The 56,508-nt window shown below is 62.2% G+C and carries 51 protein-coding genes and 1 pseudogene (1 of these 52 only partly in view); 31 read left to right on the top strand and 21 right to left on the bottom strand.

Annotated elements, in window-relative coordinates; genetic code table 11:
- Positions 1–548, top strand: the 3' portion of a protein-coding gene (locus tag HJC00_RS28985; protein WP_210628527.1) for a helix-turn-helix transcriptional regulator. It extends 292 nt beyond the left edge of the window; 548 of the gene's 840 nt are visible here — the last part of the coding sequence; its start codon lies off the left edge, out of view; it ends in the stop codon at positions 546–548.
- Positions 549–655: 107 nt separating this feature from the next.
- Positions 656–817, top strand: a complete 162-nt coding sequence (locus HJC00_RS28980) for a hypothetical protein (protein ID WP_210628528.1) — start codon at positions 656–658, stop codon at positions 815–817.
- A 45-nt stretch (positions 818–862) separates the two neighbouring features.
- On the opposite strand, the gene HJC00_RS28975 is transcribed toward HJC00_RS28980, so the two are convergent.
- Together HJC00_RS28975 and HJC00_RS28970 are read right to left on the bottom strand one after the other, a co-directional pair.
- The gene (locus HJC00_RS28975; RefSeq protein ID WP_221165025.1) at positions 863–2,230 is read right to left on the bottom strand and encodes an MATE family efflux transporter; all 1,368 of its coding nucleotides are present in this window, start codon (positions 2,228–2,230) and stop codon (positions 863–865) included.
- An 86-nt stretch (positions 2,231–2,316) separates the two neighbouring features.
- Positions 2,317–2,751, bottom strand: a complete 435-nt coding sequence (locus HJC00_RS28970; RefSeq protein WP_210628530.1) for a glyoxalase superfamily protein — start codon at positions 2,749–2,751, stop codon at positions 2,317–2,319.
- Positions 2,752–2,856: 105 nt separating this feature from the next.
- On the opposite strand from HJC00_RS28970, the gene HJC00_RS28965 reads away from it, so the two are divergent.
- Positions 2,857–3,078, top strand: a complete 222-nt coding sequence (locus tag HJC00_RS28965) for a hypothetical protein (protein WP_221147734.1) — start codon at positions 2,857–2,859, stop codon at positions 3,076–3,078.
- Positions 3,079–3,105: 27 nt separating this feature from the next.
- Positions 3,106–3,438: a hypothetical protein gene (locus HJC00_RS28960; protein WP_210628532.1), complete on the top strand. Its 333-nt coding sequence runs from the start codon at positions 3,106–3,108 to the stop codon at positions 3,436–3,438.
- Here the strand turns inward: HJC00_RS28960 and HJC00_RS32865 are convergent.
- Positions 3,389–3,637: a hypothetical protein gene (locus tag HJC00_RS32865; protein ID WP_247241666.1), complete on the bottom strand. Its 249-nt coding sequence runs from the start codon at positions 3,635–3,637 to the stop codon at positions 3,389–3,391. The genes HJC00_RS28960 and HJC00_RS32865 overlap by 50 nt on opposite strands.
- An 89-nt stretch (positions 3,638–3,726) precedes the next feature.
- On the opposite strand from HJC00_RS32865, the gene HJC00_RS28955 reads away from it, so the two are divergent.
- Entirely contained in the window at positions 3,727–4,593 is an 867-nt protein-coding gene (locus HJC00_RS28955; RefSeq protein WP_221165024.1) for a LysR family transcriptional regulator, read from the top strand.
- Positions 4,594–4,646: 53 nt separating this feature from the next.
- On the opposite strand, the gene HJC00_RS28950 is transcribed toward HJC00_RS28955, so the two are convergent.
- Complete coding sequence (locus HJC00_RS28950; protein ID WP_210628534.1) at positions 4,647–5,093, bottom strand: host attachment protein; 447 nt, start codon at positions 5,091–5,093, stop codon at positions 4,647–4,649.
- Between the two features lie 415 nt (positions 5,094–5,508).
- On the opposite strand from HJC00_RS28950, the gene HJC00_RS28945 reads away from it, so the two are divergent.
- Together HJC00_RS28945 and HJC00_RS28940 are read left to right on the top strand one after the other, a co-directional pair.
- Entirely contained in the window at positions 5,509–5,934 is a 426-nt protein-coding gene (locus HJC00_RS28945; protein WP_221165023.1) for a PilZ domain-containing protein, read from the top strand.
- A 170-nt stretch (positions 5,935–6,104) separates the two neighbouring features.
- Complete coding sequence (locus HJC00_RS28940; protein ID WP_221147736.1) at positions 6,105–7,217, top strand: pyridoxal phosphate-dependent aminotransferase; 1,113 nt, start codon at positions 6,105–6,107, stop codon at positions 7,215–7,217.
- 62 nt (positions 7,218–7,279) lie between these two features.
- Here HJC00_RS28940 and HJC00_RS28935 read toward each other — a convergent pair whose 3' ends face one another.
- Positions 7,280–7,717: a VOC family protein gene (locus tag HJC00_RS28935; RefSeq protein WP_221165022.1), complete on the bottom strand. Its 438-nt coding sequence runs from the start codon at positions 7,715–7,717 to the stop codon at positions 7,280–7,282.
- Between the two features lie 196 nt (positions 7,718–7,913).
- Positions 7,914–8,183, bottom strand: a complete 270-nt coding sequence (locus HJC00_RS28930) for a sel1 repeat family protein (RefSeq protein ID WP_210628537.1) — start codon at positions 8,181–8,183, stop codon at positions 7,914–7,916.
- Positions 8,184–8,625: 442 nt separating this feature from the next.
- Here HJC00_RS28930 and HJC00_RS28925 point away from each other — a divergent pair, with 442 nt between their 5' ends.
- The 3 genes from HJC00_RS28925 to HJC00_RS28915 all read left to right on the top strand — a co-directional run bounded on the left by HJC00_RS28925 (position 8,626) and on the right by HJC00_RS28915 (position 10,946).
- Positions 8,626–8,964, top strand: a complete 339-nt coding sequence (locus HJC00_RS28925) for a DUF2147 domain-containing protein (protein WP_221147738.1) — start codon at positions 8,626–8,628, stop codon at positions 8,962–8,964.
- Positions 8,965–9,178: 214 nt separating this feature from the next.
- The gene (locus HJC00_RS28920) at positions 9,179–9,358 is read left to right on the top strand and encodes a hypothetical protein (RefSeq protein ID WP_064809967.1); all 180 of its coding nucleotides are present in this window, start codon (positions 9,179–9,181) and stop codon (positions 9,356–9,358) included.
- A gap of 85 nt (positions 9,359–9,443) precedes the next feature.
- Positions 9,444–10,946 (top strand): AMP nucleosidase, encoded by a 1,503-nt coding sequence (locus tag HJC00_RS28915; protein WP_221147739.1) that lies wholly within the window; start codon positions 9,444–9,446, stop codon positions 10,944–10,946.
- A gap of 9 nt (positions 10,947–10,955) precedes the next feature.
- On the opposite strand, the gene HJC00_RS28910 is transcribed toward HJC00_RS28915, so the two are convergent.
- Positions 10,956–11,171 carry a hypothetical protein gene (locus HJC00_RS28910; RefSeq protein WP_210628540.1) on the bottom strand — a complete coding sequence of 72 codons (216 nt, stop codon included), beginning with the start codon at positions 11,169–11,171 and terminating at the stop codon, positions 10,956–10,958.
- A 156-nt stretch (positions 11,172–11,327) separates the two neighbouring features.
- On the opposite strand from HJC00_RS28910, the gene HJC00_RS28905 reads away from it, so the two are divergent.
- From HJC00_RS28905 to HJC00_RS28890, 4 genes are read left to right on the top strand one after another with little or no spacing between them, the layout of a single operon-like run.
- Positions 11,328–11,684, top strand: coding sequence for a YciI family protein (locus HJC00_RS28905; RefSeq protein WP_210628541.1), 357 nt, complete (start codon positions 11,328–11,330; stop codon positions 11,682–11,684).
- Between the two features lie 10 nt (positions 11,685–11,694).
- On the top strand, positions 11,695–12,054 hold the full coding sequence (locus tag HJC00_RS28900; protein WP_210628542.1) for a YciI family protein: 360 nt from the start codon (positions 11,695–11,697) through the stop codon (positions 12,052–12,054).
- Positions 12,055–12,056: 2 nt separating this feature from the next.
- A complete protein-coding gene (locus tag HJC00_RS28895; RefSeq protein ID WP_210628543.1) occupies positions 12,057–12,416 on the top strand; it encodes a YciI family protein in 360 nt (119 codons plus the stop codon).
- 12 nt (positions 12,417–12,428) lie between these two features.
- Entirely contained in the window at positions 12,429–13,670 is a 1,242-nt protein-coding gene (locus HJC00_RS28890; protein WP_210631664.1) for an RNA polymerase sigma factor, read from the top strand.
- On the opposite strand, the gene HJC00_RS28885 is transcribed toward HJC00_RS28890, so the two are convergent.
- Positions 13,638–14,600, bottom strand: coding sequence for a lysylphosphatidylglycerol synthase domain-containing protein (locus HJC00_RS28885; RefSeq protein WP_221147740.1), 963 nt, complete (start codon positions 14,598–14,600; stop codon positions 13,638–13,640). The two genes, HJC00_RS28890 and HJC00_RS28885, sit on opposite strands and share 33 nt — an antisense overlap.
- Positions 14,601–14,784: 184 nt before the next feature.
- On the opposite strand from HJC00_RS28885, the gene HJC00_RS28880 reads away from it, so the two are divergent.
- The 4 genes from HJC00_RS28880 (at position 14,785) to HJC00_RS28865 (ending at position 20,430) form a co-directional block, all read left to right on the top strand.
- The gene (locus tag HJC00_RS28880) at positions 14,785–16,278 is read left to right on the top strand and encodes a glycosyltransferase family 39 protein (protein WP_221147741.1); all 1,494 of its coding nucleotides are present in this window, start codon (positions 14,785–14,787) and stop codon (positions 16,276–16,278) included.
- Positions 16,279–16,416: 138 nt separating this feature from the next.
- On the top strand, positions 16,417–17,433 hold the full coding sequence (locus HJC00_RS28875) for a glycosyltransferase family 2 protein (protein ID WP_221165021.1): 1,017 nt from the start codon (positions 16,417–16,419) through the stop codon (positions 17,431–17,433).
- A gap of 12 nt (positions 17,434–17,445) precedes the next feature.
- Complete coding sequence (locus tag HJC00_RS28870; RefSeq protein WP_221165026.1) at positions 17,446–18,945, top strand: glycosyltransferase family 39 protein; 1,500 nt, start codon at positions 17,446–17,448, stop codon at positions 18,943–18,945.
- On the top strand, positions 18,946–20,430 hold the full coding sequence (locus tag HJC00_RS28865) for a glycosyltransferase family 39 protein (protein ID WP_221156499.1): 1,485 nt from the start codon (positions 18,946–18,948) through the stop codon (positions 20,428–20,430).
- 6 nt (positions 20,431–20,436) lie between these two features.
- Here HJC00_RS28865 and HJC00_RS28860 read toward each other — a convergent pair.
- Positions 20,437–21,803 (bottom strand): annotated as a pseudogene (locus HJC00_RS28860) (aspartate aminotransferase family protein).
- Between the two features lie 83 nt (positions 21,804–21,886).
- On the opposite strand from HJC00_RS28860, the gene HJC00_RS28855 reads away from it, so the two are divergent.
- Positions 21,887–23,239 carry a glutamine synthetase family protein gene (locus tag HJC00_RS28855; protein WP_210631666.1) on the top strand — a complete coding sequence of 451 codons (1,353 nt, stop codon included), beginning with the start codon at positions 21,887–21,889 and terminating at the stop codon, positions 23,237–23,239.
- 17 nt (positions 23,240–23,256) lie between these two features.
- Here HJC00_RS28855 and HJC00_RS28850 read toward each other — a convergent pair whose 3' ends face one another.
- Positions 23,257–24,201, bottom strand: coding sequence for a diacylglycerol kinase family protein (locus tag HJC00_RS28850; protein WP_210628549.1), 945 nt, complete (start codon positions 24,199–24,201; stop codon positions 23,257–23,259).
- 303 nt (positions 24,202–24,504) lie between these two features.
- On the opposite strand from HJC00_RS28850, the gene HJC00_RS28845 reads away from it, so the two are divergent.
- A complete protein-coding gene (locus HJC00_RS28845; RefSeq protein ID WP_221156495.1) occupies positions 24,505–25,731 on the top strand; it encodes an MFS transporter in 1,227 nt (408 codons plus the stop codon).
- A gap of 262 nt (positions 25,732–25,993) precedes the next feature.
- Positions 25,994–27,367 (top strand): magnesium transporter, encoded by a 1,374-nt coding sequence (mgtE, locus tag HJC00_RS28840; protein ID WP_210628551.1) that lies wholly within the window; start codon positions 25,994–25,996, stop codon positions 27,365–27,367.
- Positions 27,368–27,580: 213 nt separating this feature from the next.
- Here the strand turns inward: mgtE and HJC00_RS28835 are convergent, their stop codons facing one another.
- On the bottom strand, positions 27,581–28,054 hold the full coding sequence (locus HJC00_RS28835; protein WP_210628552.1) for an Lrp/AsnC family transcriptional regulator: 474 nt from the start codon (positions 28,052–28,054) through the stop codon (positions 27,581–27,583).
- 145 nt (positions 28,055–28,199) lie between these two features.
- On the opposite strand from HJC00_RS28835, the gene HJC00_RS28830 reads away from it, so the two are divergent.
- Positions 28,200–29,102: a DMT family transporter gene (locus HJC00_RS28830; RefSeq protein WP_210628553.1), complete on the top strand. Its 903-nt coding sequence runs from the start codon at positions 28,200–28,202 to the stop codon at positions 29,100–29,102.
- Positions 29,103–29,177: 75 nt separating this feature from the next.
- On the opposite strand, the gene HJC00_RS28825 is transcribed toward HJC00_RS28830, so the two are convergent.
- Together HJC00_RS28825 and HJC00_RS28820 are read right to left on the bottom strand one after the other, a co-directional pair.
- On the bottom strand, positions 29,178–29,792 hold the full coding sequence (locus HJC00_RS28825) for a L,D-transpeptidase (RefSeq protein ID WP_210628554.1): 615 nt from the start codon (positions 29,790–29,792) through the stop codon (positions 29,178–29,180).
- Positions 29,793–29,928: 136 nt separating this feature from the next.
- Positions 29,929–31,593 (bottom strand): electron transfer flavoprotein-ubiquinone oxidoreductase, encoded by a 1,665-nt coding sequence (locus HJC00_RS28820; protein ID WP_221147746.1) that lies wholly within the window; start codon positions 31,591–31,593, stop codon positions 29,929–29,931.
- A gap of 242 nt (positions 31,594–31,835) precedes the next feature.
- Here HJC00_RS28820 and HJC00_RS28815 point away from each other — a divergent pair, with 242 nt between their 5' ends.
- Positions 31,836–32,624: an SDR family oxidoreductase gene (locus HJC00_RS28815; protein WP_221165020.1), complete on the top strand. Its 789-nt coding sequence runs from the start codon at positions 31,836–31,838 to the stop codon at positions 32,622–32,624.
- A gap of 6 nt (positions 32,625–32,630) precedes the next feature.
- Here the strand turns inward: HJC00_RS28815 and HJC00_RS28810 are convergent, their stop codons facing one another.
- Complete coding sequence (locus HJC00_RS28810) at positions 32,631–33,497, bottom strand: phosphotransferase family protein (RefSeq protein ID WP_221165019.1); 867 nt, start codon at positions 33,495–33,497, stop codon at positions 32,631–32,633.
- Positions 33,498–33,770: 273 nt separating this feature from the next.
- Here HJC00_RS28810 and HJC00_RS28805 point away from each other — a divergent pair, with 273 nt between their 5' ends.
- From HJC00_RS28805 to HJC00_RS28780, 6 genes are all read left to right on the top strand, one after another.
- A complete protein-coding gene (locus HJC00_RS28805) occupies positions 33,771–35,090 on the top strand; it encodes an efflux RND transporter periplasmic adaptor subunit (RefSeq protein WP_210628558.1) in 1,320 nt (439 codons plus the stop codon).
- Positions 35,087–38,209: an efflux RND transporter permease subunit gene (locus tag HJC00_RS28800; protein ID WP_221156489.1), complete on the top strand. Its 3,123-nt coding sequence runs from the start codon at positions 35,087–35,089 to the stop codon at positions 38,207–38,209. Before HJC00_RS28805 ends, HJC00_RS28800 begins: the two co-directional genes overlap by 4 nt.
- Before the next feature lie 206 nt (positions 38,210–38,415).
- Complete coding sequence (locus HJC00_RS28795; RefSeq protein WP_221165018.1) at positions 38,416–39,708, top strand: Hsp70 family protein; 1,293 nt, start codon at positions 38,416–38,418, stop codon at positions 39,706–39,708.
- A gap of 68 nt (positions 39,709–39,776) precedes the next feature.
- Complete coding sequence (locus HJC00_RS28790; RefSeq protein WP_210628561.1) at positions 39,777–40,670, top strand: uracil-DNA glycosylase family protein; 894 nt, start codon at positions 39,777–39,779, stop codon at positions 40,668–40,670.
- A gap of 132 nt (positions 40,671–40,802) precedes the next feature.
- Positions 40,803–40,994 carry a hypothetical protein gene (locus HJC00_RS28785; protein ID WP_168294200.1) on the top strand — a complete coding sequence of 64 codons (192 nt, stop codon included), beginning with the start codon at positions 40,803–40,805 and terminating at the stop codon, positions 40,992–40,994.
- Positions 40,995–41,085: 91 nt separating this feature from the next.
- Positions 41,086–41,232 (top strand): hypothetical protein, encoded by a 147-nt coding sequence (locus HJC00_RS28780; protein WP_210628562.1) that lies wholly within the window; start codon positions 41,086–41,088, stop codon positions 41,230–41,232.
- Here HJC00_RS28780 and HJC00_RS28775 read toward each other — a convergent pair.
- Both HJC00_RS28775 and HJC00_RS28770 read right to left on the bottom strand, forming a co-directional pair.
- Entirely contained in the window at positions 41,212–42,105 is an 894-nt protein-coding gene (locus tag HJC00_RS28775; protein WP_221165017.1) for a hypothetical protein, read from the bottom strand. The genes HJC00_RS28780 and HJC00_RS28775 overlap by 21 nt on opposite strands.
- 230 nt (positions 42,106–42,335) lie before the next feature.
- Positions 42,336–43,274 carry a DMT family transporter gene (locus HJC00_RS28770; RefSeq protein ID WP_210628564.1) on the bottom strand — a complete coding sequence of 313 codons (939 nt, stop codon included), beginning with the start codon at positions 43,272–43,274 and terminating at the stop codon, positions 42,336–42,338.
- 415 nt (positions 43,275–43,689) lie between these two features.
- On the opposite strand from HJC00_RS28770, the gene pepN reads away from it, so the two are divergent.
- A complete protein-coding gene (gene pepN / locus HJC00_RS28765) occupies positions 43,690–46,338 on the top strand; it encodes an aminopeptidase N (protein ID WP_221165016.1) in 2,649 nt (882 codons plus the stop codon).
- A 191-nt stretch (positions 46,339–46,529) separates the two neighbouring features.
- On the top strand, positions 46,530–48,833 hold the full coding sequence (locus tag HJC00_RS28760; protein ID WP_210628566.1) for a PAS domain-containing sensor histidine kinase: 2,304 nt from the start codon (positions 46,530–46,532) through the stop codon (positions 48,831–48,833).
- On the opposite strand, the gene HJC00_RS28755 is transcribed toward HJC00_RS28760, so the two are convergent.
- From HJC00_RS28755 to HJC00_RS28735, 5 genes are all read right to left on the bottom strand, one after another.
- Positions 48,830–51,787 (bottom strand): bifunctional [glutamine synthetase] adenylyltransferase/[glutamine synthetase]-adenylyl-L-tyrosine phosphorylase, encoded by a 2,958-nt coding sequence (locus tag HJC00_RS28755; RefSeq protein ID WP_221124542.1) that lies wholly within the window; start codon positions 51,785–51,787, stop codon positions 48,830–48,832. The genes HJC00_RS28760 and HJC00_RS28755 overlap by 4 nt on opposite strands.
- A 130-nt stretch (positions 51,788–51,917) precedes the next feature.
- A complete protein-coding gene (locus HJC00_RS28750) occupies positions 51,918–53,330 on the bottom strand; it encodes a HAMP domain-containing sensor histidine kinase (protein ID WP_210628568.1) in 1,413 nt (470 codons plus the stop codon).
- On the bottom strand, positions 53,327–54,082 hold the full coding sequence (locus HJC00_RS28745) for a response regulator transcription factor (RefSeq protein WP_405047691.1): 756 nt from the start codon (positions 54,080–54,082) through the stop codon (positions 53,327–53,329). The genes HJC00_RS28750 and HJC00_RS28745 overlap by 4 nt, the downstream gene beginning before the upstream one ends.
- A 67-nt stretch (positions 54,083–54,149) precedes the next feature.
- Positions 54,150–55,742, bottom strand: coding sequence for a Do family serine endopeptidase (locus tag HJC00_RS28740; RefSeq protein WP_210628569.1), 1,593 nt, complete (start codon positions 55,740–55,742; stop codon positions 54,150–54,152).
- Between the two features lie 178 nt (positions 55,743–55,920).
- Positions 55,921–56,382, bottom strand: a complete 462-nt coding sequence (locus HJC00_RS28735; RefSeq protein ID WP_221165015.1) for a cytochrome c-type biogenesis protein — start codon at positions 56,380–56,382, stop codon at positions 55,921–55,923.
- Positions 56,383–56,508: the final 126 nt, after the last annotated feature.

Genomic DNA, 56,508 nt, shown 5'->3' with positions numbered 1-56,508 from the left:
TGGCGCCGAAGGAGCAGGCGCAGCCCGGCCCGGCCTTTTCCTTCCGCCGCCAGCGCCGGCGGATCGACCCGCGCGCGCAGGCGCTGGTCGCCCTGCTGCGTCACGGTCTTAGGCGCAACGTCGCCGAAACACTCGAGGCGGAAACGCTGGCCCTGACGCTGGTTCGCCGCTCGCTCGGCGAGCGCACGTCGCACGCCGCCGGCGCCAGCCTCGGCCGGCAGAAACTCGTCGACCGGGCAAAGCTGGTGCTTTCCTCCGATCTCGCGCGACGCTGGACGCTTGCGGAAATCGCCTCGGAAGTCGGCGTTTCCCCTGTTTACCTCACCCAGGTCTTCCAGCAGGTCGAGGCCACGCCGCTCTATCGCTATCAGCTGAGGCTGCGGCTTGCCCGGGCGCTCGATCTGCTCGGCCAGTATGACGATCTGACCTCACTCGGCCTCGATCTCGGTTTTTCCAGCCACAGTCATTTCAGCGCCTCTTTCAAACAGGCCTTCGGTCAGACTCCGGCCGAATTTCAGCGCTCGGCGCAACTGCGGCGCCGACCGTAGAGCTTTTCCGAGTTGATCATCGCTAAAGTTTTCGACAGCGATGACGCGGTCTTCGATGCTCTTATGGCGCTGTCCCGATCCAGGGACGATCAATGGAGGATTACCCGATGAAGAAGACCACATGTGCTGCCTGCGACTGCGAACTCGGCGCCGAGATCATCACCGTCAAGCTCGGCGGCAGGACCGTCGAAGTCTGCTGCCAGGAATGCGCCGAGGCACTGAACGAGGCGGAAGCGTCGACGTCGGCCGCTCAGAGCGGCAACGAATAGGGGCAATCGCCGGAGGCCGCGCCGGGAAGGCGCGGCCTCCGCCTCTCAGGCGGGCAGAAGCCCGTATCGCCAGCCGCGGCGTCTGGCATTCTCAGACAGCACCAGCAAGGCAAGCACCACCATGCCTGCCTCGGCAAAGTCAGGCACCATCCAGATTCCCTGCTCGCCGAAGACGAAGGGCAGCAGGAAGGTGAGAGGCAGGGTGAGAAGATAGGTTCGCGACAGACCGAAGATCGCCGCGCGCGGCGCATCCCCGATCGACTGAAAATAGGACGACAGGATCAGCATCTGCCCGAAGAGAAAATAGGCGCCGATCGTCCAGGGCAGAATTCGCCTGACCTCGGCGATAATGGCGGGATCGCCAACGAAAACGGCGCCGATGCGACCGGCCAGCAATTCCACCGTGATCTCCACCAGGCTGCAATAGACGAGTGCCGAGAGCATGGCGATCTGCAGGCTTCGGCCGACGCGCAACCCAAGGCCGGCGCCGTGATTGTTGCCGGCGATCGTCTGCAGTGTGATGCTGAGGCCAAGCAGCGGCAGATAGGTGAAGGTCAGGATGCGGGTGATAATGCCGTAGGCGGCAAGGGTGGCGGTATACTCACGCGTGCTCCAGAGCGAGACGTTGACCAGAATCGCGGCCGAGGCAAGCGATATGCCGATGAAACCGAGGCTCATCGGCGCGCCCAAGGCGACGATGCCGCGCCACTCGACAAGGGCGAATGCGGGAGAAGGCCTGAGTGTCGCCGGCCGGCGCCAGCGATAGACGAGCACGGCCACGAGACAGATGAACTGCGAGGCGATGGAGCCTGCGGCCGAACCGACCACGCCCCAATGCATCACTGCCATGAACAGCCAGTTGGCGAGGATGTTAAGCAGTGAGGCCGAAAGTGTGACCACCGTCATGAACCCGATCCTGCCTTCACAGCGCAGCCCGTCGAGATGCAGCGACAGGAAGAAACTCACCGGCGTCGAGGCGATCATCGCGCCCATGAAGAGCATGGCGCCGTCGGCCACGGCGGTGTTGCCGGCGGCGCCGGCATCGATGATCCGCCCGCCGAGGGTCCAGTAGACCATGATGAGAATCACGATGACGGCGAGCGCCAGCGTATGGGCGCCGGAAAATACCCGACGCGCGCCCTGGCGATCGCCGGCACCGAGCCGACGGGCGAGGATGCTTCCCATGCCGTTCGAGACGAGCGATTGCAGGGCGACCAGCAGCATAAGCCCCGGGAAGATCAGGCTGACGGCTGAGAGGGCGTCGGGGCCGACATAGGCCCCCAGGAAATAGGCGTCGACGACAGCAAACAGGCCGTTGACAGTGGTGATCGCGACGATCGGCGCCGCAGTTCTGATGAATACGCCCGGCAGCCAGCCGGTGAGGAAGGCATTGTCATTGGAAGGATCGGCCATGGAGAAATCCCTGCGATATCGGGCGACATCCGCTGCGGCTTGAACAAGCGCATGCATGCGGACAGCCTGGAAAGGATGAGGAGCGATCAGAGATCGAGCACCAAATGAGGCACGCCGTTCGAGGTCTTCCTGGGGGAGACGCCGTCGGCATCGATCTGTGCACTCACGCGTCGACGAAAGGCTGAAAAGCTCTCGAAGGTGACCACGTCAACCGCTACATCGAAATGGATGCTGATTCGGTGGAGGCCGCCCGGCAGAGCCGAAAGCGAGAGAATTTCGCCCGTGAACGGCTGATTGAGATAGCGGCCGCGAATATGGGCGCCGACGAAGAGCGGCGTCTTCGTAGCCGCATTGGGTTTTGCCGCCAGAGCCGCAAGCGTATTCCAGTCACGCGCGCCGTGCTGGCGGGCGATCATTTCCAAGGCCGCACCGTGGGTCAGCGCGGTGCCGCGATCGTTCATCGCCTGGCGCAAGCGCTTAGCCTGGGCCTTCAGTTCTTCAATGCCGGGATAGGTCGTCATGGAGTGAGCCTTCGCAAGGCATGCTCTTCGACTGCAAATGGGAGCTCGCATTGCCGTCAGTCAGCATGCACAAGGGGCCGTGACCATGATCACGAGGGCTTCACCATGGATTTTCATCCGCGAGCGGCCGGTGCCTCGAACCGGGGCTTTGTATGCGCGATCGCCGTCGGCATGTCAAGAATGGCGCGACTGCCCGCAGAATTGCGCGAATTTGGAGCAGACCTGGCCGGAATCGATGCGATTTCCAGCGATTCTCAGCAACAGCCTTCAATCTTAACGACGATCTTCAGCAATCGTCAGCACTCTTGCATTATTCTCTGCTTATGATGAGCGGAGGCTAAAAGGGCCTTTCAGATGCACCTCGACACAGAACACCCCAAGCCGGAACGTGCCTACAGGGAGTTTCACCTCGACAGGCCCGGCAATATCATCTTCGTCGGCCATCACCTCAGCACCGGAACCCAGGTGCGCTGCCTGATTCGCACGATCACGCTTGCCGGCGCGGTGCTCGAAGTCAGTCCGAGCCTCGAGATGCCGAGCCATTTCTTTCTCGAAATACTCGGCATCCATGACGAGATCGGCGCCACCGTGGTCAAACGCGAAGAAGAACTGGTGACGATCAGCTTCAACATGCTGCTCAATCCGGAATTCCTGCACCACGTGCTGCGATTGAGCTTCGAAAACTGAGGCCGCCTCCAATCGCCGCCCGATCGGGGCGCGGCCTCCTCGTCTCGCCCCTTCTTGCTGAGAGATGCGCGATGATCGGTATGATCCAGAGAAGTCCGCGCCATTCCGGGCCATCGAGCGGATCGGCCATGGGATCGCGGCGCATCCGGTAATTGCGGGACGCGACTTCGTTGAAGAGAACTACCCAGTTGAGAAGCATTGCCTATCCTCCATCTATTGCTGGAGTAGTTGAGCTAAGCCTTCACGCCTTCGCTATGTAGAGGCATGGAGGAAAGGGGGTTTTCATCCATGAAAGAGGCGAGCTGGGACGATCTGCAGCTTTTCTTCCATGTCGCGACCAGCGGCGGGCTTTCGGCGGCGGCGGCGCGGACGGGGCTCAGTGCGCCGACGATCGGCCGGCGCATGCTGGGGCTCGAACGGCTGACCGGCCGGTCGCTGTTCAACCGCGGCCCCACAGGCTACCTGCTTGCCAAGGACGGCCAGGAGTTGCTCGATCGCGTCCGGCTGATGCAGGATGCGGCGCGGGCGATCTCCGACTGGCGCGGTGAAGTGCTGACGCTGCCGATTGTGTCGACGGTCGTCGACAGCTGGACGTCGCGCTTCATCGCCGACCACCTGGCCAGCGTCTGGACGCCGAAAGACTGCTTTCGCATGTGCTATAAGACTTGTGACGCGAGCGTCGATTTCACCTATCGCGAGGCGCATATCGCCATTCGCCACAGCCGGCCGGATGGCGGCAACGTCGCGATCCGCCGTTCAGTCAAGGTAGCGCATGCGGTTTATCAGGCAGCCGATTATGACGAGAGCAATTGTAACTGGATCTCGCTCGGAACAGATATCGCCATAACACCGGCGGACAAGTGGACTTTCGAACAGCCGGATTATTGGATCACCAGCTGGACGAACACGCCGCATATGCTCTTTTACCTGATCCGAGGGGGCGCCGGCCGCGGCGTGTTGCCCTGTTTCATCGGCGACGAGGAGCGCAAGCTCGTCCGAGCTGGGCCTGTCATCGATGCATTGACCTACGAGGTGTGGATCGTCGCGCATGACGACGAGCGGCAAAGGCCGGAAGTCAGGACGGTCATCGATCGCCTGGCCACACTGTTTGCCGATCATGAGGATCTCTTTGCCGGAGAGAGACCGTTGGTCTGAAGCGAACAAGAACGCGGGCCAGCGGGCCCGCGTTTGCTCACCGGTTGGTTTCATCACGCGGCGAGATGCCGCTCGATATCGTCGATCGGCAGATTGGTATAGTCTTTCGCCAATTCCGCCAATATAGCCGCCTGCGTCCCGGCGCTCAGCGCCGGCCGCAGGGTGCCGAGCGCCTTCGGCGGCGCGATGAGGACGATACGGCGCGCATCCTTTGCCTGCGTCAGCTCGTCCATTCGCTCAGCCACATGTTTCAGAAATTGCGCTTCGGCCTGCTCCTGCCAGCTGGTCTCTTCGACAGCGCTGCGGCTCCATCCATCAGCGGCATGGCTGCGGCCAGGCTTGTCGCTGCCGAGCTCACGATCGGGCTCGTTCGGCTGCGTCAGCGTTTCCAACACCGTCAGGCTCATCAGCTGGGCATCGCCGGCATTCTGCATGATCAGCGCCTTGGCTCCATTGCAGACTACGACCCATGATTTCCCGGGGATTCTGATGTCGGTCATCTTCAACTCCTCGCTGTCGTCATCGAAGCGCCTTGCTTCATCGATCGAAAGCGCGTCGCGATCTTTCAGATTCGCTCCTTGCGCTTTCGGTTTTTGTTTTTACGCATGTCGTTATCGCAAACCGCTGACACTTTTGCGCGACATGCTTTAGGCAGAACGCCCGACCATTGAAAGAGTTCGAGAAAACTGCGCCGAAATCGGTCGGGGAACAATCCGTAATGCATTTTGGCGGGAGAGCCTGCGTTCCGATTCTGAACATTCGGCGTACCGCATGGAAACAAAATTTGAACTCGTTAAAATTGTCTTTTTATATTTGACGAATGTGCAAAACATTCATGTGACCGTGGCTGAAGCAAGATCAGCTTGCTCCAGAGCAAGAACCCCCAATTGTGCCCTGCCTGACGGAGAATGTAAGATGACTATGCTCCGCGCCACACACCTTGCAACGGTCAAATCCGCCATTTACGACCTGCGCTGGGAAGAGTTCAACGTCAAGCGCCCGGCCCGTATCGTCGCCGTCCGGCCGTGCCTCACCGGATTCTCGATGCGAAGCGCCGAGATCATCGACATATCGCAGGGCGGTGCGACGTTCATCGTCTCGACCACCGCCGGTCTGCCGAAACATTATTATCTCAACATTCTCGGACTAGCCTATCGGATCGGCTGTGCCGAGGTCTACCGCAATAAGGAACGCATCGGCGTGAGGTTCATCAACCTCCTGGACCCCGAGGTTCTGCGCCGCGTCGTGCGCGCCGATTTCCTTGTCGGCAATATGGAAGCGATCGACGCCCGGCGTGCGCCGATGTTTCGGGAGACAAGGCCGGCGGCCAGTCTCGCATAAGTCGTCGATCGAAGGCGAAATTTGGCGGCGATTCAAAGCGCTACGCCGTCCCTGCCGCGTTTGAACAGGCGCGCCGGGCTGCTGTGGTTGCGGAATAATCTTGCTTGCCTTGGCCGTGCCCGGGCCTATTGTTGCGCCTGATCTCAACATGTCCGGGAAACCGCTTTCGCATGTCCGCCTTCTCGCGCTTCACGCCCCTCATCAGCGCCCTGCCCTCCACAGTTCCCTTCGTCGGCCCTGAGGCCATCGAACGCCAGCGCGGACGTGCCGTTCTGGCGCGCATCGGCGCCAATGAGAACGGCTTCGGCCCGGCCCCTTCCGTGCTTGCCGCGATGCGCGAAGAGGCACGCGACATCTGGAAATACAACGACCCGGAAAATTTCGCGCTGCGGGAAGCGCTTGGCGCGCATCTCGGTGTGACGTCCGCCAATATCGCCATCGCCGGCGGCATTGACGAATTGCTCGGCCAGATCGTCCGGCTGGTGATAGAGCCGGGGGCGTCCGTTGTTACCTCGCTCGGCGCCTATCCGACATTCAATTTCCATGTCGCCGGTTTTGGCGGCCGCCTGGTGACCGTCCCCTACGCAAACGACCGCGAGGATCTCGACGGGCTGCTCGATGCCGTCAGGCGCGAGAAAGCGCCCCTCGTCTATTTCGCCAATCCCGACAATCCGATGGGAAGCTGGTGGGACGCCGACAGCATCGTCGCTTTCGCCCGGGCGCTGCCCGAGACCACGATGATGGTGCTGGACGAAGCCTACAGCGAAACGGGGCCGGCAAATTCGCTGCCGTCGATCGCTTCGCTCATCAATCTGCCGAACATCGTCCGCACCCGCACCTTTTCCAAGGCCTATGGGCTTGCCGGCTCACGCACCGGCTACGTGATCTCGACCTCAGGCACGGCACAGGCCTTCGACAAGATCCGCAATCATTTCGGCATGAATCGGCTGGCGACCGCCGCAGCGTTGGCCGCGCTCAAGGACCAGGCCTATCTGGCCGAAGTGATCGGGAAGATCCATGCTGCGCGGGAGCGGATCGGCCGCATTGCCCGGGCGAACGGTCTTGAGCCGCTGGCGTCGGCGACGAACTTCGTGGCGATCGATACCGGCCACGACGGCGCCTATGCGCGGGCGATCGTCGATGGCCTTATCGAGCATGGCGTCTTCATCCGCATGCCGGGTGTCGCGCCGCTCAATCGCTGCATCCGCGTCAGCGTCGGGCCTGAGGCTGATATGGCGCTGTTCGAGGAAGCGCTGCCGCAGGTCTTGAAGACACTCGCCTGAGCTGTCATTCCTGTCCGCTCGCCGACATCGGTCGGTCTTCGCCATTTGTCTGGGTGTTGCGTTCAGCTGAGTTCCTGGGCGAGGCCGATCAGAATCCCCTCAGGTCCGCGGATGTAGCAGAGCCGATATGCATCCTTATACTGAACGACCTCTCCTACGAGCTGCGCGCCGCGCCTGCGGAGCCTTTCAAGCGTCTCGTCGATGTCATCCACTGCGAACATGACGCGGAGGTAGCCGAGGGCGTTGACCGGTGCGTTCCGGTGATCTGCGATGACAGGCGGGGCCAGGAAGCGGGAGAGCTCGAGCCGGCTGTGGCCATCCGGCGTGCGCATCATGGCAATCTCGACGCGCTGATCGCCCAGTCCGGTGATACGTCCGGCCCATTCGCCTTCGACCGTGGCCCTCCCTTCGAATTCGAGGCCGAGTTCGCCAAAGAAATCAATCGCCTCTCCGAGGTCTTCGACGGCGATTCCCACGTTGTCCATTCGCTTGAGCGCCATGTTTTGATCTCCAAGGTGTCGTTGCAATCGACCAGGTCTTGCCTCGTCTAACGAAGGACGTCCGAGGCACGCCAATACCGACAGCTTGGAAAACATCTGTTAAAGCGCCGTGCGTCCTTTTGGACAGGCGGCGCTCCAACACGTCGAGCTGACGTATCGTTCCGTCTGAAACGGCTTCAGATTTTCGGTCGATGCGTCAGTGCACCGTCATCCATTCGCGGGCAGCGCGCAGTGCTTCCACGAGCTGCATCTTGTTCATGGCGGCGGCCACGTCGGCGCGAAGCTCGGCGGCGCGGTCGTTGCCCTTGATCGCGGCGATGTTCAACCACTTGTGGGCGGCAATGAGATCGACGGCGCAGCCGCGGCCGGTCGCATACATCAGACCCATTTCGCAGAAGACATCGGCGCTGTTGTTGTCGCCACCCATGGTGGCCGTTTCAGCATTGTGCATTTCAAAGCGTGCCATCGGTTTTATCCCTGTTAGCCTGTTTACGACTTACCCTGTTTTACCTTCGGGCCCTGCCGTCTATCGCGGCTTTGCGGCCCTTCCGGTCCGGCGGGCTTGCCCCGCTCGTCTGATGACTTGACTATGCCAAATGGCTTTCAAAAAACGCCTAAAATGCATGATTAATTTGAGACAAACAAACTGCAAACGCTTGGTAAAATTGGGTTTTTGTTAAACATCGGATTCCCTGTGACCTAGGCCTTTTCGCTCAAATTTTACAAAAGATTCAGATTTGGAAATAAACAGATCGTTCATCATGAAATCAGCAGGCGACGGGTTTAAAAGTTCTATGGTCGGCCTTCGGCTGCATTCAGCGAGCGGCGAACGGACAGCCGGCTCTATTTACCTTTACGTTCGCGTCAGTTATTTTCGCGACCGGTCAGAAGACATCAGGGAGGAAAAGATGATCCGCAGTCTCGTTCTTGCCGGCGCTATCGCCGTGATCGCGGGGACAGCCTATGCCGAGGAACCTATCGTCGGCAATTGGAAGACGGCCTCCGGCGAAACGGCGGTGATTGCCGCCTGCGGCGGGAGCTTTTGCGTGACGCTGAAAACCGGCAAATATACCGGCCGCAAGATCGGCACATTTGCCGGGACCGGCGGCAGCTATGCCGGCGAGATCACCGACCCAGCCGCCGACAAGACCTATAGCGGCTCAGGAAAGATTTCCGGCAATTCACTGAAGATGCAGGGCTGCGTGATGAAGATCCTCTGCAAGACGCAGACCTGGACACGGCTCTGACGCGATAAGGCCGACGCAACAATCATCCAAAAACGTAATCATGCCGGCCGAAATGCCGGTATGCCTCGACGTCTTCCAGGCTTGCCGATCCTCATTGCAATCGCCAGACCCCGCCCCGCAAGCTGAACGGCGGATGAACCGGCATCTCAGCACTCGTTCAGCCGAGGTGTGGCAAAACTCATGTCACGGTTAAGTTGCGTATTGGGGGTCCGGGATGAACTTCTATATTCTGGCAAGACGTTTCACAATCATCACTCTGTTCGCGGCGATCTTCGCCGTCACATTTTCGGCGGTCGTCGTGCACAATGGCGGCGGCGGCACGCAGTCGCATTTCGGCGCGAGCTATACCTGCCTGGAGAGAAGCGGAACTTTCTGCGCACCGACGGTGCGGTGACTGACATCAGACTCTTAAGAGAAAAAATCGGATTCCGCCGGCGCGGCGTCGTTTGCTTGTCAAAGACAACTCTCTATAATGCGTCATGAACAAACGAATCTCCCCCCTGTCGCCCCTCGACATTTCCTCTCCGCCCCCTTTCCAGCCCGAGAGTTTCGATGATCCCGCCAAGGCCGTCGAGACGCTGACAGCGCTTTACGAACGCAATACGGCGTTCCTGATCAAAAACTTCGCCGAGCTTGCCCAAGGCGCTCCGATCGCCTCGCGCTACCGCGCCTTCTATCCGCAGGTCAGCATCGAGACGACGAGCTTCGGCCATGTCGACTCGCGCCTCTCCTACGGCCACGTCACGGCGCCAGGCATCTACACGACGACGATCACCCGGCCGAAGCTCTTCAAGCATTATCTGAAGCAGCAACTGTCACTGTTGATTAGGAGCCACAATGTTCCGATCGTCGTCTCGGAATCGTCGACGCCGATCCCGCTGCACTTCGCCTTCGGCGAGGGCGCGCATGTGGAAGCATCGGCCTCAGCCTTTGTCGATGTTCCAATGCGCGATATCTTCGACACGCCCGACCTCAACACCACCGACGACGAGATCGCCAACGGCGAATATATCCCGCCGCCGGGCGAGCCCTCGCCGCTTGCGCCATTCACCGCGCAGCGCATCGACTATTCGCTGGCCCGGCTGTCGCATTATACGGCGACGCATGCCGAGCATTTCCAGAATTTCGTGCTGTTTACCAACTACCAGTTCTATATCGACGAATTCTGCAGCTGGGCGCGCAAGCTGATGGCGGAGGGCGGCGACGGTTACACCGCCTTCGTCGAGCCCGGCAACATCGTCACCCTGCCCGGCTCGAGCGCGCCGGAAACGGATGCGACACTTGCCCGCCTGCCGCAGATGCCGGCCTACCATTTGAAGAAGAAGGGTCATGCCGGGATCACCATGATCAATATCGGCGTCGGCCCCTCCAACGCCAAGACGATCACCGACCACGTCGCCGTGCTGCGCCCGCATGCCTGGCTGATGCTCGGCCATTGCGCCGGCCTGCGCAACAGCCAGCGGCTAGGCGATTACGTTCTCGCCCATGCCTATATGCGCGAGGACCATGTTCTCGACGACGACCTGCCGGTCTGGGTGCCGATTCCCGCGCTCGCCGAAGTGCAGGTGGCACTGGAAGCGGCCGTGGCCGAAATCACCGGTTACGAGGGTTTCGAGTTGAAGCGCATCATGCGCACCGGCACCGTCGGCACGATCGACAACCGCAACTGGGAACTGCGCGATCAGCGCGGGCCGGTGAAGCGGCTTTCCCAAGCGCGCGCGATCGCGCTCGACATGGAATCGGCAACGATCGCCGCCAACGGCTTCCGCTTCCGCGTGCCCTACGGCACGCTGCTCTGCGTCTCCGACAAGCCGCTACACGGCGAGTTGAAGCTGCCTGGTATGGCGACGGCCTTTTACCGCACGCAGGTGAACCAGCATTTGCAGATCGGTATCCGTGCCGTCCAGAAGCTTGCGGCCATGCCGCCGGAAGCGCTGCATTCGCGCAAACTGCGCAGCTTCTTCGAGACGGCCTTCCAATAGGCCTTTTCTTCACCGGCCGGTCGCAACAGGCGCCGAACTCTGCGCAAGCATTTGCGGTCTGCCGGCGGCAATGTTCAGCCCTGCAATCAACAGGGTGAAGGCGACGAAGACAAAAGCGACGCGCAGAAGGGCCTTCAGCCCACCGCTTTCATCGAATGCCAGCCCGCGCTTCTCATGGCGGCGCGCCCATATCTGGCTTGCCAGCGCGATTTCAAGAATACTCATTGCCATTCTCCTCGACAGGTTTCAACGAAGCCTTGTCGAGCGCTATCTTGCGATTTCGACAGGTGACCGGCACAAAAGATTTGTCCTGACGCTGTCGAAATGCCCGCACCCCATTCGTCCAGAGGTATTGAAACCCTGCAAGGAGGCTGCCCCGCGATGAAATATCTCTGCCAAGTCTGGTTCGATGGCGCGATACTCGACGCCATGACCAAAGAGGAGAAGGCCGAACTCGACGCAAATTCACTGCACTACGACAGGGACCTCGTCGAAAGCGGGCACATGATCGTCGCCCAGGCGCTGCAGCCGCCAACCTCGGCGGTGACGGTTCGGGTGCGCAGCGGCGAGACGTCGGTGACGGATGGCCCATTCGCCGAGACTAAGGAAGCGCTCGGCGGCTTCATTCTGATTGAGGCGAAGGACCTTAACGACGCGATCCGCGTTGCCGCCGGCATTCCACTCGCCAAACTGGGCGCGATCGAGGTGCGGCCAATCCACGAATTCGCAGCTCAATGAGGACAAACCGATGAAATTTCTATGCCAGATCTGGTTCGACACCGAAAAAAGCAAGCTGGTCCCTCAGACCGAATGGGATGCGCTCACACAGGAGTGCATCATCAGCGACAATCGCTGGCGCGAGAGCGGCCATCTGCAGGTGGCGCTCGCCTTGCATGAACCGTCAACAGCGATCACGGTCCGCCTGCGCAATGGCGAAGTCTCAGCGACCGATGGCCCATTTGCCGAAATCAAGGAGCATCTCGGCGGTTTTGTGCTGATCGAGGCAGAAAATATCGAGGAGGCGAAGACGATCGCGTCGAGCTTTCCGATCCTCAAATATTCCTCAATCGAAGTGCGCCCGACTTACGCCATCCAGGATGGGAAATAGCCATGCGTTATATCTGCATGATTTATAACAGCGCCGACACGGATGGCAGGCTGACGCCTGATGAAACCGGTGAACTCATCAAAGCGCATTTCGCTTTCGATGAGGAGCTTCGCCGCGATGGCATCCTGATCCATTCCGATGCCTTGGAGATGCCTGACCAGGCGACGGTGCTGCGCGTTCGAAACAATACGCTCTCCGCCACCGATGGGCCCTATGTCGAGACGAAGGAACACCTCGCCGGCTTCTACGTCATCGAGGCGCCAGATCTCGTAAAGGCGAAAGAGATTGCCGGACGGATCCCTTCGGCGCGTTTCGGCGCGGTCGAGCTCAGGCCCGTGCGGACCCTCACCGCGCCGCAGTGAGGAGGAGCGCCTCTGGAGAGCGTGATCGAAGAGATTTATCGAACCCAGTCGCGCCGGGTGCTGGCGACGCTGATCCGCCTGCTCGGGGATTTCGATCGGGCGGAGGAAGCGCTTCAGGATGCCTTTGCCGCGGCCGCCCGGACATGGCCGACGGATGGCATCCCCGCTAACCCGTTCGCTTGGCTCGTCTCGACCGGACGTTTCAAGGCGATCGACACCATTCGGCGGCGAGCGCGATTCGATGCCTCGCAGCAGCACATCGAGGACAGCCTCTACAGCGTCGACGAAACGGAGATCGGCGATATGGAAGCGATCGAGGACGACATGCTGCGGCTGATCTTCACCTGCTGTCATCCCGCTATCCCCTCCGATGCCCAGACGGCGATGGCGCTTCGGGAAATCTGCGGATTGAGCACCGAAGAGATCGCCCATGCGTTTCTCGTTTCGGCGCCGACGGTCGCCCAGCGGATCGTGCGCGCCAAGAACAGGATACGGGCCGCGAATATCCCCTACGAAGTGCCGGGCCGCGACGCACTGCCTCAGCGGCTCGATCAGGTGCTGCACGTCATCTATCTCGTCTTTAACGAGGGCTATTCCGCCTCATCAGGCGGGGATGTGGTCCGCGCCGACCTGACCGCCGAGGCGATACGGCTGGCGCGGTTGCTTCTGGCGCTGCTGCCGCATCCTGACGCCCGTGGGCTGCTGGCGCTGATGCTGCTGCAGGATTCCCGCCGCCTGGCACGCAGCAACCAGCAGGGATCGCTGGTGCTGCTCGCCGACCAGGACCGTTCGCTCTGGGACCGTGTGAAAATCGCGGAAGGCCTGGCGCTGCTCGCCGAGGCGATGCGGGCGGCAGAGATCGGCGCCTATACGGTGCAGGCGGCGATCGCTGCCGAGCATGCCAGGGCGCCGACGGCCGATGAGACCGACTGGCGGCGGATCGCCTTCTATTACGATCTGCTGCTGGCGGCGCAGCCATCGCCGATCGCGGAACTCAACCGCGCCGTGGCGATCGCTATGGCGGACGGGCCGGCAAAGGGACTGGATCTGATCGATGCCATTCTGGGCCGCCAGGAGCTCACGGCCTATCACCTCGCCCATTCGGCGCGCGCCGATTTCCTGCGCAGGCTCGGCCGCACCGAAGAGGCGATCGCCGCCTATCAGACGGCGCTGTCGCTTTGTCGGCAGGAGCCGGAGCAGGCATTTCTGCGGAAACGGATTTCAGAGCTTGCCGCGGCGCCCGAGCGGCAGTGAGATCGCGGTGCCCGTCAGCGCCGAAACGATGATCAAGAGATGCGCGTTGACGCTTGCCTGCGCCAGCGCGGCCAGAGCCATCCGCTCACCCGATGCTCCGAGCGCAATGGCACCGGCGGTGATGCCGGCCGGATAGGTGCCGACGCCGCCCGGCGCGTGCACCGGCAGGACAGAGGAGAGTTCACCCCCGAGCGCGCCGCCGAAGCTTGCCGCCATCGGCAGCACGCCCATCAGGCCGAGCGCCCATGCGAGCACGATCACCTTCACCAGCCAGTTGACGATGGTCATCGCCCAGGCGCGCGCAAAGGCGGCGGCATCGAGCGGCAGACCGTTTTCGATTTCGACGACGAATTTCTGCGCCTTTTCCGGCAACAGCCTCGCGGCGACCCGCAGAAGCGGCTTGCGTGCAGCGAAGGCCGCGACCGGCAGCAGCAGGAAGCCTGACCAAAGCGACCACGCGACAAGCGCATCGGCCGCAGCGAGCGCAAAGCCGATACCGGCCGCCGCCAGGAGCGCGTGCAGATCGAGCAGCCGCATGACCAGGAGCGCCGAGGTTCCGCGGGCCAGCGGGATGCCGAACTCGGTGCGCATCAACAACGGAAAGCTGGTCTCGCCGGTGCGGAAGGGCAGCATGATATTCAGGAGATTGTGGATCTGCGTGACGCGGAAGAGGATTGCGAACCGGCCCGCCGTTTCCTTGGGAAAATAATCGTAGATGCGCCAGGTGCGCAGGAAATAGGTGCTCGTCAACGCCACGAGCGCACCGATCACCGGGCCTGCCCCGACATCGGCCCATTGGCTGATGATGACGGGCCAACCCCAGAACCATTGCACGAAGAGCGCATAGGCTGCGACAATTGCGACCGTCAGCGCCGTCATGCGATTGCGCATAAACCAGGATTGCTGGCTTTCAACGATCGAACTCTTCATGTAGTAGGCATTCCTCGCTTGGCGTCGGCATGAGCCTCGGCTCCATTGCCAGGCGTTTTAGGAGAAATGAAGGTTGGGCACAACGGCGGAGTTGAAGCCACGGGCGGCGAGATCGCTTCAAGGCCGACAACCGCGGCGGCAGACCGACAAATCACGGCGCCTTGCCGGCTTGACTTGGAGATCGATGTTGGAGCGCATTACCAGAAACATCAGGAGCGCGAGCATTTTTCTGGCAGTCTATTTCCTGCTGAACATCGTGCTCCGCATCGCATTGCCCCATACGCTCGATCTCGACGAGGCGGAACAATCGTTCTACTCGCAATATCTCTTGGCCGGCTACGGCTCGCAGCCGCCCTTCTACAACTGGATCCAATACGCCATCGTTTCGGTGACCGGGATCACGATGTGGGCGCTCTCGGTTCCGAAGAACATCATCCTCTTCGGCTGTTATCTTTTCTATGGGCTGGCCGCCCGCGAGGTGCTGAAGAGCCGTCTGCTCCCGCCTATCGCCATGCTGAGCCTGATTACCCTGCCACAGGTTGGCCTGATGGCGCAGCGCGAACTGACCCACACCGTTGCCCTGCTGTTTGCGACCTCGCTCTTCCTCTTCGGCTTTTTCCGCACACTTCGTCAGCCGACGATCGGGAGCTATCTCGTCGTCGGCATCGCCACCGGCATCGGCCTCATCTCCAAATACAATTTCGCCATCCTGCCGTTTGCCGCCTTCGTCGCAGTCCTGGTGGACCGAAAGTGGCGCAGCCGGCTGTTGGACTGGCGTCTGCTGCCGGCATTCGCAATCGCCATGCTGATCATTCTGCCGCATGCGCTCTGGCTGCCCGATAACCTCGTCAGCGCTTCGGCCCCGACCATGGAGCGGATGACCGCCGAGCACGAGGCCGCCGCTGGCCTTCCCCGTATCGGACAGGGGCTGTTGTCCCTCGCAATCGCCGTCCTCGGCTTCGTCGCATTGCCGATCGTTCTCTTCGCAGCAGCCTTCCGACTGGATTTCTTCCGTGCGTTTTCCGCGTCCAGTCCGATGATCCGGGTCATCGAGCGGATGATGATCGTCAGCCTGATCGCCTTCGCCGGCGTTGTCGTCTTCGCCGGCGCGAGCGATATCCACGAGCGCTGGCTCGACCCGTGCCTGCTCGTCCTGCTGATTTATCTGCTCCTGAAGCTCGAAACCGCGAGCTTCGATCTTTCCGCCGGCCTGGCACGCTTCCGGCCAGTGGTGCCGGTCTTCATGGTCGTCATCCTGGCGATCCTTCTGCTCAGGATCGTCGCCATGCAATATACCGGCGTTTATACGAGAACGAACGTGCCCTTCTCCGGCTACGTGGCCGAACTGACCGCGACCCGCAAGCCGGTTCTCATCGTGGCGGGAACCAAGTTCGTGGCCGGCAACATGAAGCTGGAATTCCCCGACGTTCCCGTCGTGATCCCATTCTTTCCAGGGCCCGGAGTTCCCGAATATGCGGCTGCGAAGGGTCCGGTGCTCGTTGTCTGGCGCGGAGAAACCGCAAATGACCCCACCATTTCTCCCGACTTTGCCGATGATCTCGTGAAATCGGGTATTCATCTGCAGGAGGTGAAGACGCTGACCCTTCCCTATCTTTTCGGTGACGGCAAACATACGTTCTCGATTGGTTATTCCTGGGTGGAAGGCGGCGCGAAGTAGGGTTGCGGCAAGTCGGCCGATTGCGGGGAAAGCGGCATTGCCCGCTGGCAACGGCCGGACACTTCATGTAGTAGGCTTCCGCAAGCGCGGTGGCGGCAGTAAGATTGCAAGGCCGCCCGGCCTTTTGGAGATGCAAAGTTGCAGACAACGCTAGAGCCCATTCGCGGCACGAATGATCCGGTACAATCGCTCGAGCTGTCGCTGGTCGTGCCCGTTTTCAACGAAGAGGAAAGCGTCGGCCCGCTGGTCGAGCGCATCGTTGCGGCGATGGCCGAGTATCCTCATCACTGGGAACTGATCCTCGTCGACGACGGCAGCACGGATGCGACGCTCGTCAACGCCCGCAAATTCGTCGGACGCGAGGGCCTGGCGCTCAGGATCGTCGAGCTGCAGCGTAATTTCGGCCAGACCGCCGCCATGCAGGCCGGCATCGATACCGCCCGCGGCCGGCTGATCGCGACGATGGACGGCGATCTGCAGAACGACCCGAAGGATATCCCTTCGATGGTCTCCGAGCTGGAGCGGCGCCAACTCGACCTCCTGGTCGGCTGGCGCAAGAACCGCAAGGACGGCCTGTTCCTGCGCAAGATCCCGTCCTGGTGCGCCAACTACCTGATCGGCCGCATCACCGGCGTCAAGCTGCATGATTACGGCTGCAGCCTGAAGATCTACCGTGCCTCGATCATCAAGCAGGTGAAGCTGATGGGCGAAATGCACCGCTTCATCCCGGCGTGGGTCGCCGGCGTTGTTCCGAGCTCGCGGATCGGCGAGATGGCCGTCACCCACCATGCTCGCGAGCACGGCGTTTCAAAGTACGGCATTTCGCGCACCTTCCGCGTCATCCTCGACCTGCTGTCTGTCATGTTCTTCATGCGCTACAAGGCGCGGCCCGGCCACTTCTTCGGCTCGCTCGGTCTCGGTCTTGGCGCGGTTGCCATGTTGATCCTGCTCTATCTCGGCTTCGACAAGTTCATCCTGGGCAACGATATCGGCACCAGACCCATGCTGATGGTCGGGGTCGTTCTCCTCCTTTCGTCGGTGCAGATGATCACCACCGGCATTCTGGCGGAAATGATCGCACGCACCTATTATCGTGACGATGCCTCCCCGAACTACATCGTCCGGCAGATCTTCGACGATCAAAGCCAAGCGTAAGCCGGCAGCATGATGCTGGACCGCGCGAAGAGGACGATCAGAACCGCGGCGCTGCTGCTTGCAGCCTATTTTGTGCTGAACATCGCGCTCAGGCTGGCACTCCCGCACGCGCTGGAACTCGATGAGGCCGAGCAGTCCTTCTTCTCGCAATATCTGCTGGCGGGCTACGGCCCGCAGCCGCCCTTCTACAACTGGATGCAATATGCCGTCGTTTCGGTAACCGGCTTGTCGATGGGCGCCCTTATTATCCCGAAGAACATCCTGCTCTTCCTGTGCTACCTCTTTTACGGCCTTGCCGGGCGCGAGGCACTGAAGGACCAGAAGCTTGCCGCCGTCGCGATGATGGCGCTGATCACCCTGCCCCAGGTTTCCTACATGGCGCAGCAGGATCTGACCCACACGACGGCGCTGCTCTTTGCCAGCTCGCTCTTCCTCTACGGCTTCTTCCGCACGCTCGAGCGGCCCGGCATCGGTAGCTACCTCCTGCTCGGGCTTGCCACCGGCATCGGGCTGATCTCGAAATATAATTTTGCGCTGATGCCCGTCGTGGCGCTGATCGCCATCCTGCCCGATGCCGAATGGCGGCGCCGGGCGCTGGACTGGCGTCTGCTGGCGGCAATCGCCGTCGCGCTCGTCATCGTGTTGCCGCACGCGATCTGGCTGCGGAGCAACCTCGAATTCGCCTCTTCCGATACTCTGGTCAAGATGGCCGCCGGCAATGAACCGGTCGGCGCCTTGCGAATCGGCAAGGGTATTCTTGCCTTTGTCGTCGCCATCATCGCCTTTGCAGCACTGCCCGTCGCAATTTTCGCCGCCGCCTTCCGCCGGGACTTCTTCCGGGCGCTCTCAGCCGGAAACCGCTGGACCGGGATGCTGGAGCGAATGATGCTCGCGAGCCTCGCCGGCATTCTTCTGATCGTGCTGTTCACCGGCTCCACCACGGTGCGTGAACGCTGGCTCGACCCATTCCTGCTGGTGCTGCCGATCTATTTCCTGGCAAAGATGCAGGCGGGCGGGCTCGACCTTTCCGCCGGACTGCGCCGCTTCCGGCCTGTCGTGCCGGTGCTGATGGCCTGCGTCCTGGTCGCGCTCGGCTTCCGCGTCGTCGGCGCCGGGCTGATCGGCACCTATAGCAGGCCGAATGTGCCGATGGCCGATCTCGCGCGCGATATGACGCGGCAGGCCGAACCTGTGCTGGTGATCGCCTCGGATACCTATGTCGGCGGCAACATGCGCCTGCAGCTTCCCGACGTGCCCGTGGTGATCCCGGATTTCCCTGCACCCGGTATTCCGGCCTATGCGACGGCAGGCGGGCCGGTGCTCATCGTCTGGCGCGGCAAAAAGACGGCAACGGCCGCGGATGCGGTCATGCCGGAGCGGTTTTCATTGGCGCTGGCGGCGGCAGGTATCGCGCCGCAGGAAGTCGACGCCTTGTCGCTTCCCTATCATTTCGGCCGCCAGGGCGACAATTTCGCTCTCGGTTATGCCTGGGTTCGGCCGGGGGCGAGATAGTTGACCGAGACCAGCCTCCGCGACATCAGATGGATTTTCGTCCTGCTGGCCGCCTATTTCGTCCTTCAGATCGGCGTGCGGCTTGCAACCTCGCATTCGCTCGATCTCGACGAGGCCGAACAGGCCTTCCGCTCGCAATGGCTCGCCGCCGGTTACGGCCCGCAGCCGCCGTTTTACAACTGGCTGCAATATACCGTCTTCCAGTTTACAGGCGTTTCGCTGGCTGCCCTGTCCGTCGTCAAGAACCTCCTGTTATTCAGCTCTTATCTGCTGTACGGCCTGACGGCGCGGCTCGTCCTGCGCGACAAGGCGATGGTGGCGATCGCAACACTCGGTCTGCTGACCATCCCGCAGATGGTTTTTGAGATGCAGCGGGACCTGACGCACACGGTCGCGGTCTTCTTTTCAGCCAGCATCTTCTTCTACGGTTTCATCCGCAGTCTGAAGCAGCCAAGCCTTGCCTCCTATCTGGTCGCCGGTATCGGCATCGGTTTCGGCCTGCTTGCCAAGTATAATTTCGCCATCCTGCCGGCGGCAGCACTAATTGCCGCCCTGGCGGATCAGCGCCTGCGGCCGCGGATTTTCGATTGGCGGCTGGTGTTGACGGCTGTCGTGGCCCTCGTCATTACCCTGCCGCACCTCTTCTGGCTGAAGGACAATCTCGATTTCGCTACAGCACGCACGCTGGAGAAGATGACCGCGAGCGGCCATGCGAGCTATCCCATGCAGGTCGCCATGGGCATCAGCTCGCTCGCTCTCGCCGTCATCAGCTTTGCCGGATTGACGGTGGCGGTCTTCGCCATGGTGTTCGGCAAGCGCCTTCGCCAGGCGTTTACTGCCGGCTCGGAATGGACGCGACTCGTCGAGCGGATGATGCTCGTCTTCCTGACCGGCATTCTGTTTCTGGTCGTCTTCGGCGGTGCGGCCGGCATCAAGGATCGCTGGCTGGTACCGATGTTTTTCATCCTGCCGCTCTATCTCTGCCTGAAGGTCGAGGCCGCGGGCGTTGAGACCGGCAAGGCTTTCCGGCGCTTCATGCTCGTAGTCGCCGTCATCATGATCGGCGTGCCGGCGATCCTTTACGGCAGCGTCGCGACGGCACGCTTCACCGGTCATTACGAACGATTGAACAGGCCCTATGCCGCGATGCTGGAAAACCTGCGTCAACAGGCGGAACCGGCGGCAATCCTTGCCGGCGATAGCCTTCTTGCCGGCAATGTCAGGCAGGATATTGCCGGGGTACCGGTCCTCTCCGTCGATTATCCCGGCTTCCATCCGGATCTGACCGGCCGCCGACCGCTTCTCCTTGTCTGGCTGATACCGAAGGGAGGCAGCGAAGCGCTGCCTCCTGATATGGCGCAATGGCTCCAGACCAATCTCGGCGCCTCCGCGCCTGAGACATCGGCGATCGACGTGCCCTATTTCTACGGCCGCGGCAGGGACAGCTATCGTTTCGGCTATGCCTGGATCAATCAGCCGGCCTGAGCGAAGTCACGACTTCAGCTCCTTCCAGGCCGCGTCCAACGCCAGCCTGGTAATCCTTGCCATCTCGTCTACCTCCGCGTGGGTGATGACAAGGGGCGGCGAGGCCAGCATGCGGTCGCCGGTGGCGCGCAGCACGAGGCCGTTCGCCAGTGCATGGTTGCGCACCAACGCGCCGATCTGATCGGGCTTGTCGAAGCGAGTGCGCGTGCTCTTGTCGGCAGTGAGCTGCAGGCCGCCCATGAGGCCAATGCTGGCTGCCTCGCCGACAAGATCGTGTTCGGCGAGCGCCGCCCAGGCCTTGCCGAAATAGGGACCGATATCGTCGCGCACCCGCTCGACCAGTCTTTCCTCCTCGATGATGCGCAGATTTTCGAGTGCGGCGGCGGCGCAGACCGGATGGCCGGAATAGGTGAAGCCGTGATTGAAGTCGCCGACCTCATTGATCAGCACGTCGGCGATGCGGTCGCTGACGAGCACGCCGCCGATCGGCAGATAGCCGGAGGAAAGCCCCTTGGCGATCGGTGCGAGATCCGGCTCGACGTCGAATGCTGGTGGCCGAACCAGGCGCCCAATCGACCGAAACCGCAGATCACCTCGTCGGTCACCAACAGGATATTGCGCGCCTTGCAGATGCGGTCGATCTCCGGCCAATAGGTCTCAGGTGGGATGATGACGCCGGCAGCCCCTTGCACCGGCTCGGCGACGAAGGCGGCGACATTCTCCTCGCCGAGCTCGTCGATCTTCGCTTCCAGCTCGCGTGCGACTTTGAGGCCGAATTCGGCGGGCGAGAGATCGCCGCCCTCGCCGTACCAATAGGGCTGACCGATATGGACAATACCCGGGATCGGCAGGTCGCCCTGCTCGTGCATGTATTTCATGCCGCCGAGGCTGGCACCGGCAACGGTCGAACCGTGATAGCCGTTCTTCCTCGCGATCACGATCTTCTTCGACGGCTTGCCGACGGCGCTCCAATAGACCCGGGCCATGCGAAACCAGGTGTCGTTCGCTTCCGAACCGGAGCTGGTGAAGAAGATATGGTTGAACCGTTCGCCGGCATGGGACGTAACCTTCTCAGCCAGCAGCGTCGCCGACGTCGAGCTCGTGCCGAAGAAGGTGTTGTAATAGGGCAACTCGTTCATCTGCCTTGCGACGGCCTCGGTGATCTCCCGGCGGCCATAGCCGATATTGACGCACCAGAGGCCGGCGAAGCCATCTAGATATTTCCTGCCGCGATCGTCGAAGATGTGGCAGCCCTCGCCGCGCTGGATGATGCGCGCGCCTTCGGCATTCAGCTTTTTCATGTCGGCGAAGGGATGCAGGTGGTGCGCGGCGTCGATCGCCGCAAGGTTCGAGGGTGGGTAAGTATCGAGCATGGCTGGTGAAAGACCCTCGCGGATTGAAAGGCTGTTGTCGATGAGATAGGAGCTTGGCCTTGTCCCGGAGGATTTTCAAGGCAATGGCGAGCGACAGGATGGACGGCAAGGCCTGGGGTGGCGACCCGCGTTTCGAAATCCTGATCGTCGGTATGAATGGCGATCTGCGCGGCAAACAGCTGCCGCCGGGCGCAGAAGACAAGGTCTGGGCCGGAGAGATCCGCCTGCCGACCTCGACGCAATCGCTCGACATCTGGGGCGACGACAATGACGATATCACCGGCCTGTCGCTGACGATCGGCGATCCCGATGGCAAGGTACTCCCCGACCGGCGCAGCCTGGCGCCGATGCCCTGGGCACCCGAGGGCTCGATGCAAGTGCTCGCCAGCATGCATGAATTCGACGGCAGCCCCAGCTTCATGGACCCGCGTGCCATCCTCGCTTCTGTATTGGAGCGCTATGCGGCGCGGGGATTGACGCCTGTGGTGGCGACCGAGCTGGAATTCTACGTGATGTCGGGAGACTGGCGTGAGACCGGTCGCCCCTCCCCGCCCGAAGGCCTCACCTATCGCGGTGAGCCGAACGGTTTCCAGCTTTACGACATGAGCGCCGTCGACGCACTCGACGACTATCTCGGGACGCTGAGGGCCTATGCGAAGGCGCAGGGGCTGCCGGCGGAAGCGACGACGGCGGAGTTCGGTCCCGGCCAGTTCGAGATAAACCTGCTGCACCGCCCCGATGCGCTGGCGGCCGCCGACGACTGCCTCTACCTTAAGCGCATCGCCGAACAGGCGGCGCGCCGGCACGGGCTGAAATCGACCTGCATGGCCAAGCCCTATTCCGACCATGCCGGCTCCGGCCTGCATGTGCATGCAAGCGTCATCGACCGGCAAGGCCGCAACATCCTCGATGCCAAGGGCGGCGAGCCGAAGCGGCTCAAATCGGTTGCTGCCGCGCTGCTCAACAGCATGCGCGAAGCGCAGCTGATCTTCGCCCCCTTCGCCAATTCCTACCGCCGCTTCCAGCCGGGCTCGTTCGCACCCGTCGATCTCACCTGGGGCAGCGGCCATCGCGGCACGGCGATCCGCATACCCGACAAGGACGGGCCGGCCGCCCGTATCGAGCATCGTGTCGCCGGCGCCGATGCCAATCCCTATCTGCTGCTCGCGGCAATCCTCGGCGGCATGCTCACCGGTCTCGAACACGAACTCGACCCCGGCGAGGAGACGACGCCCTCGCATACGCCTGCGAATACCACACGGCTGACGCATGATTTCCTCAGCGCCGTCGAGGCTTTCCGCACCTCGCCGCTCATCACCGATATTTTCGGCGCGCGTTATCAGGCGCTCTATGGCGACACAAAGCGCAAGGAAGCGCTTGCGCATCTGCGCACCGTCTCGGATTTCGACTATCGCACCTATTTGCCGCGGCTCTGAAATTTTCAGCGGCCGGTTTACGCGGCGGGCTCGCGGCGTTCATCGGCATTCACCTGCGCGGCGAGACCCTGTTTGACAAGAACCTTCAACTCGCCCGGATGCAGCCGGATCGAGACGTCGCGTTCGAGCGGCAGCAGCTCGCCGTCCATGACGCAATTGGCCTTGGAGCGCAACTTCGGGAAATGCAGCTGCACCTCGGCCGGGTGCATCACCATGACATCGGCGTTCTCGCGGACCTTGCCGCGCAGCATGTCGACGGCAAGGCGGGCGACACCGAGGGGTTTTAGCGGATTTGCAGTATAAAAGCCGAGTTCGCCGCTTCTCAGATTGTCGGCGTAGAGCAGCGGATTCTCGCCGAAGGGATTGTTGGAGACCGAAATCGCCGACACCCTGCGGCGTTCGCGCATGCCGGCCGCCTGGAACTCGACCTCGAATTCCGGCGGATTGAAGATGACGCCCAAGGCCGCTTTCGTGCTCGCCCGTATTTTGCCCAATCGGGAGCGATAGCTGTAGGCGTTGCGGTAGCGAACCATCCGAGCATGCAGACCGGCGGAAAACTGGTGAATGAAGGGCCGGCCGTTGGCGCTGGCAATATCGACATTATCGATCTCGCCGGAGGCAAGCACATCGAGCGCCTGCCAGATATCGAGCGGCACGCGCAGCGAGCGGGCAAAGAGGTTCATCGTGCCGGCGGGTACGACGCCGAGCGCGACGCCGTTTTTCCAGGCGATCGATGCCGCCGCCGAAATCGTTCCATCGCCGCCGCCGGCCACGATCCCGTCGATATCGTCGCGCTTGGCCGCCCGCTCCATGGCGGGAATGATCTCCTTTCCGGAGAAGACGATGGCGTCGAAATCGTGCCCGGCGTCGCGGAATGCTTCTTCCGCCCTCTTTTCGTAGGCCAGCATGTCGGTGGTCCGGAAGGTGCCACCGTCGCGATTGAAAAAGCCTACAAACTTCATAAGGGCTCCCGTCCCTGGCGCGGAAACAATACTGCCTTTGCTCCTGAGATGGTTGCGGTATCGGCGATTTCAAGCGCGGCCGCTTTTCCTAAGAAGCAGCTGAAATGCAAATATTGCAACTGACATATGCACATAGCAGGACGCTGCACTGCAGAAAACGCACTCGACGCCAGCCGATGCGTCCGGGATAGATGAGGAATATCGGAGATACGTATCTCCGCCTCCCGCCATTCGAATGATCGGCCCGCAGCCGCGCTTGCGCCAGCGGCCATCGCCAAGCCAAAACCGCATCGAGGAACTCTCGTGAGTGAGATTACCGTCAATGATTCCATCGACAGCCAGGATGAAGCGCTGCCGTCGGCAACGACCGTGGCGCTGGTGCAACTGGCGCTCGCCTGCGGCGGCTTCGGCATCGGCACCGGCGAATTCGCGATCATGGGGCTCTTGCCCAATGTCGCCGCCACCTTCTCGGTGACGACGCCGCAGGCCGGCTACGTCATCAGCGCCTATGCGCTCGGTGTCGTCGTCGGCGCGCCCGTCATCGCCGTGCTCGCGGCGAAAATGGCACGCCGCACGCTGCTGCTGACACTGATGCTGATTTTTGCCGCCGGCAATATATCAAGCGCCATGGCGCCGACCTTCGAGACTTTCACCCTGCTGCGCTTCGTCAGCGGCCTGCCGCATGGCGCCTATTTCGGCGTGGCGGCGCTTGTCGCCGCCTCGATGGTGCCGGTGCATCGGCGCGCCCGAGCGGTCGGCCGCGTCATGCTCGGCCTGACGGTTGCGACACTTCTCGGCACGCCCTTGACGACATTTTTCGGACAGTCGCTCGACTGGCAGGTAGCGTTTTTCTCGGTCGGCGTGCTCGGCCTGCTGACGGTGACGCTGATCTGGTTCTACGTACCCAAGGACCGGGTTTCCGAAGAAGCGAGTTTCGCACGCGAACTCGGCGCCTTCCGCCGACCGCAGGTCTGGCTGACGCTCGGGATTGCTGCCGTCGGCTATGGCGGTATGTTCGCCATGTTCAGCTATATCGCCTCGACGACGACCGAAGTGGCGATGTTGCCGGAAACGGCCGTTCCGATCATGCTGGTGCTCTTCGGCGTCGGCATGAATGCCGGCAATTTCATCGGCTCGTGGCTCGCCGACAAGTCGCTGCTCGGAACGATCGGCGGCTCGCTCGTCTATAATATCGTCGTGCTGACCACCTTCTCGCTGACCGCCGCCTCCCCCTATATGCTCGGCCTTTCGGTCTTCCTCGTCGGCTGCGGTTTTGCCGCCGGCCCGGCGCTGCAGACGCGGCTGATGGATGTCGCCGCCGATGCGCAGACGCTGGCCGCAGCTTCCAACCATTCCGCCTTCAACATCGCCAATGCGATCGGCGCCTGGCTCGGCGGCCTCGTCATCGCCTCGGGTTACGGCTTTGCGGCCACCGGCTATGTCGGCGCGGCACTCTCCTTCCTCGGCCTCTTCGTCTTCGCAGCCTCAGCCCGCCTGGAGAGCCGCACCCGCAGCACGCAGGCGGCGTGACCGATCTTCGCTGCAACGCGTGCAGGTGCGACATTCTGGCGTTAAGCATTTAGCCGGCTTGACTTTTTCCGCGTTCGGCACCACGTAGCATGCACGTGGACGGCACCTGTCAGCCACGGATTTCAACGGAGTCATCTTAGCGATGCCAAGCGACAGTAGCAGTCGATTGCCTTTGCCGTACGCGGCCGCCCTCGTGCGCTGACCGACTCCTGTCGGCTCGCCCGATCGGACGCTACGGCGGATCGACGGAAAGGCGAGCCTCATGAATATCAATCGCTTCCCTCTTCGGGCAGGCCATGCCGCCCGTGCCTTCATCAACAATAGCCGCGGCGCCACGATCGCCGAACGCGTCGACGCGTTGAACGCGCTTAGCATCCAGGACGCCGGACGGGTGCTGTCCGGCATGCCGCTCGACTATGCCGTCAACATCCTCGACCGGCCGGAGCTTCGCAACGCCGCACAGATCCTGGCGCTGATCAGCGCCGAGGACGCCGCACGGCTGCTGCATGGCATGTCCAACGACCGCGTCGCCGACGTGCTGCTCGAACTCGACGGCGAGACCCGCGCCCGGCTGTTCTCCAGCCTCGACGAGCCGGTGCGCGTCTCTATCCAGCATCTGATGGGCTATCCGCCGCGCACGGCCGGCAGCATCATGACGACGGAATTCGTCAGCGTGCCGGATAGCTGGACCGTTGCCCAGACGCTCGATCATGTGCGCCAGGTCGAACGTTCGCGCGAAACCGTCTACGCCATCTACGTGCTCGACGAGGTCAGCCATGCGCTGATGCACGTGGTGACGCTGCGTCGCCTGATCACCGGCGAGCCGGATGCCTCCATCCTCACTGTCGCTCAAAAAGGCGCTCCGGTTTCGGCCGATCCGCTGATGAAGCAGGAGGACGTCGCCCGGCTGATCCGCAAGCACGACCTGCTCGCCTTGCCTGTCATCGACGAACATGGGCAGGTGCTCGGCATAGTCACCGTCGACGACGTGATCGACACGATGATATCGGACACCACGGAAGCGGCCCAGAGGTTCGGCGGCATGGAGGCGCTCGGCCAGCCCTACATGAAGATCGGCTTTGCCGGCATGATCCGCAAGCGCGCAGGCTGGCTCGCCGCCCTCTTCCTCGGCGAGATGCTGACGGCGAGCGCCATGCAGCACTTCGAAGGCGAGCTGGAAAAGGCCGTCGTGCTGACCCTGTTCATCCCACTGATCATGAGCTCCGGCGGCAATTCCGGTTCGCAGGCGACCTCGCTGATCATCCGCGCCCTTGCACTCGGCGAGCTGAAGCTTTCGGACTGGTGGAAGGTGCTGTTCCGCGAATTGCCGACCGGCATCGTGCTCGGCGCGATCCTCGGCCTCGTCGGCTTCATCCGCATCGTTTTCTGGCAGTCAGCCGGGCTCTATGATTACGGCCCGCATTGGCAGATGGTCGCCATCACGGTGTTTGCCGCCCTGATCGGAATCGTCACCTTCGGCTCGATCTGCGGCTCGATGCTGCCCTTCATGCTGCAGAAGTTGCGGCTCGATCCGGCCAGCGCCTCGGCCCCCTTCGTCGCCACGCTGGTCGACGTCACCGGACTTGTCATCTACTTCTCGGTGGCGCTGCTTATCCTCAGTGGGACGCTGCTGTAGAGCAAAAAGCCCCTCATCCTAGCCCTCCCCGTTCTGACGCGGAGAGGGGACGTGCCTTGCGAGAGGCCTATGGAGGCTGAGAGGTCGCGACCTATCCCCTTCTCCCCGCGTGCGGGGGAGAAGGTGCCGGCAGGCGGATGAGGGGGCGGGCTCGAGGTCCGAGCAGAGAAAAAAGTATTGTTCGTCAACAAACTGCCAGCAAACCGAGGGAAATTATCTCACCTCTGGCAGCTTCAGCGGCCCATGCGTCTTGATGCTGCGGATGGCGAAGTTCGAGCGGATGTCGCTGACATTCGGCAAGGTCAACAGCGTGTCCGTCAGAAGTCGTTCATAGGCAGCGAGATCCTCCACCACCACTTCTGCCAGAAAGTCGGCGGTACCCGAAATCAGGAAACACGAGACGATCTCGGGGATGGCGAGCAGCGCCTTCTGCTGCGCCTCGGAATTTTCGCGGCTGTGATGCACCACCTTGAACTCGACGAAGACCGTCAGGCCGAGACCGACCTCCTTGCGGTCGATATCGGCGGTGTAGCCGCGGATGATACCGGAGCGTTCGAGATTACGAATGCGGCGCAGGCAGGGTGACGGTGAGAGATTCACCTTCTCGGCGATCTCGACATTGGTGGCGCGGGCATCCTCCTGCAGGCATTTCAGGATGGCAATATCGAATTTGTCGAGATTTGGCATTTTCGCGATATCCATAGGCATAATTTGGCAGAAGATTGCGTATACCACGATTTTCAAGCCACAGATAGCAAGGACATGCCCCGGCCTCCGGCGCTAATCTCTTCCTCAACCGGACAAGATCCGGATGGAGGAAAGGATTGGAACGATGAGCACGATCGCATTTTCAAACGACAAGTCACCTTCGCAGACGCTCGGTTATGCCGCCGGCAGCATCACCGTCTTGATCTGGGCGACCTGGTTTCTGGCGACCCGCCACAGCGCCGCGACGTCGCTCGGCTCGATCGATATCGGCCTCATCCGCTACGGCATTCCGGCGCTTGCGCTTTCGCCCGTCTGGCTTCGCATCGGTCTGCTGCCGAAGGGCGTGCCGCTCTATCTGCTGGCGGTCATGGTCGCCGGCTGCGGCGCGGTCTTCTTTCTGGTGACGACGCTTGCCATTCACTCCACACCGGCGGCCTCCTCCGGCATCCTGCTCGGCGGCTCGATGCCGCTTGCCACCGCACTGATCGGCATTGTGCTGTTTCGGGAACGGCCGGATGTCACGCGCCTCGCCGGGCTGGCCGCCATAGTCGGCGGGGTCCTGATCCTGCTTGCCCGCAGCCTTGCCGATGCCTCCCTGCCCTGGACAAGCTTTGTCATGCTGCCGGCCGGCGCCGTGCTCTGGGCAAGCTACACCCATGCCTTCCGCCGCTCGGGTCTGACGGCCATTCAGGCGAGCGCACTGATTGCCGTCTGGTCCTTCCTGATCATGGCCGTGCTCGCACTCGTCTTCGGTATCTCGCTGCCGCAGGCCCCGCTTCCGGAAATCGGCCTGCAGGTGTTGAGCCAGGGCATTCTGTCGGGCCTCGTCGCCATGGTCGCCTATGGCACGGCCGTTCGTACCCTCGGCGGAACACAGGCCGCCGCCTTCACGGCGCTGACGCCCGTTCTTGCCACGCTCGGCGGCGGCCTCCTGCTTGGCGAAGCAATTGGCGTTGCCGAAATCAGCGCCGCCGTGATCACCGGCATCGGCGTCGCACTTTCGACGGGGATTGCCGCGCGACGCTGACCGTCAGCCGCGACCGACAATACGAAGCCGCCGACAGCCATTGCTGCGGCGGCTTTTCAGTGTGTTCTCGGTCGTTCAGGCCTGGATGACGACGACCCTGGCGCCGACCTCGACGCGGCTATAGAGGTCGATCACATCGTGGTTCATCATGCGGATACAGCCGCTCGACATGGCGAGACCGATCGATTCCGGCTGATTGGTGCCGTGAATGCGGAAATGCGTGTCGTTGCCGCCGCGATAGAGATACATCGCCCGCGCGCCGAGCGGGTTGTTCGGGCCGCCCGGCATGCCGCCCGCAAGCCTGCGATAGCGTTCCTCGCGGCGCTGCATGTTTTCCGTCGGCGTCCAACTCGGCCACTCGGCCTTGCGCCCGATATAGGCGTTGCCGGCAAATGCCAGTCCCTCGCGGCCGACACCGACGCCATATCGCATCGCCCTGTTGTCACCGAGGACGTAGTAGGCGCGACGCGCCGGCGTGTCGATGACGATCGTGCCCGGCGCATGCGCGCTTTCATAGGCCACTTCCTGGCGGCGAAGTTCCGGCTTGATCTTGTCGATCGGCACCTGCCTCAGCGGAAACTTTTCATCCGGAAGCGCGGCATAATTCGTCTGGCTGTTCAAGCCGGTCGAGGAGCAGCCAGCGACGAAGAGCGGCAAAGCGATCAGAAAACCCCGGCGGGAGATCGTCATGAATGTGTCCTTAGCGCGTCAACAAGATGTCGCAAGCTAAGGAATTTATGGTTAACGAACGGCTAACAGCAGCCGCCGAAAGGCGATCACGAAGACGTCAGCGGTCGAAACAACCGCCGATGTCCGGCGCTCCACCTCACATATTCGGATAGACTGGCCCCTCGCCGCCCTGCGGCGGCACCCAGTTGATGTTCTGGTTGGGGTCCTTGATGTCGCAGGTCTTGCAGTGCACGCAGTTCTGGGCGTTGATGACGAAGGTCTTGTCGCCATCCTTCTCCACCCATTCGTAAACGCCGGCCGGACAGTAGCGGGTCGACGGGCCGGCATAGACGCCGAGTTCGGAGCTCTTCTGCAGCCCCATGTCCTTGACCTGCAGATGCACCGGCTGGTCTTCCTCGTGATTGGTGTTCGACAGGAACACCGACGACAGGCGGTCGAAGGTCAGGACGCCATCCGGCTTGGGATAGGCGATCGGCTGGTGATTGGCGGCCGGCTCCAGCGACTGCGCATCGGTCTTGCCGTGACCAAGCGTACCGAAGAAGGAAAATCCGAACAGCGTGTTGGTCCACATGTCGAGGCCGCCAAGTGCCACGCCAATCGCGGTGCCGAACTTCGACCACAGCGGCTTGACGTTGCGCACCCGCTTCAGATCCTTGCCGATGTCGCCTTTGCGCCATTCATTCTCGATCTCGACAACCTCGTCGTGGCTGCGGCCGGATGCGATCGCCGCCGCCACCCTCTCGGCCGCCAGCATGCCCGACAGCACCGCATTATGGCTGCCCTTGATGCGCGGCACGTTGACGAGGCCGGCCGAACAGCCGATCAGCGCGCCGCCGGGGAAGGAAAGCTTCGGCACCGACTGATAACCGCCCTCGGTGATCGCACGCGCCCCATAGGACAGCCGCTTGCCGCCCTCGAAGGTTCCCCGGATCGCCGGATGCGTCTTGAAGCGCTGGAACTCCTCGAAGGGATAGAGATAGGGGTTTTTGTAATTGAGGTGGACGACGAAGCCGACCGCCACCAGATTGTCTTCGAGGTGGTAGAGGAAGGAACCGCCGCCGGTCTTCATGCCGAGCGGCCAGCCGAAGGAGTGCTGCACCAGGCCCCGCCTGTGATTCTCGGGCTTCACCTGCCAGAGCTCCTTGATGCCGATGCCGAATTTCTGCGGCTCGCGATCCTTCTGCAGATCGAACCTGGCGATCAGCTGCTTGGCGAGCGAACCGCGCACGCCTTCACCGATCAGCGTATATTTGCCGCGCAGCTCCATGCCGCGGGTGTAGTTCGGGCCGGGCTCGCCGTTCTTCTCGATGCCCATGTCGCCGGTGGCGACGCCGATAACCCCACCCTTGTCGTCATAGAGCACTTCGGTTGCGGCAAAGCCCGGATAGATCTCGACGCCGAGCTCCTCCGCCTTGCCGGCCAGCCAGCGACAGACGTTGCCGAGCGACACGATGTAGTTGCCGTGATTGTTCATCAAGGGCGGCATCAACACATTCGGCAGACGGATCGAGCCGGCCGGGCCGAGCACCAGGAAGTGATCTGCGGTCACCTCGGTCTTGAAGGGATGATCGGCTTCCTCGCGCCAGCCGGGCAGCAGCCGGTCGATGCCGACGGGATCGACGACGGCGCCGGACAGGATATGGGCGCCGACCTCCGCGCCCTTTTCCAAGACCACGACCGACAGTTCCGGATCGACCTGCTTCAGCCGGATCGCCGCCGCCAGACCGGCAGGACCGGCGCCGACGATCACAACGTCGAATTCCATGCTCTCGCGTTCGGGCAGCTCAGTCGTCTCGGTCATTCATTCGTCTCCGCTCGGCCAGTGGCCATCATCCCATGGCCACTGTCTTGTCAAAACCGCGACGCATTGTCGAGCCGGGATGCGACAGCCAATCCTCAATTCGCACAAAGACATTTCTGCCGATACGAGAGTTACAATAACGCTTACGTTAACGTCAATTGCGAAACCAGCGAGACCCAACCCTCCCTTTCCTTTTTCGTCGCCCGCGCCTTATACATCCCTCGAAGACATCGGAGAAGATCATGGATCTCGGTATCAAGGGAAAACGGGCGCTCGTTCTCGCCTCCTCGCGCGGGCTTGGCCTCGGCATCGCCGCGGCACTCGCGCGCGAAGGCGCAAACGTGCTGTTGTGCGGGCGCAGTGGCGAACAGCTGGAGGCCAATTGCGCGGCGATCAACAGCGAAGGCAATGGCCGGGCCGACTGGATCTGGGCTGATCTTGGCGACGAGCGCTTTGTCGAGACGGCAACGACGGCGGTGAAGGAGAAGTTCGGCGGCCTCGACATCCTCGTCAACAATACCGGCGGACCAACGCCCGGCACGACCGAAGAGATGACGGCCGAAAAGCTCGAAACCTATTTCCTCTCCATGGTCGCGCGGGTGATCACGCTCACCAACGCGCTGCTGCCTGATATGAAGGCGCAAGGCTGGGGCCGCATCCTGACGGTCGCCTCATCAGGCGTGATCGAACCGATCCCCAACCTGGCCCTGTCGAACACGCTGCGCCCGGCGCTTGCCGGCTGGAGCAAGACGCTTGCCTCCGAAGTGGCGAGCTTCGGCATCACCACCAACCTGCTTCTGCCGGGCAGCATCTTGACGAGGCGGCTCGACGATCTTGACGGCGCCGCGGCAAAGCGGACGGGCAAAAGCCTCGAGGAAATTCGCGCCGACAAGGAGGCGCGCATTCCCGTCGGCCGCTATGGCAGGGTCGAGGAATTTGCCGCAACGGCCGCCTTCCTGTGCAGCCAGCCCGCAAGCTACATTACCGGCTCGCTGATCCGCTGCGACGGCGGCGCGGCACGGTCCGTCTAGAGCCGCTCAGGCCGCACGGGCCGCCGCGGCGGTCCGGATCATCTGTTCGACATTGGCCGGATCGTCGGCGAGTTCGGCGAGTTCGGAAAGCCGATGGAAGCCGGTCAGGATCGCAATACGCCGTCGGTCGAGCCTGCGTCCGGTCAGGAATTCATAGGCCGAGACGATGCGCGCGGTCAGATCGGGCGAGATGAAGTTTGAATAGATGAACTCCTGGTGCAATGGACCAAAACCTGAATCGGCGAAATCGTAAATGCCGTTGAGCCTACCCTGCCGATAGTCGAAGGCCATATTCCAGCCGTGACCGTCGAAGAAACCGTAGATGTTGCCGTAGGGATCCGGCGGCAAGGCTTCGAAATCCGAAACAACGGTCTCGGCAAAGCCTTTGATATCAGCCGGCAGCACCGGCAAAGCCTTCGTTCGAACCGCCTCTGGCGATTGCCATGGCTGGATCGCTCCGGCGCCGGCCGCCCGCACGCGATCGGCATCGAGCGCGTGCAGTTCGGCGTAGAAACGCGAGAGATCCTCCGCCAGGCGCTGGCGGTCGCCCTGCCCGAGCGCATCGTAATCTTCGGCAATGAGATGTTGCCCCTCGAGCTTGGCATGGCTGGAGAAGATCGGCGGCCCGTCGTGAATGCGCATGTCGGGCACCGCCATTGACAGCGACGGTCGAACGATATCGAGCAAGGCGGCTTCCTTCACGAGCGCTCTTTCGGCGCCGATATGGCGGGGAAACTTGAAAATCAGCGTGTCGTCGACGTCGACCGCCATCGAATCCCAGCCCTTTGCCGCGAGCTTGAAAACGGAGCCCGTCAGTTCAGGAAACACGCTTGTGATGAGGGTGCGAAATTCGCTGACGTTCAACTCTGTCATGACGACCTGCCTTTTCTGTTTCCCTGTTCCTTGGGTGCAGGCGAGCAGCATCGGCCCGTCGGGAACTGTCGGCGTGCAGCCGCCGAAGCCGCGCCAAGTGGCACCCGGACTATATTAGTACAATTTGAATATTACGGAACATTCATTACAAAAATTTAAGCCGTTATAACCACTTAGTGATCGCGACACGGGAATTATGTCCTTTTTGCGCCGCAATATAAGCTGCTCAATCAAGCATAAATTCGCACCCTTGCTCAAACCCCGGTCTCGCCCATGAAGAAATTTTGGATCACCGTCAGTTTTGTCGCAATCGCCGCGGTCGGCGTTTGGCAATTCGGGAATCTGGTCCCCTATGCCGCGCACATTCCCTACCTCTCGCAGCTCATCAAGCAGCCGGCCGGCGGCAATGGCGGCAGGCAGGCACAGGGCGATCAGACGCAGACCAATCAGGCGCCGACCGACCAGGCCGAGAATGGCGGGCAACACCAGGGTGGCGGGCGCAGACGCGGCGGCGGTCCGACCGTCGTCAAGACAGTCGCTGCGGTGAAAACGACGCTGCCGACGGATGTCACCGCGTCCGGCTGGGCCGATGCCGACGACAATACGACCATGGCCGCACAGGAACAGGGCCTGATCGTCAGCATCAATGCGCAGGATGGAGCCACCGTCAAAGCCGGCGATCTGATCGCCAAGCTCGACGACCGGACGGCGAAGGCGGCGGTCGACAAGGACAATGCGATGATCGTCCGGGATACGGCAACGCTTTCGGAAGCGGAGACGGCCCTGGTTCGCGCACAGGACCTGTTCGACCAGAAGGCCGGCACCCAGCAGAGCCTCGACCAGGCAAGAGCTGCCCGCGACACCGCCACGGCCACAGTCGAGGCTGACAAGGCCACCCTCGCCTCGGATCAAATCATCCTCGAGAATACGGATATCCGGGCGCCCTTCGACGGCCGGCTCGGCGATATTGCCGTCAGCAAGGGCGCCTTCCTCAATGCCGGCTCGGCAATCGTCACCATCGCGAAATACGACCCGATCTATGTGAAATTCCACCTGCAGGAGCGCTATTTGCGCGCCCTGAAGAAGGCGCTGGCAGTCGGTCCGGTTGAAGTCAGCACGGTTCCCGCCTCCGCCAAGGGGCAAGTCCGCAAGGGCGAAATCAGCTTCTACGACAACACGGTCGATACCGCCTCCGGCACGATCTTGGCCAAGGCACAGTTCGAGAATGCCTCCGGTGCGCTCTGGCCCGGCCAATCGGTCAACATCGTCGTGCACTTCAACAACGACGAACAGCAGGTTGTGGTGCCGACGGTTGCCGTCAGTCCCGGCCCCGACGGGTTCTTCGCCTTTGTCACCAAAGACGGCAAATCACATCTGACACCGGTCACCGTCGCCCGCGCCAATGGCGGCTTCACTGCCATCGAATCCGGGCTTCAGGCAGGCGACCATGTCGTGGTCGAAGGCCAGGGTCAGCTCAGCGACCAGCAGACGATCAACGAGCAGTTCGACGACAAGACGCTTGACGTCGCGTCTGCCGAAGCGACTCGGCAACCGCAGCAGTCCGAGACGATCGCGGTGGGAGCGCAGCAATGATCCCGAATTTCTGTATCCAGCGCCCCGTCGCGACGACGCTGCTTGCCATCGGCGTCATTCTGGCCGGTCTTGCCGGCTACCGGCTCGTGCCGGTTGCAGCCCTGCCGCAGGTCGATTTTCCGACGATCAACGTGTCGGCGCAGCTGAGCGGCGCCTCGCCGCAGACGATGGCAACCTCCGTTGCCACGCCGCTGATCAAGCAGTTCGAGACCATTCCCGGGATCAGCGAAATCAGCGCCTCGAGCTCGCTCGGCAGCACCAGCATCGTGCTGCAGTTCGATCTCAACCGCGATATCGATGCGGCCGCTGCCGACGTGCAGGCGGCGATCTCACACGCGACCCGGCAGCTGCCCGACAACCTGACGACACCACCGAGCTATCGCAAGACCAACCCCGCCGATGCGCCTGTGATGCTGCTTTCCGTGCAGAGCAACACCATGCCCCGCAGCAAGCTCGATGAGATCGCCGAGGACATCATCTCGCCATCGCTTTCGACGCTGCCCGGCGTTGCCCAGGTGAGCGTCTATGGGGCGCAGACCTACGCCGTGCGCGTCGAAGTCGACCCCAACAAGCTGCTCACCCGCGGCATCGGCATCGATACCGTCAACAAGGCGCTTGCTGCCGCCAACAGCCAGCAGCCTGTCGGCACGCTGCAGAATAATTCGCAGAGCATGACCATCACCGCGAACACGCAGCGCACCAATGCCGAACAATTCCGATCGCTCGTCATTGCCAATCCGAACGGTGCGCCGATCCATCTCGGCGACGTCGCCGATGTGCAGGATGGGGTCGAGAACCAGTATACCGGCAGCTGGTATGATGGCCAGCGCGGCATCATCCTCGCCATTCAGCGTCAGCCCGATGCCAACACGGTCGATGTCGTCGATGCGATCAACGCCAAGCTGCCGCAACTGCACGCCGAAATTCCGTCTTCGATGACGACCGTGGTCATGAACGACGCTGCAAAACCAATTCGCGCCGCCATCGCCGATGTGAAGTTCACGCTGTTCCTGACCATCGGCCTCGTGGTTTTCGTCATCTACCTCTTCACCGGCCATGCGACGGCGACGATCATTCCGGGGCTTGCCGTTCCGCTGTCGCTGATCTCGACCTTCGGGATGATGTATGTGCTCGGCTACAGCATCGACAATATCTCGCTGCTGGGGCTGACGCTCGCGGTGGGTCTGGTGGTGGACGATGCGATCGTCATGCTCGAAAACATCCTGCGTCACGTCGAAGAAGGCATGCCGGTGCGCGAAGCGGCGATCAAGGGGGCGGGCGAAGTCAGCTACACCATCATTTCCATGTCGGTTTCGCTGATCGCCGTCTTCATCCCGATTCTCTTGATGGGCGGCGTCGTCGGCCGCGTGTTCAACGAATTCGGCATGGTGGTCGCCATCGCCATCATCTCGTCGGCGATCGTCTCGCTGACGGTGACGCCGATGCTCGGCTCGCGTCTTTCCAACAATCACAGCCGGCCGCCGCTCCTCATTCGCCTCTTCGATGCCGGCTTCGAGCGGACGCTCAACGGCTACGACAGGGCAGTCGGCTGGTGCCTTCGCCATCGTCTGACGATCCTCGGCGTGTTCCTGGGCTCGGTGGCGCTGACGGTCTATTTCTTCATGACGCTGCCGACGAGCTTCTTCCCGCAGGAGGATATCGGCCGCCTGTCGATCAGCACGCAGGCCCGGCAGGACATTTCCTATTCCGCCATGGAGGCGCTGCAGCAGCAGGCGGCAGCCGCCGTCAAGGCGAACCCGGCGGTCAACCACGTGATGTCGACGATCGGCGGCAATCCAAACAGACCGCAGAACAATGGCTCGATGTTCGTCGAACTCAAGGACAAGAAGGAGCGCCCGCCGCTTGATCAGACATTGCGTGAGCTGCGCACTGCGATCAACAAGATCCCCGGATTGCAGGCCTTCGTGACGCCGAACCAGAGCCTGCGCTTCGGCGGCCGCCAGACCGCCAGCCAATATCAGCTGGTCATTCAGGCGCTGAGCGCCGACCAGACCAACCTCTGGGCCGGCAAGATCCAGGCGGCGATGCGTGTTGACCGCGGGCTGTTTACCGATGTGACATCGGATGCCCAGAACAACGCCCTGCAAGCCAATATCGTCATCGATACCGAGCGGGCGGCGGCCTATGGGATTGACAACGATACGCTGCGCACGACGCTGCAGGAGTCCTTCAGCGGATATGCAGCGGCGGAGATCCAGTCGACCGGCGACAGCTACGACGTCATCGTCGAATACGACACCAGCAAACCCTGGGACGACCAGAAGCTGTCGGAGATTCGCATCGCCTCGTCCAATGGCAGTCTGGTGCCGCTTTCGAACTTCGCGCACGTGCAGCGCACCACCGGCCCCGTCACGATCAACCAGACGGGCCAGCTCGTCTCGACCACCGTTTCCTTCAACCTGCCGGAAGGGGTTTCGCTCAGCGACGCGACGGCAGCGATCGACCAGATCAAGAAGGAGATCGGCCTGCCGGCCGATGTCTTCACCTCCTATGGCGGCACGGCCGAGATCTTCGCACAGTCGCAAGGCAATACGCCGTATCTGATCCTGGCGGCGGTGCTGACCATCTATGTCGTGCTCGGCGTCCTCTATGAAAGCTTCATCCATCCGCTGACCATCCTGTCCGGCCTGCCCGCGGCGGCGTTCGGTGCGCTGCTGGCGCTTGACATCATGGGGTTCGACCTGTCGATCATCGCCCTCATCGGCTTGTTGATGTTGATCGGCATTGTCAAGAAAAACGCGATCATGATGATCGACGTGGCGGTTGAGACCATGCGCACGACGGGGGAAAAGGCGACGGCGGCGATCCACGAGGCCTGCGTACGACGCTTCCGGCCGATCATGATGACGACGTTCTGCGCCCTGCTCGGCGCCCTGCCGATCGCGCTCGGCACCGGCGCCAGCTCGGAGCTGCGCCAGCCGCTCGGCATCGCCGTGGTCGGCGGCCTCGTCGTATCGCAGCTGCTGACGCTGTTCATCACCCCCGTCATCTTCGTCGAGATGGACCGGTTCGGAAACTTCCTCGGCCGGTTGGTGGGCGGTCGTAAGAGGGTCGAGGAACCAGTGCTGCAGGAGACAAGGGCGCTGGCCGCCGAGTAAGGCGTTCTCGCGATGCCGGGCCTTGCTGGTCCGCTTCCTGCCGCCGATCGGCGAAGAAGCGGACATGGCAGAGCGCCTCGATCTTCAATCCACTTGAATGTGTCACGCCCCTGTGGCATCAACCGCCCTCCTTGATCCGGGCGTCCTTACGCCCTTGCGGAGCGCTGCTCCGTCTCCAACAACAATCGGCATGAAGAGGTGCGGGCATGGCTCAGGCGCTGGGTTTCGACTTCGGCACGACGAATACGGTTCTCGCCATGGCGGATGGCGGAGCAACGGGCTCGATGACGTTCACAAGCGCGGCCGGGACGGCCGACAGCATGCGGACGGCACTTTCCTTCATGAAGGACGCCCAGCTCGGCGCCTCGGCGCTGAAGGTGGAGGCGGGCCATGCGGCGATCCGGCAATTCATCGACAATCCCGGCGAATGCCGGTTCCTGCAGTCGATCAAGACCTTTGCGGCAAGCGCGCTGTTCCAGGGCACGCTGATCTTCGCCAAGCGGCACAATTTCGAGGACCTGATGGAGGTCTTCGTGCGGCGCCTTCGCAACTATGCCGGCGACAGCTGGCCCTCGGATGTCAGCCGCATCGTCACCGGCCGTCCGGTGCATTTCGCCGGCGCCAGCCCCGATCCGGCGCTCGCGACCGAACGCTACAACGAGGCGCTGTCGCGTTTCGGCTTTCCCGAAATCCACTATGTCTACGAACCGGTCGCCGCCGCCTTCTATTTCGCGCAGAACCTGAAGCAGGATGCGACGGTGCTGGTCGCCGATTTCGGCGGCGGCACGACCGATTATTCGCTAATCCGCTTCGAAACCGTCGCCGGAAGGCTGACGGCAACGCCGATCGGCCATTCCGGTGTCGGCGTCGCCGGCGATCATTTCGATTATCGAATGATCGACAACATTGTCGCACCGCTGATCGGAAAGGGCAGCCACTTCAAGAGCTTCGACAAGATTCTCGAGGTGCCGTCCAACTACTATTCCAGCTTCGGCCGCTGGAACCAGCTGTCGATCTTCAAGACCACGCGCGAATTCGAGGATCTGAAGAAACTGGTGCGCACCAGCCTGGAGCCGGAAAAGCTCGAAATTTTCATCGACCTCATCGACCATGACGAAGGCTATCCACTCTACCAGGCGGTGTCGGCGACGAAGATGGCGCTCTCGGCTGCCGACGAGGCGCCTTTCGACTTCGCGCCGCTTGGCCGCGGCGGACAGCGCAGCGTCAAGCGCCGCGACTTCGAAGGCTGGATCGCCGAGGATCTCGCCCGCATCGAAGGCGCACTCGACGAGGTGCTCGTCAAGACCGAGACGAAGCCTGCTGACATCGACAAGGTATTCCTGACCGGCGGCACCTCCTTCGTGCCGGCGGTGCGCCGCATCTTCACCGAGCGGTTTGAGCGTGACCGGATCGAAAGCGGCGGCGAGCTGTTGTCGATCGCCCACGGACTGGCGCTGATCGGCGAACGCAACGACATCGCACAATGGACTGTGCAATAAAGTCGGCGAGCGCGGCCAATGTGCCGCCCGCCCTTTCAATGCCACGATCTCTTCGCTAGATTTGCCGCATGATCTCCGCCAACGATCTTTCGCCCGCCGAGCTTGCAGCGCTTCTGCATTTCCATGCGGATGCCGGCGTGGAATGGCTGCTGGAAGAAGAGGCGGTCGACCGCTTCGCCGAATTCGAGGCGATGAAGTCCGCGCGCCGTCCGGCGGCGCAGGCGCAGCAGGAAAGGCCCATTGCTGAGGAACGTCCTCTCCCTGGGCATCGCCAGACATCGCCTCGTCCGACTGCAGCGGCGCATCCAGCGCAGGTCTCCGGGCCGCAGCCGGCGATCCCGGACGGCGAGGCCGTGCAGCAGGCGCGTTTCGTCGCCGAAGCTGCTCGGTCGCTCAGCGAGTTGAAGACCGCGATCGAAGCCTTCAACGGTTGCAATCTCAAGCACAGCGCCCGCTCGACCATTTTTGCCAGCGGCGACGCCGAAAGCGGCATCATGGTGATCGGCTCGGCGCCGAGCGCCGAAGACGACCGTGAAGGCCTGCCCTTCTCGGGTAAGTCCGGCCAGTTGTTCGACAAGATGCTGGCGGCGATCGGGCTGAACCGCTCGAGCGTTCTGCTGACGCAGGTCATCCCCTGGCGCCCGCCGGGCAACCGGGCGGCATCGGCGGCCGAGATCGACATCTGCCGGCCCTTCATCGAACGACAGATCGCGCTCATCGAACCGCAGGCGATTCTGCTGCTCGGCAATTTCGCGGCGCGATTCTTCTTCGGGGAAAACGACACGATTCACGGCCTGCGGGGCCGCTGGAAGGACATCGTCATCGCGGATCGTGCCATTCCGGCCATCGCCAGCCTGCATCCCCAGGATCTGTTAACCGCGCCAGTCAACAAGCGGCTGGCCTGGAACGATCTTCTCGCTTTTCAGGCGAAACTCATTTCCCTCTCCTTGCTCAGAAATTAGCCGAAGTTGAATAATTTATGAAGCGCGCCATGCATTTTTCGCATGGCTGCACCGCGTCAGCATGCCTTGCAGAATCTATGTTGCACTGCAATATAAGCCTGTGTCTTGGGAGGAATCACAGGAACCAAGGCCATGAACAAAAGATATCGTCCTATCCATTCCGGGTTTGAAACCCTTCGCCTTGCCGGCGACCAGCTTCGCTCCACACATGGCTACAGCCGCTTCGGCTTCGCCACGAACGAACAGATGATTGCCCGCGGCACCGGCATCAACAGCCGCACGGCGCGCCCGAACGCCATTTTCTCGGACTTCCAGCAATACTGAGCGCAATCGCTACAGGCCGCATCTCTCCAGACGAGCGGTTCGTGCTGTAGCACTCTGAATTTGCTGCATTTTCATGTCAGAATCATCCACCATGTCAACGATCCTGCTATCGCTTCTGCGCAACATCGAAACATTCGAGCATATCCGCGCCGCGGTCTGCGCCGCGCGCGAATATGAGCGCGAGCTGTCGCTAAAGCCAGCCGATGCCGCCTCGGGCTCAGGAGCGATCGTGTTGTGATCCCTCCGTCGGCGCGTCGATCTGGGCCTTCGCCCATTCGAAGGCCTCGTCGACATAGGCGAACTTGACGGCCTGCCAGGCGCAATATTCTTCGACGAAATCCCGCGATATCCAAAGGCGCGTCTTGCGCGGCTCGTCGAGCCAGCCGACGCAGCCGCGCTGCGCCGCCTTTGCCAAGAGCCGCTGCAGGTGCGTGCGCGACATCATGAAATCGGCGGCGAGCGCGCGGGTTTCGACGCGGCCGACGAGAAACCTGTCGGACTCGGTGTTCTCCGCATCCATCCGGCTTATGAAGTTGTCGACGACGAGGCCGCCCGCTTCCGTCCAGAGAAACTGCGCCACCCGCTCCGGCGGCTCCCGCCAGGCGGCATCTTCCAGGCAATGGCGGGCAATGCGCGGCTGAACGAGCTTCATCAATGCTGGATTTGCCTGGAAAAAGGCCGCCCTTTCGCCGCTGTCGAGCAGGTCGAGGGCGGCCAGATTGGCGTGGATCCAGCCAAACATCGCCTGGTGGCTGACATTGGCCGGTTCGAAATGTCGTGGCCGGCGCCGCTCGTCACCAGGCGTGTGGGTGATGAAGCGGTAGGTATAAAGTTCTTCGATGAAGGCGAGCACGGTGTTACGGCTCGCCACCTTGTGTGCGGTGATGCGGCCGGTCAGCCGAACGGCGGTGAAACCCGACGTCGGGTCGCGCTGATCATATTCCAGGTGGAGGGCATAGGCGGTCTGAGTCAGGAGCCAGCGCTGATGGGAGGCGAGCAGTCGCGCCAGACGTGGACCGGCGTCGAACATGCCGCGCGTCTGCCCAGCCAGAAAGCGGATGCTCATCAAAAAGGAGCAGTTCCCCGCCAATTGCTCCGCCGTGAACGCCATTATGCTTTTCTCCATCTCCGCTCGCACACAGCGTTCGGAGCAGTAATATCAAAAGCCGTAAAGCGGCTCATTCAGACATGCATAGCGTTGAATAAATGATAGTTTCTCATGTTCAACAACCACATTCCGCAGGTCGACGCCATCCCAAGAATTCGCCATTCTTTTCGCTCACCGGAAGCAAGCCTCGCGCGATGTCGATCGACGCGCTGAAATCTTGCCGGCCGTGAGCCTCAGGCTTGCGGCGTCGTCGCCTTGCGCGCCTCGCGCTGTTCGATGCCCAGCTGATGCTCGCGATAGATGATGAAGATACCGGCGGCAACGACGATGACGGTACCGATCAGCATGGTGACAGTTGGCACGTCGCCGAAGACGAAGTAGCCGACGATACCGCCGAGCAGGATCGAGGTATATTCGAACGGCGCGATGGTGGAGACATCCGCGTGGCGGTAGCTTTCCGTCAGCAGAATCTGAGCGACGCCGCCGCAAAAGCCGGCAGCGATCAGATAAAGCGCCGACGGCCATGGCAGGACGAGCCAGCCGAAAGGAAGGGAAGCCAGCGAGAAGACCGACGCGGTAAGCGAAAAATACAGCACGATCGTCGCGGTCTTCTCCTCCTCGACGAGACGACGCACCTGGATCATCGCCATGCCGCCGAGAACGGCCGAGAGCAGCACGCAAAGCGCGCCGAGGGCCTGTTCGGCTTGCATGCCGCCGTCACGCAACAGCGTCAGCTTCGGCCAGGAGACGATGGCGACGCCAACAATGCCGACGAGGACGGCGCTCCAGCGATAGATGCGCACGGTTTCGCCGAGAAAAACCGCGGCGAAGACAACGGCGACGAGCGGCAAGGCGTAGCCGAGCGCGATCGCCTCCGGCAGCGGCAGATGCAGCAGGCCGTAAAAACCAAAAGCCATCGACAGGATGCCGATCGTGCCCCGCTTCAGGTGGCCGACCGGGTTGGCCGTGTGGAAGGCCGCGCGTAGCTGGCCGATATAGGCGAGATAGGCCATGATCGGGAAGAGCGCGAAGAAGGACCTGCAGAAGGTGACCTGGCCCGGCGGGATATCCGGGCCGGCCAGCTTGATGAAGGTCTGCATGGCCAGGAAGACCACGACCGATGAGACTTTCAGCGCAATGCCTCTCATCGGGTTTCTGAAAACCGAGTGCATGATCCTGGCTCTGATGCTGACTTAACAGGAACGGGGAGACGCGTCCGACTCGGGGACGCGGCGAGTGACGTCTGTCATCGTAGCTAAAGAAAATCGAGTTGGGCGAAAATTTATCGCTTTTCGCATCCAATCCGGCCGGTCAGGCGAAATACCACCAAGCGAATTGCGGCGGCCTGGACTGGCCGCATCGTGCAGCCGACGCAGAGCGGCGCTGCGGCGCTCGATCCGGTATAGCGTTTCGGCCGACAGCCACGTTCATCCGCTTCCGATAGATATTTTGCCTGCGAACTTCGCGTTCGCGGGCAATTTGCTTTAACTTTAGTTCAGACTTTAATGTAATCATGCCCGGCAATTTAGGCAGAGTGCGCCCGCCTCTGTATCCGCGGTTGTCAAATAACGGTCTTCAGGAAACACCATGCGAACAGATAACGGCCAGGTCATTCACCTGGCAGATTACCGTCCCACCGACTTCGTGCTGGAACGCGTGGACCTGACATTCGAACTTGATCCGACGGAGACGAAGGTCGAAGCGCGTCTCATCTTTCATCGTCGTCCGGGCGCCGACATTGCGGCGCCGATCGTGCTCGACGGCGACGAGCTGACACTGGCGGGGCTGCTGTTCGACCAGGTGGAGCTTGACCCTTCACGTTATGACGCGACGCCGGAAAGCCTGACGGTCCGCGACCTGCCGGAGAGCGCTCCCTTCGAGCTGACGATCACCACGATCATCAATCCTGAAGCCAATACCCAGCTGATGGGCCTCTATCGCACCGGCGGCATCTACTGCACGCAGTGCGAGGCGGAAGGCTTCCGCCGCATCACCTATTTCCCCGACCGGCCCGACGTGCTTGCACCGTTCACGGTCAACATCATCGCCGACAAGGACGCCAACCCGTTGCTGCTGTCGAACGGCAACTTTCTCGGCGGCGCCGGCTACGGCCCCGGCAAGCATTTCGCCGCCTGGTTCGACCCGCATCCGAAGCCAAGCTATCTCTTCGCCCTCGTTGCCGGCGATCTCGGCGTCGTCGAAGACACCTTCACCACCATGTCCGGCCGCGAAGTGGTGCTGAAGATCTATGTCGAACACGGCAAGGAGTCCCGCGCAGCTTATGCGATGGATGCGCTGAAGCGCTCGATGAAGTGGGACGAAGAGCGGTTCGGGCGCGAATATGATCTCGACATCTTCATGATCGTCGCTGTCTCCGACTTCAACATGGGGGCAATGGAGAACAAGGGTCTCAACGTCTTCAACGACAGATATGTCCTTGCCGATCCCGAGACCGCGACCGATGCCGACTACGCCAATATCGAAGCGGTCATCGCGCATGAATATTTCCACAACTGGACCGGCAACCGCATCACCTGCCGCGACTGGTTCCAGCTGTGCCTCAAGGAAGGCCTGACGGTCTATCGCGACCAGGAATTTTCCTCCGACCAGCGCTCGCGCCCGGTCAAGCGCATCGCCGATGTGCGTCACCTGAAATCCGAGCAGTTTCCGGAGGATGGCGGCCCGCTCGCCCATCCGGTGCGGCCGACGACGTATCGCGAGATCAACAATTTCTACACGCGGACGGTCTACGAGAAAGGCAGCGAAGTCACGCGGATGATCGCGACGCTCATCGGCAGGGACGATTTCAAGAAGGGCATGGACCTCTATTTCAACCGCCATGACGGCCAAGCCGTGACGATCGAGGACTTCGTCAAATGCTTCGAGGATGCAAGCGGGCGCGACCTCACGCAATTCTCGCTCTGGTACCATCAGGCCGGCACGCCGCTGGTCACCGCATCGGGCGGCTATGATCCGGCGGCCGGCACCTTCACCCTGTCGCTCGAACAGATGGTCCCGGCGACACCCGGCCATTCGAGCAAGGAACCGATGCATATTCCGCTTAGCCTCGCGCTCTTCGGCGAAAACGGCGGCAAGATCGAGCCGAACTCCGTCAGCGGCGCCGAATATGCCGACGAGGTGCTGCACCTGACCGGCCGCACGCAGACGGCGGTATTCCATGGCATCGGCTCGCGCCCGGTCGTCTCGATCAACCGCAGCTTCTCGGCGCCAATCAACCTGCATTTCGATCAAAGCCCGGCCGATCTTGCTCGCCTCGCCCGGTATGAGACGGATCATTTCGCCCGCTGGCAGGCGCTGACCGACCTGGCGCTGCCGAACCTTCTCAAGGCCGCCCGCGACGCGCGTGAGGGCAAGCCCGTCGCCTGCGAGGCGACCTTCGTCGAGACGCTGATTGCGGCTGCCGCCGACGAGAGCCTCGAGCCCGCCTTCCGCGCCCAGGCGCTGGCACTGCCGAGCGAATCCGATATTGCCCGCGAACTCGGCGGCAACATCGATCCCGATGCCATCCATGCCGGCCGGCAGGCGATCCTGAAACAGATCGCCGATGCCGGAAAGAACGTCTTTGCCGGCCTCTACGCCGCAATGACAACATCAAACGATTTCAGCCCGGATGCAAAAAGCGCCGGCCTGCGCGCGCTGCGCAACAGCGCCCTCACCTATCTCACCTATGCCGAGCAGACGCCGGCTCGCGCCAAGGCCGCCTTCGACGCGGCCAACAATATGACCGATCTCAGCCATGCGCTGACGCTTCTCGTTCATCATTTTCCCGAGAGTGCGGAGACGGGTGAGGCGCTGGCCACCTTCCGCGACCGCTTCGCAGAAAACGCGCTCGTCATCGACAAATGGTTCTCCATTCAGGCCGGCATTCCAGGCGCCAAGACCCTGGAACGGGTGCGTGCCCTCATGGAGAATTCGCTCTTCAGGCGGACCAATCCGAACAGGATGCGGGCACTGGTCGGGACTTTCGCCTTTGCCAATCCGACCGGCTTCGGCCGTGCCGACGGCGAAGGCTATCGTTTTCTCGCCGGCGAGATTCTTGAAATCGACGAACGCAACCCGCAGCTTGCCGCCCGCATTCTGACATCGATGCGCTCCTGGCGCTCGCTGGAGCCAACACGTGCCGATCATGCCCGCGCCGCATTGAGCAGGATCGAACAGGCGCCCAACCTTTCCACTGACGTGCGCGACATTGTGGAGCGCACGCTTAAGGGGTGATTTGCCGAACCGGCGGCCGCGCAGGATGCTGACGGCCAGCCGGCCGGCTGATTAGAATAGCGCAAAAATACAGAAATTTAAATAGTTAACGGTTTTTTACCTTTGCCTCTGGACAAGGCGAATCACCCGTGATTCTCTAGGTCAGGTTCGGGCGAGCGGCGCGCGAATCACACGAGGGACAAGGCGAAGAGATGATGGACGTGCGGCGGGCAACCGTGGCCGGAGGACGGCTGCGTGTCGATTTTGACGGGCTGAAAGCCTGGCGAAACAGCCTTTCGGGTCACGCGACATCGGAACCGCTCCTTCGTCATCTGCCGAAGGCGGAGCTCATCCTGAAGCGCACCATTCCGGCGCTGATCATCGCCTTCCTCTCCGTCGTCGCCGCCTCGCATTTCTTCGGCATGGCGAGCGAGTATGCCCGACTTGAGGCTTCCGCCCGCCATGCCACAGCACTCTCGGCGTCAACAGCCTCGGCCGTGTTTGCCGATGCGGCCCAGATTTTCGACAGCGGCGATATCGGCCAGGCGCAGACCCGCCTCACCAAGTACCTGCCGCAGGACCGACTGGACAGCGGTGCTTTCGTGCTGCTGGTGCAGGCCAGCGGCAAGGTTTTCGCCGCAACGACCGCCGGGCTCTCGCATGTCGGCAGCAATGTCGGCGATTTCTTCCCGGAGGTATCGGCGATCCGGCGTTTCGGCGATCGTGCCGGCGTCATCGAAACTACGATTGGCGGCGTGCCGCACTATGCTGAGATCACTTTGATGGGCAATGCCGGCGGCTATATCGTCGCCGCCACCTCGCTCGAGGAGATCAGCCAGGTCTGGCGCGAGGAGCTGGCGCTCAACGTCACGCTGTTTGCCGGCATATCCTCGATCCTGCTCGTTATCCTCTACGCCTATTACACTCAGGTGAAACGCGCCCGCGATGCCGACGACATCTTCCTGGAGTCGAATCTGCGCGTCGAGACGGCGCTGTCGCGTGGCCGCTGCGGCCTCTGGGATTTCGATTTCGAGAACCGCGAATTCTTCTGGTCGCGCTCGATGTATGACATGCTCGGCCTGCCGGGATCCGATAAGACGATGGGCTTCGGCGAGGCCGCGCGGCTCATGCATCCGGATGACGGCGGGCTCTACGAGATCGCACGCGCCATCGCCAACGGACATTCCGGCCAGGTCGACCAGATCTTCCGCATGCGCCACGCCGGCGGCCACTATGTCTGGATGCGCGCCCGCGCCCAGGTGATCCGCAGCAATTCCGGCCGCATGCACTTGATCGGCATCGCCATGGACGTGACTGAACAGCATCGGCTCGCCCAGCGCTATGCGGAAGCCGACCAGCGGCTCGCCGACGCCATCGAATGCACCTCCGAAGCCTTCGTGCTGTGGGACAAGAACGACCGGCTCGTCATGTGCAACACCCATTTCCAGCAGGCCTATGGTCTGCCGGACAACGTGCTGGTACCCGGCACCGAGCGCTCCATCGTCAACGCAGCCGCCGCCCGCCCCGTCATCGAGCGGCGGGTCGCCGATGCCGACGGCTCGGGGCGCACGACGGAAGTGCAGCTTGCCGACGAGCGCTGGCTGCAGATCAATGAACGACGTACCCGCGACGGTGGCAGGGTCTCGGTCGGCACCGATATCACGCTGATGAAACGTCATCAGGAGCGGCTGCGCGAATCCGAACGCCGGCTGATGGCGACAATCGGCGATCTCTCCGCCTCGCGTCAGACGCTGGAGCTTCAGAAGGCCGAGCTATCGACGGCCAACGCCAATTACCAGGCGGAGAAGGAGCGCGCCGAAGCCGCCAACAAGGCGAAGTCGGAATTCCTCGCCAATATGTCGCATGAGCTGCGCACCCCGCTCAACGCGATCCTCGGCTTCTCCGAGATCCTGCAGAACCAGATGTTCGGGCCGCTCGGCTCGCTGAAATACGACGAATATGCCCGCGATATCCATGACAGCGGCAAACATCTGCTCAACGTCATCAATGACATTCTCGACATGTCGAAGATCGAGGCCGGCCACTTGAAGCTGCACTGCGAGCGCATCGACCTCGTGCCGCTGATCGAAGAAAGCCTGCGTTTCACCGCCATTCCGGCCGCCGAAAAGAACATCGTCATCGAACAGCGCATCTCGTCGGGCCTGACGCTGACGGCCGACCGCCGGGCGATGAAACAGGTGCTGCTCAACCTGCTCTCCAATGCGGTGAAGTTCACCGACAATGGCGGCCGCATCGCGGTGCGCACGCGCCGCGTCGACGGCGCCGTCTTCGTCACCATCGCCGACACCGGCATCGGCATTCCCCGTTCAGCGCTCTCAAAGATCGGCCAGCCGTTCGAACAGGTGCAGAGCCAATACGCCAAGAGCAAGGGCGGCTCCGGCCTCGGGCTTGCCATCTCGCGCTCGCTGACCTCGCTGCACGGTGGCCGCATGAAGATCCGCTCCCGCGAGGCGGTGGGCACAGTGATCTCGCTGCGTATTCCGGATGATGTCTAAGCTTTCACGGTTTTGACGAATATCTTTCTCACTGCTTTCGAAAGCCGCTTCACCTCTCCCTCAAGGGTTCTGATGTCAGGGCAGTCGCCGGCACGGCAGACGAGCTCGATGAGGCCGGCAGGCGCGTCATTCGGGTCGAACTCGCTCTCGATGCAGAGTCGGATCAGCTGTGAAAGACTGGTGTAGAGCGCAAAGGCTTCCAGGCATGTGTCGAGATCGGCCGCCGACATCAGCCGGTCGCCGAGCAGCTTAAGAGCCTCGCCGGTGCTCTTGCCGTTCACGGCAATCCCGACGCCCCTCGTTGGCGCGATCAACGCCAGGTACTGGGCAATGAATTCGAGATCGATGACGCCGCCGGGGATCTGCTTCAAGTCCCAGAGACCGGATGGCGGCTTTTCCTTGTCGATCAGTTCGCGCATCTCGGCAACGTCATGCGCCACCTTGGCGATGTCGCGATCCGAAGTCAGCACCTCGCGGATAATATGTTCCGCCTCGGCAATCAGGCTTTCATCGCCCGAAATCAGGCGGGCGCGGCTGAGCGCCATATGCTCCCAGGTCCAGGCCTCCTGGCGCTGGTACTTGCCGAAGGCATTGATGCGGGTGGCGACCGGGCCCTTGTTGCCGGACGGGCGCAGCCGCATGTCGACCTCGTAAAGCACGCCCTCGGCGGTCGGCGCCGACAAGGCGGCGATCAATCGCTGGGTAATGCGAGTGAAATAACGCGTCGCATCGAGCGGCTTCCGCCCATCGGATTCGGAAGCCGCGTCGTCATAATCATAGAGCAGGATCAGATCGATGTCGGAACCTGCCGTCAGCTCGAAGCTGCCGAGCTTGCCCATGCCTGAGATGGCGATGCGGCCGCCGGGATAATCGCCATGCGCAGCCCGCATCTCGCTCGTCACGGCATCGAGTGCGGCCGCGACGATGAGATCGGCGAGATGGGTGAAGGCGCGAGCGGCCATTGCGCCATTGATTGCGCCGGTGAGCAGGCGGATGCCGATCAGGAAGCGCTGTTCGGCGGCGAAGATGCGCAGCCGGTCGAGCACTTCCTCATAGTGGCGGGCCTGGGCAAGAGAGCCCTTCAGGCGTTCGCCGAGATAGTCGCGTGTCGGCAGCTCCGCCATCAGGCCTGGATCGAGCATGCCGTCGAAGACATGCGGCTTGGCGGCGATCACCTCGGCCAGCCGGGGCGCCGAGGACATAATGTTGACGATCAGCGACAGGAGCGCCGGATTGCTGCCGAGCAGCGAAAAGAGCTGGATGCCGGCCGGAAGACCCGAGATGAAGCTGTCGAAGCGCAGCAGCGCCTCATCGGCACGCTTGCTTTCGCCGAAGACGCGAAGGAGTTCGGGCCCCAACTCCGTCAGTCTTTCGCGCGCCTCCACCGATTGCGTCGCGCGATAGCGGCCGTAATGCCAGGTGCGGATGACGCGGGAAATGTCGGATGGCCTGGTGAAGCCAAGCTTCTTCAGCGTCTCCAGCGTATCCGGGTCGTCGCCCTGGCCGGTGAAGACGAGGTTTCCGGTTTCGGTGGAAAGCCTGGTCTCCTGCTCAAACAGGCGGGCATAGCGACGCTCGACCGTCTTCAGCACGCCGACCAGCCTTTCGGAGAAGCTCGGCGTGTCGGTAAAGCCCATCATGAAGGCGATGCGCTTCAAGTCGGCATCGGTCTCCGGCAGAAGATGCGTCTGCTCGTCGCGCACCATCTGGATGCGATGCTCGACATCACGCAGGAACCAATAGGCCTCCGTCAGTTCGTCGCGCGTCTGCGCATCGATCCATTTCGCCTTGGTGAGTTCACCGAGTGTCTCCTCCGTCGACCGGCCGCGCAGCGCCGGCATGCGGCCGCCGGCGATCAGCTGCTGCGTCTGGACGAAGAATTCGATCTCACGGATGCCGCCGCGGCCGAGCTTGACATTATGGCCCTTGACCGCGATCGCGCCGTGACCCTTATGCGCGTGGATCTGCCGCTTGATCGAATGGATATCTGATATCGCCGCGTAGTCGAGATATTTGCGGAAGACAAAAGGCGACAGGCCGCGCAGGAATTCCGCGCCGGCCGCAAGGTCTCCGGCCACGGCGCGCGCCTTGATGAAGGCCGCCCGCTCCCAGTTCTGGCCCCTGCCCTCATAATAGATCATCGCCGCGTCGACCGGGATCGCCAGCGGCGTCGAGCCGGGATCCGGACGCAGTCTCAGATCGGTGCGGAAGACATAGCCGTCCGCCGTGCGCTCCTGCAGGATGCGCACCAGCCGGCGCATCATCCTGGGAAAGATCTCGATCGCATCATCCGGGTCGGGCACGATGCCGGCCTGTTCGTCGAAGAAAACGACGAGATCGATATCGGAGGAATAGTTGAGTTCGGACGCGCCGAGCTTGCCCATGCCGAGAACGATCAGGCCAGAGCCCTCACTTGGTTTCGCCGGATCGCGCAGCCTGAGCTTCCCGCCCTCATGCGCCGTGAGCAGCAGATGGTCGATCGCGGCTGCGACCGAGGCTTCGGCAAGCGCGCTCAGCCAGGCCGTTGTCGTCCGGCTGTCGAAGATGCGCGAGAGATCGGCGAGTGCAACGAGGAAAGCGGCCTTGCGCTTGACGATGCGCAGCCTGGTCATCACCATGGATTCCACCGGCGCCGCTCCCTCGCCATCCGGCCGCCATGAGCTTCGCGCCTCGGCGATCAGCGCCTCGATCTGCGGCTCCAGCGGTTTGCTGATGGCGCCGGCGAGGACGGCCGGATCGAGATTGACGATTTCGCGCAGGTAGGGTGACAGCGTCAGCACGGCGGCGACGAAATCGCGCAAAGGCCCCTCCGTCTTCAGCATTGCGGCCACCGTGGGCTCGCTTTTGCTCGCCTCCTGAAGATCGGCCAGCGCCAGCTTCAGCTCCGTCTGGCTCAGCGGACGCAGCAGCCCTTCGGCGACATCCTTCAGGCCATGCGTCGATTTCGTCAGCATGCGCTCTCCCTGGCTCTGCAAAAAAAGAGGTGATTACCTGGAATCGCGGTCGTCGCCTTCGTTCCGGGTTAACTTAGGGTCCCGGCGGAAAACCGCCAATACGCGATTCAGCCTATCGCAATTCGGGACTTCAGGCAGCCTTGGCCGGGAAGATCATGCTGACGGTCAATCCGCGCTGTTCCGGCTTGTCGGGATCAGTGTCGGAGAGTTCCAGCCGACCGTTATGCAGCTCCATGACGGCTTCCACCAGAGAAAGCCCGAGCCCTGTACCCGGCTTTGAACGACTCTCGTCGAGGCGAACGAAGCGCTTCACCACGTCGTCGCGTCTGTCGGCCGGAACGCCCGGCCCGTGGTCAGACACCGACAAGCAGATGCCGTCCGGGCGGCGGGCAAGCTTCAGCGACACCACACCTGCTCCTTCCGTATCGGAGGAATATTTGATCGCATTGTCGAGCAGGTTGAAGATCGCCTGGCCGATCAGCTCGCGATTGCCCTGTACCTCGACACCGGGCTCGACGCTGGCGCTGAGGCCGAGCCCGGCTTCCTCGGCCGCCGGTTCGTAAAGCTCGGCGCTGTCGGAGACAATGGCCGAAAGCTCGACCGGCGACATTTCCGCCGCGACCGATCCGGCCTCGACGCGGGAGATCATCAGCAGGGCGTTGAAGGTGCGGATCAGTTGATCCGATTCGGAAATGATGCCTTCCAGCGCCGCACGCCGTGTGTCGCCATCTGTCATATCGAGCGCATCGGCGGCCTTGTTGCGCAGCCGCGTCAAGGGGGTCTTCAGATCATGGGCAATGTTGTCGGAGACCTGCCGCAGGCCTTCATTGAGCTTCTCTATGCGTTCGAGCATGGTGTTCAACGACATAGACAGGCGGTCGAATTCGTCGCCGGATCCGCCGACCGGCAAGCGCTGCGACAGATCGCCCGCCATGATCTTCTTGCTCGCATCCGACATGCGGTCGATGCGTTTCAGCGCATTGCGGCCGATGCCGAACCAGATGATGATCGCACCGAGCCCCATGATCGCCAAAGCCACCATCAGTGCCTGGCGCACCAGCAGGCGGAAACGCTCGGGATCGCCGAGATCGCGGCCGACGAGAATTCTCAAGCCGTTGTCGAGCACGAAAATGTTGGCGATCGCCTTGTGCCGGCGCTCGACACCGCCGCCGTCCGTATAACGCTGATAGGAGAAGGGAGCCGAGGTCCAGCCGACCTCCTCGAAGACACCGGGCTGCACCGATGCGACATTGCCGGCGAGAATATCGCCCGAGGGACCGGCAATGATGTAGAGATTGGCCCCGGGCTGACGGGCACGCCGTTCCATCGTGCGCAGCAGAAGGTTCATGCCGCCTGTATCGTAGGCGCGCTGCACCTGCTCCACCTCCTGCCGGACGGCGTCGCGGATCTGGCCTGTCAGCAGCCGTTCCGACATCGCCGTCACATAGAAGACGAGCGTCGCGGCGCAGATGGCGAAGAGCAGAATGTAGAGTGCCGAAAGGCGGACTGCAGTGGACTTGAAGAGAACCCTGAAGCGGCTCATCCCTCATCCTTGATCATGTACCCCGCGCCCCGAATGGTTTTGAGGAGCGGCTGGCTGAAGTCCTTCTCAATTTTCGAGCGCAGGCGCGAGACGTGGACGTCGATGACATTTGTCTGCGGGTCGAAATGATAGTCCCAGACGTTTTCGAGCAGCATGGTGCGGGTCACCACCTGACCGGCATTCTTCATCAGATATTCGAGCAGGCGGAACTCACGCGGCTGCAGCGGGATTTCCTTGCCGCCGCGGCGCACCTCGTGAGAGAGCCGGTCGAGTTCGAGATCGCCGACGCGATAGACGACGTCCTGCTCCGGCGTGCCCTTGCGGCGGCCGAGCACTTCGACGCGCGCCAGCAACTCGCTGAAAGCGTAGGGCTTCGGCAGGTAATCGTCGCCGCCGGCACGAAGGCCGGTCACGCGGTCATCGACCTGGCCGAGCGCCGAGAGGATGAGGACCGGCGTGTGAATGCCCTTGCGACGCAACTCGCTGATGACCGAAAGTCCGTCTCGGCGCGGCAGCATGCGGTCGATGACGATGACGTCGTAGGTGTTCTCCGACCCCATGAACAAGCCGGCTTCGCCGTCGCTGGCGTGATCGGCGACGATGCCCGCCTCGCGAAAGGCTTTCGTGAGGTAAGCCGCGGCTTCGAGATCATCTTCGATGATGAGAATCTTCATGCGGCCGACATTACCCACCGGCTGGGTTTCGGCAAGGCTCAAAGCATCCTGCTGCGGGGCAGCGCTCATCACGATCATCCTTGAAAGGTCAGAAGAAACGAGCCGCGCGGACCTCGGTCCGGACGGCTCCGGTTTTCTTTGCGGATCAGCCCTGGCCGTTGATCGGAAGCGCGACGAAACGGCTTCCTTCACTGGACTGGATCTGGAACAACGCGCGGGTGCGGCCGTCCTTCTTGGCCTGGTTCAGCACCTTGACGACATCGGCGGCGGTGGAGACCTCCTGATTGTTGACGGAGGTGATCTTTTCGCCTTCCTTGATGCCTTTGTCGGCGGCATCGGAGTCGGGATCGATGCCGGTGATCGCCAAGCCCTTGCCGTCATCGGAGGGGCCAACCGTCAGACCGAGATCGGCAAGCGCCTTCTCGGAAGCCGGTGCCTCAGGCTGCTGCGGCTGATTGTTGTTGTCATCGGCATTGGCATCCTTCTGATCGGCCGGCAGCGTGCCGAGTTCGACCGTGAGCGACTGGGCCTTGCCGGCGCGCCAGACCGAAAGCTCGGCCTTGCTGCCCGGCTGCATCGCACCAATGCGGCGGCTGAGATCACGGGCATCCTTGATCGTTTCGCCATTGAGCGCCGTGACGACGTCACCGGCCTTCATGCCGGCCTTGTCACCCGGCGATCCGGGCTGCGGGGCGACAACGAGAGCGCCGCTCGGCTCGGAAAGTCCGATTGACTCGGCGATATCCTTGGTCACCGGCTGGATCTGGACGCCCAGCCAGCCGCGGGAAACCTGGCCATCCTTCATCAGATCAGCAACGACGTCCCTTGCGGTCGAGGCCGGAATGGCGAAGGCGATGCCGACGCTGCCGCCCGAGGGCGAGAAGATCGCCGTGTTGATGCCGACGACTTCGCCGTTGAGGTTGAAGGTCGGGCCGCCGGAGTTGCCGCGGTTCACGGCCGCATCCACCTGCAGGTAATCGTCATAAGGACCGGAACCGATATCGCGGCCGCGGGCCGAGACGATGCCGGCCGTGACGGTGCCGCCGAGGCCGAAGGGGTTGCCGACGGCGACGACCCAGTCGCCGACGCGGACATTGTTGTCGTCGGCCCAGTTGACATAGGTGAACTTCTTGCCCTTGCCGTCGACCTTCAGCACGGCGAGATCGGTGCGCGGATCCTTGCCGATCAGCTTGGCGTCGAGTTCGGTGCCGTCATTCATGACGGCGACGAAGGCCTGACCATCGGAAACGACGTGGTTGTTGGTGACGATGTAGCCGTCCTCGGAGATGAAGAAGCCGGAGCCTTGAGCGACCGGACGCAGACGGCCCTTGCCGCCGGGACCATTCGGGCCGCCCGGACCGTTCTGGCCGAAGCGCCGCTGGTGGCCGCCCTGCTGGTCGTTCGGATCCTGGCCGAACTGACGGAACAAGCGCTTCAGCGGGTGATCGTCGGGCAGATCGTCGAAGCCGCGGCCGTTGAAATCGAAGGCGAAGCCGTCATTGTCGGCGACGGGATTGACGCGGTTTTCGACGCGAACGGAGACGACGGCGGGCGAAACGGCATCGACGACATTGGCGAAGCTCGGCACGGCAGGCGCCTGAACCTTGACAGCTTCAGCGTAAGACCGGGTGATTTCGAGCGGAACGCCGGTTGCGAGCACAGCGGCTGCGATACCGGCGACGGTAGAAGCCTTGAGCACAGTGGCGAGGGACGGACGTCCGTTGAAATTCTTCAGCATTGGAGCACCTTCTCTTGTTCTTAGACCTTCAGACCGGCGACGCCGGATCAGTCGATGACTTAAGATATAGGACGCGGCACCTTACTGCGAACTGTCCGGCCAATGAAAAGTTGGTAATGTTTGTGATCTCTGCTTGCGCGAATCCGAGCCATCGCGACGAAGGATCGCTAGTCAGACGTTACTTATCCAAAAGCTCGCTCAGCCGCGCCTGCTCTTCCGGCGTCAGTTTGCTTCCAGTCGGCCGGCCTCTCCTCTTGCGCGCAAAGACGAGCAGCGACACGCCGCCGGCAAGGATCAGCAGCACCGGGGCGCCCCAGAGCAACACCGTCCTCATGCTGAACCGCGGCTTCAGTAGCACGAACTCGCCGTAGCGTGAGACGATGTAGTTGAGCACCGCCTCATCGCTGTCGCCGTTCCTGATGCGCTCACGCACCAACAAGCGAAGATCCTTGGCGAGCTCGGCATTGGAATCGTCGATCGACTGGTTCTGGCAGACCATGCAGCGCAGTTCGGCCGATAGCGCCCGGGCGCGAGCCTCCAGCGCCGGATCGGCCAGCACCTCGTCGGGATTGACGGCGAAGGCGGAAACGGGTGCGAAGAACACGAACACGGCGACGAGGAGACGGGAGAGACGCATCATTCCGCCGGCTCCATGGCAGGCGCGGCCGGTTTGGCCTTGACCTTTCTCCGCGGGGCGCCGACGCGCAGGCGCCGATCACTCAGCGAGACGAGGCCGCCTGCGGCCATGATCAAGGCCCCGCCCCAG

Origin of the sequence: Rhizobium sp. NLR22b (assembly GCF_019685295.1) — a bacterium.
Classification (GTDB): Bacteria; Pseudomonadota; Alphaproteobacteria; order Rhizobiales; family Rhizobiaceae; genus Rhizobium.
Note: the sequence above shows the minus strand (reverse complement) of the source record. Positions and strands in the feature narration are given on the sequence as shown.

Bases quoted from the DNA above. Each gene is read 5' to 3' on its own strand.
- HJC00_RS28790 (WP_210628561.1), top strand. From the start codon at position 39,777: ATGATCTCCGCCAACGATCTTTCGCCCGCCGAGCTTGCAGCGCTTCTG.
- HJC00_RS28955 (WP_221165024.1), top strand. From the start codon at position 3,727: ATGAAAGAGGCGAGCTGGGACGATCTGCAGCTTTTCTTCCATGTCGCG.
- HJC00_RS28870 (WP_221165026.1), top strand. From the start codon at position 17,446: ATGCTGGACCGCGCGAAGAGGACGATCAGAACCGCGGCGCTGCTGCTT.
- HJC00_RS28930 (WP_210628537.1), bottom strand. From the start codon at position 8,183: ATGGCACGCTTTGAAATGCACAATGCTGAAACGGCCACCATGGGTGGC.
- HJC00_RS28755 (WP_221124542.1), bottom strand. From the start codon at position 51,787: ATGCTGACGAAATCGACGCATGGCCTGAAGGATGTCGCCGAAGGGCTG.
- HJC00_RS28920 (WP_064809967.1), top strand. From the start codon at position 9,179: ATGAACTTCTATATTCTGGCAAGACGTTTCACAATCATCACTCTGTTC.
- pepN (WP_221165016.1), top strand. From the start codon at position 43,690: ATGCGAACAGATAACGGCCAGGTCATTCACCTGGCAGATTACCGTCCC.
- HJC00_RS28960 (WP_210628532.1), top strand. From the start codon at position 3,106: ATGCACCTCGACACAGAACACCCCAAGCCGGAACGTGCCTACAGGGAG.
- mgtE (WP_210628551.1), top strand. From the start codon at position 25,994: ATGAATATCAATCGCTTCCCTCTTCGGGCAGGCCATGCCGCCCGTGCC.
- HJC00_RS28750 (WP_210628568.1), bottom strand. From the start codon at position 53,330: ATGAGCCGCTTCAGGGTTCTCTTCAAGTCCACTGCAGTCCGCCTTTCG.
- HJC00_RS28945 (WP_221165023.1), top strand. From the start codon at position 5,509: ATGACTATGCTCCGCGCCACACACCTTGCAACGGTCAAATCCGCCATT.
- HJC00_RS28780 (WP_210628562.1), top strand. From the start codon at position 41,086: ATGTCAACGATCCTGCTATCGCTTCTGCGCAACATCGAAACATTCGAG.
- HJC00_RS28775 (WP_221165017.1), bottom strand. From the start codon at position 42,105: ATGGCGTTCACGGCGGAGCAATTGGCGGGGAACTGCTCCTTTTTGATG.
- HJC00_RS28740 (WP_210628569.1), bottom strand. From the start codon at position 55,742: ATGCTGAAGAATTTCAACGGACGTCCGTCCCTCGCCACTGTGCTCAAG.
- HJC00_RS28805 (WP_210628558.1), top strand. From the start codon at position 33,771: ATGAAGAAATTTTGGATCACCGTCAGTTTTGTCGCAATCGCCGCGGTC.
- HJC00_RS28820 (WP_221147746.1), bottom strand. From the start codon at position 31,593: ATGACCGAGACGACTGAGCTGCCCGAACGCGAGAGCATGGAATTCGAC.
- HJC00_RS28850 (WP_210628549.1), bottom strand. From the start codon at position 24,201: ATGAAGTTTGTAGGCTTTTTCAATCGCGACGGTGGCACCTTCCGGACC.
- HJC00_RS28980 (WP_210628528.1), top strand. From the start codon at position 656: ATGAAGAAGACCACATGTGCTGCCTGCGACTGCGAACTCGGCGCCGAG.
- HJC00_RS28825 (WP_210628554.1), bottom strand. From the start codon at position 29,792: ATGACGATCTCCCGCCGGGGTTTTCTGATCGCTTTGCCGCTCTTCGTC.
- HJC00_RS28965 (WP_221147734.1), top strand. From the start codon at position 2,857: ATGGATTTTCATCCGCGAGCGGCCGGTGCCTCGAACCGGGGCTTTGTA.
- HJC00_RS28940 (WP_221147736.1), top strand. From the start codon at position 6,105: ATGTCCGCCTTCTCGCGCTTCACGCCCCTCATCAGCGCCCTGCCCTCC.
- HJC00_RS28895 (WP_210628543.1), top strand. From the start codon at position 12,057: ATGCGTTATATCTGCATGATTTATAACAGCGCCGACACGGATGGCAGG.
- HJC00_RS28925 (WP_221147738.1), top strand. From the start codon at position 8,626: ATGATCCGCAGTCTCGTTCTTGCCGGCGCTATCGCCGTGATCGCGGGG.
- HJC00_RS28975 (WP_221165025.1), bottom strand. From the start codon at position 2,230: ATGGCCGATCCTTCCAATGACAATGCCTTCCTCACCGGCTGGCTGCCG.
- HJC00_RS28880 (WP_221147741.1), top strand. From the start codon at position 14,785: ATGTTGGAGCGCATTACCAGAAACATCAGGAGCGCGAGCATTTTTCTG.
- HJC00_RS28795 (WP_221165018.1), top strand. From the start codon at position 38,416: ATGGCTCAGGCGCTGGGTTTCGACTTCGGCACGACGAATACGGTTCTC.
- HJC00_RS28970 (WP_210628530.1), bottom strand. From the start codon at position 2,751: ATGACGACCTATCCCGGCATTGAAGAACTGAAGGCCCAGGCTAAGCGC.
- HJC00_RS28745 (WP_405047691.1), bottom strand. From the start codon at position 54,082: ATGATCGTGATGAGCGCTGCCCCGCAGCAGGATGCTTTGAGCCTTGCC.
- HJC00_RS28800 (WP_221156489.1), top strand. From the start codon at position 35,087: ATGATCCCGAATTTCTGTATCCAGCGCCCCGTCGCGACGACGCTGCTT.
- HJC00_RS28835 (WP_210628552.1), bottom strand. From the start codon at position 28,054: ATGCCAAATCTCGACAAATTCGATATTGCCATCCTGAAATGCCTGCAG.
- HJC00_RS28915 (WP_221147739.1), top strand. From the start codon at position 9,444: ATGAACAAACGAATCTCCCCCCTGTCGCCCCTCGACATTTCCTCTCCG.
- HJC00_RS28935 (WP_221165022.1), bottom strand. From the start codon at position 7,717: ATGGCGCTCAAGCGAATGGACAACGTGGGAATCGCCGTCGAAGACCTC.
- HJC00_RS28950 (WP_210628534.1), bottom strand. From the start codon at position 5,093: ATGACCGACATCAGAATCCCCGGGAAATCATGGGTCGTAGTCTGCAAT.
- HJC00_RS28855 (WP_210631666.1), top strand. From the start codon at position 21,887: ATGGCGAGCGACAGGATGGACGGCAAGGCCTGGGGTGGCGACCCGCGT.
- HJC00_RS28815 (WP_221165020.1), top strand. From the start codon at position 31,836: ATGGATCTCGGTATCAAGGGAAAACGGGCGCTCGTTCTCGCCTCCTCG.
- HJC00_RS28900 (WP_210628542.1), top strand. From the start codon at position 11,695: ATGAAATTTCTATGCCAGATCTGGTTCGACACCGAAAAAAGCAAGCTG.
- HJC00_RS28885 (WP_221147740.1), bottom strand. From the start codon at position 14,600: ATGAAGAGTTCGATCGTTGAAAGCCAGCAATCCTGGTTTATGCGCAAT.
- HJC00_RS28770 (WP_210628564.1), bottom strand. From the start codon at position 43,274: ATGCACTCGGTTTTCAGAAACCCGATGAGAGGCATTGCGCTGAAAGTC.
- HJC00_RS28735 (WP_221165015.1), bottom strand. From the start codon at position 56,382: ATGATGCGTCTCTCCCGTCTCCTCGTCGCCGTGTTCGTGTTCTTCGCA.
- HJC00_RS32865 (WP_247241666.1), bottom strand. From the start codon at position 3,637: ATGCTTCTCAACTGGGTAGTTCTCTTCAACGAAGTCGCGTCCCGCAAT.
- HJC00_RS28760 (WP_210628566.1), top strand. From the start codon at position 46,530: ATGATGGACGTGCGGCGGGCAACCGTGGCCGGAGGACGGCTGCGTGTC.
- HJC00_RS28785 (WP_168294200.1), top strand. From the start codon at position 40,803: ATGAACAAAAGATATCGTCCTATCCATTCCGGGTTTGAAACCCTTCGC.
- HJC00_RS28910 (WP_210628540.1), bottom strand. From the start codon at position 11,171: ATGAGTATTCTTGAAATCGCGCTGGCAAGCCAGATATGGGCGCGCCGC.
- HJC00_RS28830 (WP_210628553.1), top strand. From the start codon at position 28,200: ATGAGCACGATCGCATTTTCAAACGACAAGTCACCTTCGCAGACGCTC.
- HJC00_RS28810 (WP_221165019.1), bottom strand. From the start codon at position 33,497: ATGACAGAGTTGAACGTCAGCGAATTTCGCACCCTCATCACAAGCGTG.
- HJC00_RS28905 (WP_210628541.1), top strand. From the start codon at position 11,328: ATGAAATATCTCTGCCAAGTCTGGTTCGATGGCGCGATACTCGACGCC.